The organism is Rhabdothermincola sediminis (assembly GCF_014805525.1).
Taxonomy (GTDB): domain Bacteria; phylum Actinomycetota; class Acidimicrobiia; order Acidimicrobiales; family Acidimicrobilacustridaceae; genus Rhabdothermincola; species Rhabdothermincola sediminis.
The window spans coordinates 57,672-113,886 of record NZ_JACFSZ010000013.1; the positions used below are offsets into that span (position 1 = coordinate 57,672).

At 71.0% G+C, this 56,215-nt stretch carries 54 protein-coding genes and 1 pseudogene (2 of these 55 only partly in view); 20 read left to right on the forward strand and 35 right to left on the reverse strand.

Annotated features, from left to right (window positions below; all coding sequences use genetic code 11):
• From HZF19_RS11610 to HZF19_RS17170, 4 genes are all read right to left on the reverse strand, one after another.
• Positions 1-115 carry the beginning of an alpha/beta hydrolase gene (locus HZF19_RS11610; RefSeq protein ID WP_208028949.1) on the reverse strand. It extends 653 nt beyond the left edge of the window, so 115 of the gene's 768 nt are visible here — the first part of the coding sequence; the start codon lies at positions 113-115; the stop codon falls past the left edge of the window.
• 53 nt (positions 116-168) lie between these two features.
• A complete protein-coding gene (locus HZF19_RS11615; protein ID WP_208028950.1) occupies positions 169-402 on the reverse strand; it encodes a hypothetical protein in 234 nt (77 codons plus the stop codon).
• A gap of 320 nt (positions 403-722) precedes the next feature.
• The gene (locus HZF19_RS11620) at positions 723-1,178 is read right to left on the reverse strand and encodes a hypothetical protein (protein WP_208028951.1); all 456 of its coding nucleotides are present in this window, start codon (positions 1,176-1,178) and stop codon (positions 723-725) included.
• 71 nt (positions 1,179-1,249) lie between these two features.
• A complete protein-coding gene (locus HZF19_RS17170) occupies positions 1,250-2,365 on the reverse strand; it encodes an acyl-CoA dehydrogenase family protein (protein ID WP_208028952.1) in 1,116 nt (371 codons plus the stop codon).
• Between the two features lie 172 nt (positions 2,366-2,537).
• On the opposite strand from HZF19_RS17170, the gene HZF19_RS11630 reads away from it, so the two are divergent.
• Positions 2,538-3,146 (forward strand): MBL fold metallo-hydrolase, encoded by a 609-nt coding sequence (locus HZF19_RS11630; RefSeq protein ID WP_208028953.1) that lies wholly within the window; start codon positions 2,538-2,540, stop codon positions 3,144-3,146.
• Between the two features lie 58 nt (positions 3,147-3,204).
• Here the strand turns inward: HZF19_RS11630 and HZF19_RS11635 are convergent, their stop codons facing one another.
• Positions 3,205-3,669, reverse strand: a complete 465-nt coding sequence (locus HZF19_RS11635; protein ID WP_208028954.1) for an RrF2 family transcriptional regulator — start codon at positions 3,667-3,669, stop codon at positions 3,205-3,207.
• Positions 3,670-3,803: 134 nt separating this feature from the next.
• On the opposite strand from HZF19_RS11635, the gene sufC (HZF19_RS11640) reads away from it, so the two are divergent.
• The 3 genes from sufC (HZF19_RS11640) to sufU are packed head-to-tail and all read left to right on the forward strand — an operon-like array spanning position 3,804 to position 6,305.
• A complete protein-coding gene (gene sufC / locus HZF19_RS11640; protein WP_208028955.1) occupies positions 3,804-4,568 on the forward strand; it encodes a Fe-S cluster assembly ATPase SufC in 765 nt (254 codons plus the stop codon).
• Positions 4,565-5,806 carry an aminotransferase class V-fold PLP-dependent enzyme gene (locus tag HZF19_RS11645; RefSeq protein WP_208028956.1) on the forward strand — a complete coding sequence of 414 codons (1,242 nt, stop codon included), beginning with the start codon at positions 4,565-4,567 and terminating at the stop codon, positions 5,804-5,806. Before sufC (HZF19_RS11640) ends, HZF19_RS11645 begins: the two co-directional genes overlap by 4 nt.
• A 10-nt stretch (positions 5,807-5,816) precedes the next feature.
• On the forward strand, positions 5,817-6,305 hold the full coding sequence (gene sufU, locus HZF19_RS11650) for a Fe-S cluster assembly sulfur transfer protein SufU (RefSeq protein ID WP_208028957.1): 489 nt from the start codon (positions 5,817-5,819) through the stop codon (positions 6,303-6,305).
• 33 nt (positions 6,306-6,338) lie between these two features.
• Here sufU and HZF19_RS11655 read toward each other — a convergent pair whose 3' ends face one another.
• Positions 6,339-6,758 carry a hypothetical protein gene (locus tag HZF19_RS11655; protein WP_208028958.1) on the reverse strand — a complete coding sequence of 140 codons (420 nt, stop codon included), beginning with the start codon at positions 6,756-6,758 and terminating at the stop codon, positions 6,339-6,341.
• 31 nt (positions 6,759-6,789) lie between these two features.
• Here HZF19_RS11655 and HZF19_RS11660 point away from each other — a divergent pair, with 31 nt between their 5' ends.
• Complete coding sequence (locus HZF19_RS11660; protein WP_208028959.1) at positions 6,790-7,263, forward strand: hypothetical protein; 474 nt, start codon at positions 6,790-6,792, stop codon at positions 7,261-7,263.
• Here the strand turns inward: HZF19_RS11660 and HZF19_RS11665 are convergent.
• The 6 genes from HZF19_RS11665 to sufB all read right to left on the reverse strand — a co-directional run bounded on the left by HZF19_RS11665 (position 7,211) and on the right by sufB (position 11,808).
• Positions 7,211-7,492, reverse strand: coding sequence for a 4a-hydroxytetrahydrobiopterin dehydratase (locus tag HZF19_RS11665; RefSeq protein ID WP_208028960.1), 282 nt, complete (start codon positions 7,490-7,492; stop codon positions 7,211-7,213). The genes HZF19_RS11660 and HZF19_RS11665 overlap by 53 nt on opposite strands.
• A gap of 48 nt (positions 7,493-7,540) precedes the next feature.
• Positions 7,541-8,341 (reverse strand): Fe-S cluster assembly ATPase SufC, encoded by an 801-nt coding sequence (sufC, locus tag HZF19_RS11670; RefSeq protein WP_208028961.1) that lies wholly within the window; start codon positions 8,339-8,341, stop codon positions 7,541-7,543.
• Entirely contained in the window at positions 8,338-8,652 is a 315-nt protein-coding gene (locus tag HZF19_RS11675; protein WP_208028962.1) for a Rieske (2Fe-2S) protein, read from the reverse strand. Before HZF19_RS11675 ends, sufC (HZF19_RS11670) begins: the two co-directional genes overlap by 4 nt.
• Positions 8,649-9,848 (reverse strand): SufB/SufD family protein, encoded by a 1,200-nt coding sequence (locus tag HZF19_RS11680; protein ID WP_208028963.1) that lies wholly within the window; start codon positions 9,846-9,848, stop codon positions 8,649-8,651. The genes HZF19_RS11675 and HZF19_RS11680 overlap by 4 nt, the downstream gene beginning before the upstream one ends.
• Before the next feature lie 103 nt (positions 9,849-9,951).
• The gene (locus tag HZF19_RS11685; RefSeq protein WP_208028964.1) at positions 9,952-10,299 is read right to left on the reverse strand and encodes a hypothetical protein; all 348 of its coding nucleotides are present in this window, start codon (positions 10,297-10,299) and stop codon (positions 9,952-9,954) included.
• A gap of 105 nt (positions 10,300-10,404) precedes the next feature.
• The gene (gene sufB, locus HZF19_RS11690) at positions 10,405-11,808 is read right to left on the reverse strand and encodes a Fe-S cluster assembly protein SufB (protein WP_208028965.1); all 1,404 of its coding nucleotides are present in this window, start codon (positions 11,806-11,808) and stop codon (positions 10,405-10,407) included.
• Positions 11,809-11,933: 125 nt separating this feature from the next.
• Between sufB and HZF19_RS11695 the strand changes: the two genes are divergently transcribed.
• Entirely contained in the window at positions 11,934-15,557 is a 3,624-nt protein-coding gene (locus tag HZF19_RS11695) for a PAS domain S-box protein (protein WP_208028966.1), read from the forward strand.
• Here the strand turns inward: HZF19_RS11695 and HZF19_RS11700 are convergent.
• Complete coding sequence (locus HZF19_RS11700) at positions 15,535-17,328, reverse strand: ABC transporter ATP-binding protein (protein ID WP_208028967.1); 1,794 nt, start codon at positions 17,326-17,328, stop codon at positions 15,535-15,537. The genes HZF19_RS11695 and HZF19_RS11700 overlap by 23 nt on opposite strands.
• Positions 17,318-19,144 carry an ABC transporter ATP-binding protein gene (locus HZF19_RS11705; protein WP_208028968.1) on the reverse strand — a complete coding sequence of 609 codons (1,827 nt, stop codon included), beginning with the start codon at positions 19,142-19,144 and terminating at the stop codon, positions 17,318-17,320. The genes HZF19_RS11700 and HZF19_RS11705 overlap by 11 nt, the downstream gene beginning before the upstream one ends.
• 74 nt (positions 19,145-19,218) lie before the next feature.
• Between HZF19_RS11705 and HZF19_RS11710 the strand changes: the two genes are divergently transcribed.
• On the forward strand, positions 19,219-19,686 hold the full coding sequence (locus tag HZF19_RS11710) for a DUF2752 domain-containing protein (protein ID WP_307781211.1): 468 nt from the start codon (positions 19,219-19,221) through the stop codon (positions 19,684-19,686).
• A gap of 17 nt (positions 19,687-19,703) precedes the next feature.
• Here the strand turns inward: HZF19_RS11710 and ppgK are convergent, their stop codons facing one another.
• A complete protein-coding gene (gene ppgK / locus HZF19_RS11715; protein ID WP_307781212.1) occupies positions 19,704-20,468 on the reverse strand; it encodes a polyphosphate--glucose phosphotransferase in 765 nt (254 codons plus the stop codon).
• A 146-nt stretch (positions 20,469-20,614) separates the two neighbouring features.
• Here ppgK and amrS point away from each other — a divergent pair, with 146 nt between their 5' ends.
• From amrS to amrA, 3 genes are read left to right on the forward strand one after another with little or no spacing between them, the layout of a single operon-like run.
• Positions 20,615-21,724, forward strand: a complete 1,110-nt coding sequence (gene amrS, locus HZF19_RS11720; RefSeq protein WP_208028970.1) for an AmmeMemoRadiSam system radical SAM enzyme — start codon at positions 20,615-20,617, stop codon at positions 21,722-21,724.
• Positions 21,721-22,530 (forward strand): AmmeMemoRadiSam system protein B, encoded by an 810-nt coding sequence (gene amrB / locus HZF19_RS11725; protein ID WP_208028971.1) that lies wholly within the window; start codon positions 21,721-21,723, stop codon positions 22,528-22,530. Before amrS ends, amrB begins: the two co-directional genes overlap by 4 nt.
• Positions 22,527-23,099, forward strand: a complete 573-nt coding sequence (gene amrA / locus HZF19_RS11730) for an AmmeMemoRadiSam system protein A (protein ID WP_208028972.1) — start codon at positions 22,527-22,529, stop codon at positions 23,097-23,099. The genes amrB and amrA overlap by 4 nt, the downstream gene beginning before the upstream one ends.
• 11 nt (positions 23,100-23,110) lie before the next feature.
• On the opposite strand, the gene pgi is transcribed toward amrA, so the two are convergent.
• The 5 genes from pgi to HZF19_RS11755 are packed head-to-tail and all read right to left on the reverse strand — an operon-like array spanning position 23,111 to position 27,988.
• On the reverse strand, positions 23,111-24,739 hold the full coding sequence (gene pgi / locus HZF19_RS11735) for a glucose-6-phosphate isomerase (protein WP_208028973.1): 1,629 nt from the start codon (positions 24,737-24,739) through the stop codon (positions 23,111-23,113).
• A gap of 31 nt (positions 24,740-24,770) precedes the next feature.
• Positions 24,771-25,268, reverse strand: coding sequence for a flavin reductase family protein (locus HZF19_RS11740; protein ID WP_208028974.1), 498 nt, complete (start codon positions 25,266-25,268; stop codon positions 24,771-24,773).
• Between the two features lie 10 nt (positions 25,269-25,278).
• Entirely contained in the window at positions 25,279-26,223 is a 945-nt protein-coding gene (locus tag HZF19_RS11745) for an aldose 1-epimerase (RefSeq protein WP_208028975.1), read from the reverse strand.
• A 2-nt stretch (positions 26,224-26,225) separates the two neighbouring features.
• Positions 26,226-27,269 (reverse strand): phosphogluconate dehydrogenase (NAD(+)-dependent, decarboxylating), encoded by a 1,044-nt coding sequence (gene gnd / locus HZF19_RS11750; protein WP_208029009.1) that lies wholly within the window; start codon positions 27,267-27,269, stop codon positions 26,226-26,228.
• Between the two features lie 35 nt (positions 27,270-27,304).
• Entirely contained in the window at positions 27,305-27,988 is a 684-nt protein-coding gene (locus tag HZF19_RS11755; protein ID WP_208028976.1) for a hypothetical protein, read from the reverse strand.
• Here HZF19_RS11755 and HZF19_RS11760 point away from each other — a divergent pair.
• Positions 27,987-29,159, forward strand: coding sequence for an acyl-CoA dehydrogenase family protein (locus HZF19_RS11760; protein ID WP_208028977.1), 1,173 nt, complete (start codon positions 27,987-27,989; stop codon positions 29,157-29,159). The two genes, HZF19_RS11755 and HZF19_RS11760, sit on opposite strands and share 2 nt — an antisense overlap.
• A gap of 56 nt (positions 29,160-29,215) precedes the next feature.
• On the opposite strand, the gene HZF19_RS11765 is transcribed toward HZF19_RS11760, so the two are convergent.
• The 5 genes from HZF19_RS11765 to HZF19_RS11785 form a co-directional block, all read right to left on the reverse strand.
• Positions 29,216-29,833 (reverse strand): class I SAM-dependent methyltransferase, encoded by a 618-nt coding sequence (locus HZF19_RS11765; RefSeq protein WP_208028978.1) that lies wholly within the window; start codon positions 29,831-29,833, stop codon positions 29,216-29,218.
• A gap of 79 nt (positions 29,834-29,912) precedes the next feature.
• Positions 29,913-31,121, reverse strand: a complete 1,209-nt coding sequence (locus HZF19_RS17175) for a thiolase family protein (protein WP_372443459.1) — start codon at positions 31,119-31,121, stop codon at positions 29,913-29,915.
• Between the two features lies 1 nt (position 31,122).
• Complete coding sequence (locus tag HZF19_RS11775; protein WP_208028980.1) at positions 31,123-31,557, reverse strand: Zn-ribbon domain-containing OB-fold protein; 435 nt, start codon at positions 31,555-31,557, stop codon at positions 31,123-31,125.
• Positions 31,558-31,573: 16 nt separating this feature from the next.
• Positions 31,574-31,936: a carboxymuconolactone decarboxylase family protein gene (locus tag HZF19_RS16435; protein ID WP_208028981.1), complete on the reverse strand. Its 363-nt coding sequence runs from the start codon at positions 31,934-31,936 to the stop codon at positions 31,574-31,576.
• A 335-nt stretch (positions 31,937-32,271) separates the two neighbouring features.
• On the reverse strand, positions 32,272-34,437 hold the full coding sequence (locus HZF19_RS11785) for an acyl-CoA dehydrogenase family protein (protein ID WP_208028982.1): 2,166 nt from the start codon (positions 34,435-34,437) through the stop codon (positions 32,272-32,274).
• A gap of 57 nt (positions 34,438-34,494) precedes the next feature.
• On the opposite strand from HZF19_RS11785, the gene HZF19_RS11790 reads away from it, so the two are divergent.
• Together HZF19_RS11790 and HZF19_RS11795 are read left to right on the forward strand one after the other, a co-directional pair.
• Positions 34,495-35,631, forward strand: a complete 1,137-nt coding sequence (locus tag HZF19_RS11790; protein WP_208028983.1) for an amidohydrolase family protein — start codon at positions 34,495-34,497, stop codon at positions 35,629-35,631.
• Entirely contained in the window at positions 35,628-36,557 is a 930-nt protein-coding gene (locus tag HZF19_RS11795) for an alpha/beta fold hydrolase (RefSeq protein ID WP_208028984.1), read from the forward strand. Before HZF19_RS11790 ends, HZF19_RS11795 begins: the two co-directional genes overlap by 4 nt.
• Before the next feature lie 31 nt (positions 36,558-36,588).
• Here the strand turns inward: HZF19_RS11795 and HZF19_RS17180 are convergent, their stop codons facing one another.
• Positions 36,589-37,914 carry a xylulokinase gene (locus tag HZF19_RS17180; protein ID WP_208028985.1) on the reverse strand — a complete coding sequence of 442 codons (1,326 nt, stop codon included), beginning with the start codon at positions 37,912-37,914 and terminating at the stop codon, positions 36,589-36,591.
• Between the two features lie 72 nt (positions 37,915-37,986).
• Between HZF19_RS17180 and HZF19_RS17185 the strand changes: the two genes are divergently transcribed.
• Positions 37,987-39,300 carry a phenylacetate--CoA ligase family protein gene (locus HZF19_RS17185; RefSeq protein ID WP_208028986.1) on the forward strand — a complete coding sequence of 438 codons (1,314 nt, stop codon included), beginning with the start codon at positions 37,987-37,989 and terminating at the stop codon, positions 39,298-39,300.
• Here HZF19_RS17185 and HZF19_RS11810 read toward each other — a convergent pair.
• The 4 genes and pseudogenes from HZF19_RS11810 to HZF19_RS11825 form a co-directional block, all read right to left on the reverse strand.
• Positions 39,270-42,572 (reverse strand): FtsK/SpoIIIE domain-containing protein, encoded by a 3,303-nt coding sequence (locus HZF19_RS11810; protein WP_208028987.1) that lies wholly within the window; start codon positions 42,570-42,572, stop codon positions 39,270-39,272. The genes HZF19_RS17185 and HZF19_RS11810 overlap by 31 nt on opposite strands.
• A 109-nt stretch (positions 42,573-42,681) precedes the next feature.
• Positions 42,682-43,149, reverse strand: a complete 468-nt coding sequence (locus tag HZF19_RS11815) for a magnetosome magnetite crystal formation protein family (RefSeq protein ID WP_372443460.1) — start codon at positions 43,147-43,149, stop codon at positions 42,682-42,684.
• Positions 43,150-43,181: 32 nt separating this feature from the next.
• Positions 43,182-43,570: pseudogene (locus HZF19_RS17460) on the reverse strand (DUF3427 domain-containing protein); the annotation flags it as partial.
• A gap of 9 nt (positions 43,571-43,579) precedes the next feature.
• Positions 43,580-44,755, reverse strand: a complete 1,176-nt coding sequence (locus HZF19_RS11825) for a thiolase family protein (RefSeq protein WP_208028990.1) — start codon at positions 44,753-44,755, stop codon at positions 43,580-43,582.
• A 57-nt stretch (positions 44,756-44,812) separates the two neighbouring features.
• Between HZF19_RS11825 and HZF19_RS11830 the strand changes: the two genes are divergently transcribed.
• The 3 genes from HZF19_RS11830 to HZF19_RS11840 are packed head-to-tail and all read left to right on the forward strand — an operon-like array spanning position 44,813 to position 47,691.
• Entirely contained in the window at positions 44,813-45,691 is an 879-nt protein-coding gene (locus tag HZF19_RS11830; RefSeq protein ID WP_208028991.1) for an SDR family NAD(P)-dependent oxidoreductase, read from the forward strand.
• A 14-nt stretch (positions 45,692-45,705) separates the two neighbouring features.
• Complete coding sequence (locus HZF19_RS11835; protein WP_208028992.1) at positions 45,706-47,250, forward strand: class I adenylate-forming enzyme family protein; 1,545 nt, start codon at positions 45,706-45,708, stop codon at positions 47,248-47,250.
• Positions 47,251-47,691, forward strand: coding sequence for an FAS1-like dehydratase domain-containing protein (locus HZF19_RS11840; RefSeq protein WP_208028993.1), 441 nt, complete (start codon positions 47,251-47,253; stop codon positions 47,689-47,691).
• Between the two features lie 3 nt (positions 47,692-47,694).
• Here HZF19_RS11840 and HZF19_RS11845 read toward each other — a convergent pair whose 3' ends face one another.
• Both HZF19_RS11845 and HZF19_RS11850 read right to left on the reverse strand, forming a co-directional pair.
• On the reverse strand, positions 47,695-47,871 hold the full coding sequence (locus HZF19_RS11845) for a hypothetical protein (protein ID WP_208028994.1): 177 nt from the start codon (positions 47,869-47,871) through the stop codon (positions 47,695-47,697).
• Between the two features lie 23 nt (positions 47,872-47,894).
• Positions 47,895-48,827 carry an alpha/beta fold hydrolase gene (locus HZF19_RS11850; protein WP_208028995.1) on the reverse strand — a complete coding sequence of 311 codons (933 nt, stop codon included), beginning with the start codon at positions 48,825-48,827 and terminating at the stop codon, positions 47,895-47,897.
• Between the two features lie 63 nt (positions 48,828-48,890).
• On the opposite strand from HZF19_RS11850, the gene HZF19_RS11855 reads away from it, so the two are divergent.
• Entirely contained in the window at positions 48,891-50,432 is a 1,542-nt protein-coding gene (locus tag HZF19_RS11855; RefSeq protein WP_208028996.1) for an AMP-binding protein, read from the forward strand.
• 16 nt (positions 50,433-50,448) lie between these two features.
• Here the strand turns inward: HZF19_RS11855 and HZF19_RS11860 are convergent, their stop codons facing one another.
• The 3 genes from HZF19_RS11860 to HZF19_RS11870 form a co-directional block, all read right to left on the reverse strand.
• Positions 50,449-50,847, reverse strand: a complete 399-nt coding sequence (locus HZF19_RS11860; protein WP_208028997.1) for a nuclear transport factor 2 family protein — start codon at positions 50,845-50,847, stop codon at positions 50,449-50,451.
• A 1-nt stretch (position 50,848) separates the two neighbouring features.
• Positions 50,849-53,428 carry a sensor domain-containing protein gene (locus tag HZF19_RS11865; protein WP_208028998.1) on the reverse strand — a complete coding sequence of 860 codons (2,580 nt, stop codon included), beginning with the start codon at positions 53,426-53,428 and terminating at the stop codon, positions 50,849-50,851.
• 76 nt (positions 53,429-53,504) lie between these two features.
• Complete coding sequence (locus tag HZF19_RS11870; RefSeq protein WP_208028999.1) at positions 53,505-54,302, reverse strand: SDR family NAD(P)-dependent oxidoreductase; 798 nt, start codon at positions 54,300-54,302, stop codon at positions 53,505-53,507.
• A gap of 22 nt (positions 54,303-54,324) precedes the next feature.
• Between HZF19_RS11870 and HZF19_RS11875 the strand changes: the two genes are divergently transcribed.
• Both HZF19_RS11875 and HZF19_RS11880 read left to right on the forward strand, forming a co-directional pair.
• A complete protein-coding gene (locus HZF19_RS11875) occupies positions 54,325-55,173 on the forward strand; it encodes an SDR family NAD(P)-dependent oxidoreductase (RefSeq protein WP_208029000.1) in 849 nt (282 codons plus the stop codon).
• A 28-nt stretch (positions 55,174-55,201) separates the two neighbouring features.
• Positions 55,202-56,215: the 5' portion of a lipoate--protein ligase family protein gene (locus HZF19_RS11880; protein WP_208029001.1), read on the forward strand. Its footprint extends 114 nt past the window's final position; 1,014 of the gene's 1,128 nt are visible here — the first part of the coding sequence; it begins with the start codon at positions 55,202-55,204; its stop codon lies beyond the right edge, outside the window.

The window sequence follows — 56,215 nt, forward strand, 5'->3', positions numbered from 1 at the left end:
GGTGGGGGAAACCGTGGCTGATCACCAGGCCCGGCACCGAGGTGCCGGGAGCGATGCGCGGCAGGGCCAAGTGGCCCGCGATGCCGAGCCCTCCGCTCTCGAAGAGCTTCTCCACGGCCTCGGCGGGTCAGCCGCGAGGATGGCGACCGCGGCAGGTCGAGCGGCCCGTCACGCAGCCTCCCCATCACCGTCGACGCCGCGGCCGCTGCCGTCGCCCTTGTACGGGCGGTAGCCGCGGTTGCGAGCCTCCGCCAGCGTGTCGGGCCCGAAGCAGATGTAGGTCTCGGCCGCCATCAGCTCCTCGATGATCGACTCGTCGTCGAGGTTGTCGAGGTCGTAGACGATCTGGGTGCGCTTGTCGCCGACCCAGCGATGCTCCTCGAACTTGGTTGGACGCTGCATGCCGGGAGCATACGACGCCGGGGGCGCGGTGCCCGCAGACCGCCCAGGAACAGCGGAGGGGGAGGCCCAGAGGCCTCCCCCTCTCACGCGGAATGCTGGAAGGAACCGGATCGACGTTTCGGTACCGGGAGGGACGAGGCCCCGGCCGTCGATCTGGCGGTGGACTGGTTGGATTCCACCAAGTGGTCCAGCGAGCCGCTCAGCGGCCAGCCACCTCCAGGGTCCCATGTGAACTGTCACTCATCTGCTGGACCACCTCCTTTCTCTGGTGCCTGCCAGGATAGGAGATGGCGAACTCGCCGCGGTGGAGGGATTCCGGCTCAGGATCCCGGGTCGACCCCGCCCGGGACCTCGGGGCCGATGGCCCCGATGGCCCGCAGGTAGGCGACCTCGGCCTCGAGCACCTCGACCACGTCCACGTCGTCGAGCTCCAGCCCGGAGCCTTCGGCACGGCCGAGCACGTACGCCACCGCCTCGTCGTCCGCGGTGACGATCGGCCCGGCCGGCGCGGCGGCCAGGTCGTGGTCGCTCACCCCCGCGACCCCCTTGGCTTGAAGGTAGTCGAGGTGCCAGCCGATGACCGCCCGGACGTCGTCGTAGCTCAGCCGAGCGGTGAGGTCCTCCTGCAGCCGATCGGCGACGTAGTGCACCGCCTCGTCGAGGTGGAACACCGAGGTCGGCGGCTCACCGGCCAGCCGCCCGGTGACCGTGCCGACGGCGACCAGGGCGATGGCCACCACCACGATCACGGCGATCACGACGAACACGGCGATCACGCGGCCAGCTTACGAGCGAGCCCGCGCGTCCCGACGGTCCTTCACCATCACGCCCGGCGAGGGCCGCCGGCTCAGATTCCGATGCGTTGGGCGAGCAGCTCGCGGTGGTAGGTGGGGTCGCCGAAGAGCAGCTCGGAGCTCTTGGCCCGCTTGAAGTACAGGTGGGCGGGATGCTCCCAGGTGAAGCCGATGCCGCCGTGGATCTGGATGTTCTCTGCGGCGGCGTGGAAGTAGGCGTCCGAGCAGTAGGCCTTCGCCAGGCTGGCCACCGAGGGCAGCTCGTCGTTCATCTCCGAGGCGCACCAGCCGGCGTAGTACGCCGCCGACTTCGCCGACTCCACCTCGAGGAGCATGTCGGCGCACTTGTGCTTGATGGCCTGGAAGGAGCCGATGGGGCGCCCGAACTGCACCCGCACCTTGGCGTACTCCACCGCCATGTCGAGGCAGCGCTGCGCGCCGCCGACCTGCTCCGCGGCGAGGGCCACGGCCGCGAGGTCCAGCACCGTCGAGAGTACGTCCCAGCCCTTGCCTTCCTCGCCGATCAGGCGGCCCTCGACCCCGTCGAGCTCGAGCTTCGCCTGCTTGCGGGTCTGATCCATGGTGGCCAGCGGGGTGCGGGTGAGGCCGGCTGCGTCACCGTCGACGGCGAAGAGGCTCACGCCCTTGCCGGTGCGGGCCGCGACCAGGATGAGGTTCGCGGTGTGCCCGTCGAGCACGAAGCTCTTGGTGCCGCTCAGCTTCCAGGTGCCGCCCTCCTCGGTGGCCGTCGCCTCGATGCCGGACTCGTCCCAGCGGCCGTTGGGCTCGGTGAAGGCCAGGGTGGCGATGGTCTCCCCCGACGCGATGCCCGGCAGGTAGTCGGCCTTGGCGGCGTCGTCACCCGAGTGGATCAGCGTGTTGGCGGCGAGCACCACGGTCGAGAAGTACGGCGCGCACAGCAGGTAGCGGCCCATCTCCTCCAGCACCACGATCAGCTCGACGTAGCCGAAGCCCTGCCCGCCGAACTCCTCGGGCACGATGAGGCTCTGCAGGCCGAGCTGTTCGGCCATCTGCTTCCAGACGGCGTCGTCGAAGCCCCGCTCGGTTTCCATCTGCTCCCGCACCGCGGACTCGGGCGACTTGGCCTCGAGGAACTGGCGGACGATGGTGCGAAGCTCTTCCTGCTCCTCACTGAAGGCGAAGTTCACTGGGTCTGGCCCCCTCGGATCGGGTGTACCGGCCGGGACGGTCCGGTGCTGGCAAGGCCACCATTCTTACTAGACCGCACGGTCAAGAACCACTCCGGCCCGGCGGGGGGCCGCTCCGGCAGGGCCCCGGCGGCAAGGACCGCCGGGCGAGGGCCGGGGTTAGCCTGGCCGGGTGGGCACGCTGCACTACCAGGACGAGCAGGCCGAGATCCACAAGCTGGTGGTTGGCCCGCTTGACAACAACGTGTTCGTGGTGCGCTGCCGTGACACCGGCCAGTCCCTGCTCATCGACGCCGCCAACGAGCACGAGCGGCTGCTGGAACTCTGTCAGCGCCTCGACGTGCGTCGGGTGCTCGAGACCCACGGCCACTGGGACCACATCCAAGCGGTGCCGGCGGTGCGCGACGCGGGCTACGACGTGGGGGTCACCGCCGCGGACGCGAGCATGCTCGACGCCTACGACTTCGTGCTCGAGGACGACTCGGTGATCGAGGTGGGGCGGCTGCGGCTCCGCACCATCGCCACCCCCGGGCACACCCCGGGCTCGATCTGCTTCCTCCTCGAAGGCTCGCCCGTGCTGTTCAGCGGCGACACCCTGTTCCCCGGCGGCCCGGGGGCCACGAAGTTCCCGGGTGGGGACTTCGAGACCATCATCCGCTCCATCGACACCCGCCTGTTCACCCTGCCGGCGGAGACCCTCGTGCTGCCCGGGCACGGCGACGACACCACCATCGGCGCCGAGCGGCCCCACCTGCAGGAGTGGATCGACCGGGGCTGGTAGCGCCGGGCTGGTGAGAGCCGGTCTGATGAACAGGGCGCGGGGCGGGCCCGCGGCCCGCTCAGTGCGGCTCCCACGCCTCCGGGTCGTCGAGCAGGGCACGCACGCTGCCGGGCAGGTTCCCGCGGGCGACATCGGCCAGGCTCACCGCCTCAAGCACCGACCGCAGCGCGGCCCGGGTGGCGATCCACACCTCCCGCAAGGCCCCGACGCCGTCCGGGTACGCGAGGTCGTCCGGTCGCTCGCCGCGCACGTTGGCCAGCGGGCCCTCGACGGCACGGATCACGTCGGCCACGCTGACCTCCTCGGCCGGCCTGCCCAGCCAGTACCCCCCCTCGGCCCCCCGCTGGCTGCGCACGATACCGGCCTGGCGCAGCTCGGCCAGGATGTTCTCCAGGTACTTGAGGGGCAACCCCTGCTCCTCGGCGAGCCGGTCACCCTTGACCGGACCCTCGCCACGCGCCGCAGCCTGCGCCAGCAGCACGCCGGCGCGCACGGCGTAATCGACCTTCGCGGTGACCCGCACGACACCACCTCCTCCCGGGGCATTCTGACCCAGTGGGAAGACCCGCTCCTCACCGCAGGCGACCGCCGCGGTCCCCCTCCCCATGAGCGGGAGCACATTTCCACTATCGGCGTAGTGCTAATAGACTTCAGGGCATGAGCGAGCCGCTGCTGCGCATCGAGGACCTCCACGCGCGACCCGCCGCGACCCACGACGGGGACGACCAGCCGGAGATCCTCAAGGGCGTCGAGCTCACGGTCGGCGCCGGGGAGGTCCACGCCCTGATGGGGCCGAACGGGTCGGGGAAGTCCACCCTGGCCTCGGTGTTGCTCGGCAGCCCGGAGTACGAAGTCACCCGGGGCCGGATCCTGTTCAAGGGCGACGACATCACCGCCTGGAGCCCCGATGTGCGCGGCAAGGCCGGGGTGTTCCTCGCCTTCCAGTACCCCCAGGAGATCCCAGGGGTCTCGGTACTCAACTTCCTGCGCCAGGCCCTGTCGGCCCGCAAGGGGATCGACCTGTCGATGCTGGAGTTGCGACTGGCCATCATGGAGTGGATGGGCCGCCTGGGCATGGACCCGTCCTTCGCCGACCGCTACCTCAACGAGGGCTTCTCCGGCGGGGAGAAGAAGCGCAACGAGATCCTCCAGATGGCCATCCTCGAGCCCGAGGTGGCGATCCTCGACGAGACCGACTCGGGGCTGGACATCGACGCGCTGCGGGTGGTCGCCAACGGGGTCGAGGAGGTGCGCAAGGCTCGGCCGCAGCTCGGGGTGCTGGCCATCACGCACTACCAGCGGCTGCTCACCGAGCTGCGCCCCGACCGGGTGCACATCCTCATCGACGGCCGTATCGTCGACAGCGGCGGCCCCGAGCTGGCCGAACGCCTCGAGGCCGAGGGATACGACGCATGGCGATGACCACCCCGATCGACCCGGCGGTCGTCAAGCGCGACTTCCCGCTGCTCACCAAGGCGGAGATGCACGGCCGGCCCATCGTCTACCTCGACTCGGCGTCCTCCTCGCAGAAGCCCCAGAGCGTGCTCGACGCCATGGACGAGCTCTACGAGCACACCTACGCCAACGTGCACCGCGGCGTCTACGAGCTCGGAGCCGAGACCACCGAACGCTACGAATCGGCCCGGCGCAACGCCGCCCGCTTCGTGAAGGCGCCGTCCGAGCGCGAGATCGTCTTCACCAAGAACGTCACCGAGGCGATCAACCTGGTGGCCTACAGCTGGGGGCGGGCCAACCTCGCCGAAGGCGACGTGGTGGTGCTCACCGAGATCGAGCACCACGCCAACATCGTGCCTTGGCTCATGCTGCGGGAAGAGCGTGGCATCGAGCTGCGCTGGATCCCCATGGCGGAGGACTACACGCTCGACGTGTCCTCGCTCGACGAGCTGCTCGACGGGGCGAAGCTACTCGCCGTCACCGCCATGTCCAACGTGCTCGGCACCCTGACGCCGGTGCGCCAGCTCGCCGACGCGGCCCACGCGGCGGGGGCCCTCTGCCTGGTGGACGCGGCCCAGTACGTGCCCCATCTCCCCACCGACGTCACCGAGCTCGGCGCCGACTTCCTCGGCTTCACCGGGCACAAGATGCTCGGCCCCTCCGGCATCGGGGTGCTGTGGGCCAGGGCGGAGCTGCTCGAGGCCATGCCGGCGTTCCTCGGCGGCGGCGAGATGATCCGTGACGTCCGAAAAGACGGGTGGACCCCCAACGAGATCCCCTGGAAGTTCGAAGCGGGCACCCCGCCCATCGCGGAGGCCATCGGGCTCGCAGCCGCGATCGACTACCTGGAAGGGTTGGGCATGGACGCCGTCCGGGCCCACGAACGCGAGCTCACCGGGTACGCGATCGACACCCTCACGGAGCGGTTCGGCGACCAGTTGACCATCCACGGACCGGCCGCCCTCGACGCTCGCGGTGGCGTGCTGTCGCTGGCGCTGCGTGACGTGCACCCCCACGACATCTCCCAGGTGCTCGACCAGCACGGGGTGTGCGTACGCGCCGGCCATCACTGCGCCAAAGTGCTCATGAAGGTGCTCGGTGTGGGCGCCACCGCCCGGGCGTCGCTGTACGTCTACAACGACGAGACCGACGTCGACACCCTGGCCGACGCCCTGGCCGACACCGCGGACTTCTTCTCCCTCTAGGATCGCCACGATGCCTGGGCTCGAAGACCTCTACCGGGAGATCATCCTCGATCACTACCGCAACCCCCGGAATCGCGGTGAGCTGCCGGTGCCCCCCGCTCACCGGGTGGAGGGCTTCAACCCGCTGTGCGGTGACGAGATCGTCGTGTACCTCGATATCGACGACCAGGGCCGCATCGACGACATCCGCATCTCCGGGCAGGGGTGCTCGATCAGCCAGTCCTCGGCGTCGATGATGTCCTCCGCGGTGAAGGGCAAGACCGTCGACGAGGTGCGAGACCTCACCAAGGCCTTCAAGGCCATGATGTCCATCCACGAGTCGAGCCTCGAGGGTGACGGCGAGAGCGAGGGCGAGCCGGCCGAGGTTCCCGACGTGAAGCTCGGTGATCTCGAGGCGCTGCGAGGAGTGGTGAAGTTTCCCGTTCGCATCAAGTGCGCCACCCTCGCCTGGAACACCCTCGCTCAAGGCATCGACGAGGCGGTCGACCACCCGAGCTGAGCCGCTCGCGCCGGCGGTGTCACGGCCGGCCGGTCACCGATCGGCGAGCGACCGGTGCTGCCGGCGCCACGACTGCCAGGCGATCCAGCTCGTCAGGACCGACGGCGCGATCATGATCGCCAGGCACAGCGCACCCGTGCCCTCGAGCGAGACCCACCCCACCAGGAACAGCGTCGGGTACAAGAGTGTGCCCGCCGTGAAGGCCGCGGCGGGCACCGACCAGGCGGCACCCCGCCAGAACCCCCAGGCGCTGACCACCGAGCCCGACACCGCGGCGCCGAGGTCCGCCACGGCGAAAGCGTCCATGACCCCGGGCCGGTCGGCGGCCAGCTCGAACCAGGAGCGTACGGTCGGCGACCAGGTCCACGCGACCCACAGCGCCACCCCCACCGCGGCCTGCACGATCAGGTAGATGGCGACGACCCTGCCGGTCCTCCCGCCGTCGGCTTCCACCTCCCGGACCGTACCGCCGAGCCTCCTCGAGGTGGAGGGCCTCGTCCCCTTCATCGTCGTGGTGGTGCTGGCGCTGGCCGTGGGCATTGCGGTGCTCGCGGCGATGACCGGCGAGCTGTCCGCGCGTCGCGCGGGGTTCGTCGCCCGGTTCTACGCCCTCGCGCTGCCCTTCGCCGGACTCGCCGCGGCATCGGCGTTCACCGCCGGGGCGACGCTGTACTACCTGCTGTTCTGGGTGGAGGTCGCGATGACGGTGGACGAGGTGTTGCTGCTCGCCGATCCCCACGCGGTGGCGGCCATCGTCTCGCACGGGCCGACCGATCTCACGGGCGTACTCCATCGGCTCTGCACCAAGCAACGAGAAGGATCGGGCGCCTCCGGCTTCGCCGTGCTGCGACCCGGACCAGCGGCTGGCACGGATCGACAGCCTCCGCCAAGTCGTCGATCGGCAGCTAGCGCAGCACCTCGCTCACCCGGGCCGCCAGCTCGAAGCAGCGCTCGGTGAGCCCGCCCTCGGCGTGGCTCACGATGTCGATGGTGACCGAGTTCCAACTGTTCGACCAGTCCGGGTGGTGGTCGAGCTTCTCGGCGATCAACGCCACCCGGGTCATGAAGGCGAACGCCTCCCCGAAGTCCGTGAACGACAGCTCCCGGTGGAGCTTGCCGTCGACGATCTCCCAACCGTCGAGGCCGGCGAGGCGGGATCGGGCTTCGGTGTCGGAGAGCGCTGCCATCACCTGGTCCTCCCCTGACACATGGCCCTCCCCCGGCTCGGCGCCGAGTCAGGCCAGCGGATCGGCGAAGGGGTCACCGTTCCCCGCCGGGCCCCGGCGGCCGGATGGGTCCTCCTGATCGGTCTCACCGTAGGCGGCGTAGCCGGTGCGCTCCAGCTCCGCCGCCAGCTCCGGCCCACCCGTGGCCTGGATGCGCCCGCGGGCCAGGACGTGGACCACGTCCGGGCGCAGCTCGTTCAGCAGCCGCGAGTAGTGGGTGATGGCCAACACCCCCAGGTCGAACTCGGTGGTGGCGGATTCGACCCGTCGGGCACAGGCCCGGAGGGCGTCGACGTCGAGTCCGGAATCGAGCTCGTCGAGGATCGCGAACCGGGGACGCAGCACACCGAGCTGCAGGGTCTCGCTGCGCTTCTTCTCGCCGCCCGACAGGTCGACGTTCACCGCCCGCTCGAGCAGCTGCTCCCCGAAGCCGATGCGGGCCGCCTCCGACCGCACCAGGGCGGGGACCTCCGAGGCGTCCCGCCCGCTGGCCCGGAAGGCTTCCTCGAGCAGGTCCAGTAGGCCCACCCCGGGCACCTCGGTGGGGTACTGCTGGGCCAGGAACAGACCTGCCTGGGCCCGCCGCCAGGCCGGCAAGGCCAACAGGTCGGTGTCGTCGAGGCTGACCGACCCGGCCACCACCTCGTAACCCGGCTTGCCCATCAACACGTGCGAGAGCGTGGACTTGCCCGACCCGTTGGGCCCCATGACCGCGTGGACCTCGCCACTGCGGACCACGAGATCGATGCCCTGCAGGATCTCCCGCCCCGCGACCCGGGCCCGCAGCCCCTCGATGCGCAGCTCGCTCATGGCAGCACCACCAGCACGTCCTCACCGTCGATGCGCAGCTCGTAGACCGGCTCGGGCTTGGTGGCGGGCAGCGAGCTGGGCTCGCCGGTGACCAGCGAGAAGCAGCTTCCGTGCTTCCAGCACTCGATCTCCCGGGTGTCCTCGTGCACCTCTCCCTCCGCGAGCGAGATGTTCTGGTGGGTGCACGTGTCGCCGATCGCGTACCACTCGTCCCCGATGCGCACGACGGCGATGCGCAGGTCGCCGAGCTCGACCCGCCGGGCCTCGCCGGGTGCGACGTCGTGGATGGAGCAGAGCCGCTCGACGGTCATGGCCGCTCGCTCCGCTCCAGGCGCCGGTCGATCTCGCCCGCGACCAGGGGGCGCACCCCGCTGACCGGGAGCTGCGAGAGCACCTCGTCGAAGAAGCCGGACACGATCAGTCGATCGGCCACCGCGGTGGGCACCCCCCGACTCTCGAGGTAGAAGCGCTGCTCTTCGTCGACCGGCCCGACGGTCGAGGCGTGGCTGCAGCGCACGTCGTTGTTCTCGATCTCGAGGTTCGGCACCGACTCGGCCCAGGCGTGCTCGGAGAGCTTGATGTTGCGGTTGGTCTGGAAGGCGTTCGTGCCGCGGGCGTGCTTGCCGACGTGGATGAGCCCGGTGTAGACGGATCGGGACGAGCCCCCGACGGCGCCCTTGAACAGCAGGTTGCTGGTGGTGTCCGGCGCGAGGTGGTCCTGGAAGGTCCGGAAGTCGAGCGTCTGGGCGCCCTCACCGAAATAGGCCGCCAGCAGCTTGCCGCTGGCGGCGCGTCCTTCGAGCCGGCAGTCGGTGCGGGTCCGCGCGTAGTCGCCGCCGAGGCCGATCTGGGCCGCGACCAGCGAGGCCTGCTGCCCCACGGTGGAGCCTTGGGAGGCGATCTGCCACACCCGCTGACCGCGGTGCTGCACGGTGACCTGGCCGAGGTGAGCGCCCTGCTCGACCGCCAGGTCGGTGACGGGGCAGGCCAAGGCGTGCACGTCGGCGGAGCCGTGCCACTCGACCACGGTCGCGCCGGCGCCCGCACCGAGACGGACGGTGAGCCGGGGGAAGACAGCCGCCGCCTCGGTCTCGAGCCAGTCGACCACCACGAACGGCGCGGGAACCTCCCCGGCCGGGACGTGGAGCAGCACCGGGTCGGTGCACCGCTCGGCGTTCAGCGCGGCGAACACATCCACCGGCTCGCCCCCCGCGCCGGCCGTGCCCGCGCTGGCGGACTCCCGGGCCGGGCCGAACCACACCCCACGCCGGGCCAACGGCTCGGCGAGCTCGGTGTGGATCACGGTCCCGTCGACCACCACCACCGCACCGGCCCGCTCGGGGATCGCGGCCAGCAGCTCGCGCACCGCCGCGGGCAACGACCCTCCTGCCGTGCTCCGCTCGATGGGGTGGAACGCCGTGAGGTCGAGCTCGGCGATCCGGCTGTATCGCCAGACCTCCTCCTCGGGTGACGGCAGGGCCACCTCGGCCAGGGTGGGGGCGTGCATCGGAATAACCCTATCGCCATAGGGGAAATTTGAGCCAGCGGGTGGTGAGGGCGCTGAGCCGCGGGGACCGCGACGCCCACGAAGACCACGACGCCGCCGTGGCCTACGGCGAGCGGCGGAACCGGGCCCGGACCCGGCCGAAGAGCCCGGCGTTTCGCCGGCGCTCCGCCTCCAGATCCGCGAGCACCTCGGGCCCCACGGCGTTGACGATGTCCTCCGCTTCGTCGAGCAGCTCGGCGATGCCCTCGCCCTCCGGCTCGGCCGGGGTGGGTGGGGTCACCAGCGTGCCGTGGGCCCAGTTGACGTCGGCCAAGCGCCGGGCGTAGGCAGGGCAGTCGTCCGGGCAGCGCCACGGCGCCTCGGGTGCGAGATCGAGGTTGCACTTGCGCACCGTCTCGCCGGTCGCGTACGTGCGACTCTCGAAGTGCTTGCAGTCCTGGCGCATGGGCATGCCAGCATCCTGCCAGCGGCGTCGGTGGTTTCCACGGCGGAACGAGCACGCTCACCGGGCTCCGCCGCCGCTCGCCGGGACCGCGGCCACGCGGCCATCGGGCAGCTACCCGACGGAGCCTTCCATCTGCAGCTCGATCAGGCGGCTCCACTCCACCGCGTACTCCATTGGGAGGGTGCGGGTGACGGGCTCGATGAAGCCGTTCACCACCATGCCCATGGCCTGTTCCTGGGAGAGGCCGCGGCTCATCAGGTAGAAGAGCTGCTCGTCGGCCACCTTCGACACCGTGGCCTCATGACCGACGATCGCGTCCCGGGCCCCGACCTCCATGTACGGGAAGGTGTCGCTCACGCTGTCCTCGTCGAGGATGAGCGCGTCGCACTGCACGTGGCTCTTGCAGCCGTAAGCGTCGTCCTCGACCCGGACCAGGCCCCGGTAGGAGGTGCGCCCACCGTCCTTGGAGATGGACTTCGAGACGATCTTCGAGGTCGTCTCGGGTGCGGCGTGGACCATCTTCGCCCCGGCGTCCTGGTGCTGGCCGCTGCCCGCGTAGGCCACCGACAGCACCTCGCCTGAGGCCTTCGGCCCGACCATGTACACCGCGGGGTACTTCATGGTGAGCCGGGAGCCGATGTTCCCGTCGATCCACTCCATGTGGCCCTCGGCCTCGACCCTCGCCCGCTTGGTCACCAGGTTGAACACGTTGTTCGACCAGTTCTGGATCGTGGTGTAGGTGACCCGGGCCGACGGCTTGACCACGATCTCCACCACCGCCGAGTGCAGCGAGTCGGTGGTGTAGACGGGAGCGGAGCAGCCCTCGATGTAGTGCACCTGGCTGCCCTCGTCCGCGATGATCAGCGTCCGCTCGAACTGGCCCATGTTCTCGGCGTTGATGCGGAAGTAGGCCTGCAGCGGCATCTGGACGCTGACCCCGGGCGGCACGTAGATGAACGACCCCCCGGACCACACCGCCGAGTTCAGGGCCGCGAACTTGTTGTCGTTCTTGGGGATCACGGTGCCGAAGTACCGCTTGACGATCTCGGGGTACTCCCGCAGCGCGGTGTCCATGTCGCAGAAGATGACGCCCTGGCGCTCGAGGTCCTCGCGATTGCGGTGGTACACGACCTCGCTCTCGTACTGGGCAGTGACCCCGGCCAGGTACTTGCGCTCCGCTTCGGGGATGCCGAGCTTCTCGTAGGTCTCCTTGACCGACTCGGGCAGCTCGTCCCACGCGTCGACCTGCCCTTCGGTGGGCTTGATGTAGTAGTAGATGTCGTCGAAGTAGACCTCCGACAGATCCCCGCCCCAGTTCGGCAGGGGGCGGCGTTCGAAGTGTCGGAGCGAACGGAGCCGGTAGTCGAGCATCCAGTCCGGCTCGCCTTTCATCCACGACATCTCCCGGACGATGTCCTCGCTCAGGCCCTTCTTCGGCTTGAAGACGTAGTCCTCCTCGTCATGCCATCCGAGCTTGTAGCGACTGAGGTCGATGCCGAGATCGGTGGAGGTCATGGGTGGCTCAGCTCCTCGAATTTCTCCTATCCCGATAGTAACAAATCGTCCTCGGAGGCCCACCCCGGCAACCCGGAGTTCTCCGCCGACTAGGATTTGGCCCTCGCACCGGGGCCGGGGGAACCATGAGCGACACTGCCGAACGCCGGCAGGCCGGCGGACAGGACACGACCGGCACCTCCTCCGTTCGCGGGCTGCTCGCCTCTGCTCCGGTGGGCATCGCCGAGTCGGACTCGTCGGGCACGGTGGTGTGGGTCAACGACCGCTGGCGGGAGATCACCGGCGTCGAGCTGCCGACCCCGTTCCCCTACGAGCTGGTGGCACACCTGGTCCACCCCGGCGATCGCCCTCGGCTCGAGGAGCACTACGCCCGGGCCCGCGAGGGCCTCGAGGAGTTCGAGGTCGAGCTCCGGCTGGTGCGCGAGGACGGCACGGTCCGCCACGTGCGACTCCAGGGGGCACCGGTGATCGAGGGCGGTGAACTGGTCTCCTTCGTCGGCACGGTCATCGACATCTCGCAGCTGGTGGAGGCCACGGACGCCCATCGGCGGAGCCAACAGCGGTATCGGGACCTGCTCACCAAGGCGCCGGTGGGTCAAGCCGTCTACACCCCTGAGGGCGTGATGGTAGAGGTCAACGGGGCGTGGCTGTCGTTGCTCGGCTACGAACCACGAGAGGTGATCGGCCGGAACTCGATCGAGTTCGTCCATCCCGATGACCGCGAGGCGACCGTGCAGCTCGGGCTCAGGATGCTCACAGGCGAACTCGACTCGTCGATCTCCGAACGCCGGCTGCTACGCAAGGACGGCTCCGAGGTATGGGTGTCGAGCAGCATCACCCTCGAGCGGGAGCTCGACGGTGATCCCGCGTACTTCCACTCCCTGATCATCGATATCAGCGAGCAGAAAGAAGCGGAAGCGAAGCTGCGCGACCGCGAAGAACGGTATCGGCGCCTGATCGACGAGGCCCCCATCGCGCAGGTGATCGCCCACCTCGACGGGACGCTGGTGGAGGTCAACCGGGCGTTCCTCGATCTTCTCGGCACCACGAGAGATGAGGTGTTCGCCCGTGACCCGGTCGACCTGTTCCACCCCGACGACCTGCCGGGCCTGCGGCACCAGCTCAAGCGCCTGCGGGCCGGTGAGGTGGACCACTTCGAGATGGAGCGGAGGCTCGTGCGAGCCGACGGCTCGCACGTGTGGGTCGCGGGCGGCACCACCCTCATCCGGCAGGGCAACTCGATCTACCTGCACTCGGTGATGCAGGACATCACCGAGCGGAAGGTGGCCGACCAGGCGCTGCGCGAGAGCGAAGAGCGCTACCGGGCGGTGATCGAGGCCTTGCATGACGCCGTCCTGGTCCAGGGTCGCGACCGCCTCGAAGCCGTCAACAGTGCGGCACTCCGACTGTTCGGGCGACCGGCGAGCGAGCTCGGGCGTCCTGAGATCTGGGCCGAGATGGATCCCATCGATGCCGCCGGTCGCCCCATCCCCTGGGACGAGCGCGCCACGGCGATCGCGGTCCGCGAACGTCGACCCGTGCTCGGACACCTCGCCGGGGTGCAGATCCGAGGACGGGGCCGTCGTTGGTGGAACATCAACGCCGTCCCCCGGATCGCCGACGGTGAGGTCATCGGCGCGGTGACCACCTTCACCGATGTCACGGAGCAGAAGCAGGCCGAGGATGCACTCCGGGAGAGCGAGGCACTCTTCCGCACCCTGGCCGCCTCGATCCCGATCGGGATCTTCCAGACCGACCGCCAGCATCGCCTGGTGTACGTGAACCCCCGCTGGTCCGACATCACCGAGATCCCTGCGCCGGAGGCGCTGGGGCGGCGCTCCCCGATCATCGTGCACCCCGACGATCTCGATCGGGTCATCGCCGGCTACGAGACCGCCATGCGCGAGCGGCGCACCTTCCGTGACCAATACCGGATCATCACCCCGGGCGGGGCGGTCAAGTGGGTCCGGGTGCACGCGACGCAGCTCTACGACCCCGACGCTGGCGAGATGACCGCCCGGGTGGGCTCGATCGAGGACATCACGCCGCTCATCGCGGCGACCGAGGAGACGACCCGCCTCGCCAGCATCGTCGAGTCCACGAGCGACCTCATCGGCATCACCGACTACGCCACCGGACGGCTCACCTACCTCAATCGCGCCGCTCGGGAGCTGTTCGGATTCGCCGACCGGGATCTCGGAGGAACCAGCAATCTCGATCTCTACGAACCGGAGGTGTCGGACCTGTGGTTCTCCGCCGTGCTCCCCGTACTCGAGCGCGGCGAGAGCTGGAGCGGTGAGCTCCCCATGCGGGCGGCCGACGGCTCAGCCGTGCTGGTGTGGCAGACCCTCACCGCCCAGCGGGGCTCCGACGGGCAGATCACCCAGATCTCCGCCGTCGGTCGCGACGTCACCGAGCGGCGACGCTTCGAAGCGGAACTTGCCCACCAAGCCACCCACGACGCCCTGACCGACCTCCCCAACCGAGCCCTGCTCCTCGACCACCTCGAGCTGGCGCTGGCCCGAGCCCAGCGCGACGGCCACCTCGTCGCGCTGCTGTTCCTCGACCTCGACCGCTTCAAGTCCGTGAACGACACCCTCGGCCACGATGCAGGCGACGCGCTGCTCATCGAGACCGCCGAGAGGATCCGCGAGGGCCTCCGCCCCGCGGACACCGTGGCCCGCCTCGGCGGCGACGAGTTCGTCGTGCTCTGCGAAGACGTGCACGACGAGCACCACGCCGTGTCGATCGCCCAGCGGATCCTGTCGGTCATCGAGAGCACGCCCTTCGTGATCGGGGGAGTGGAGGTTCCCAGCACGGCGAGCGTCGGCATCGCCCTCTCGCCGGGTGGCGATGCCGCCCACCCCGAAGCGCTGCTGCGCGACGCTGACGCGGCGATGTACCGGGCGAAGGAGCACGGCCGAGCACGCCTGGAGCTGTTCGACGAATCGATGCGCCGCCGGGCCGCACAGCGCATGCAGCTCGCCGACGAGCTCGCCGCCGCGCTCGACGAGGGACAGATCGTCGTGCACTACCAACCCTGCGTGAACCTCGCGTCGGGGGTGGTGAACGCGGTGGAGGCGCTGGCCCGCTGGGAGCACCCGACCCGGGGCCTGCTCCCACCCGGTGAGTTCATCGCGCTCGCCGAGGAGACCGGCCTGATCGTCGGCCTCGGCCTGCGGGTGCTCTCCGCGGCCTGCACGCAGGGCCGGCGCTGGCAGGACGAGCTGGGCGACGCGGCACCCCGGATCCACGTCAACCTCTCCGCCCGGCAGCTGACCACGGCCAACCTGCCACTGCTCGTGCAAGGGGTGCTCGACGCGTCGGGGCTGAAGCCCTCCTCGCTGTGCCTGGAGATCACCGAGAGCGTGCTCATGGACGATGCGCAGGTCTCGATCGACGTCCTCGGCCACCTCAAGCGTCTCGGGGTGGTGATCGCCATCGACGACTTCGGCACGGGATATTCGTCGCTGTCGTACCTGCGGAGGTTCCCCGTCGACGTGTTGAAGGTCGACCGATCTTTCGTCGACGGGCTGGGTCCCGACGCGGAGGACTCGGCCATCGTGGCCGCGATCGTGAACCTGGCCCGCACCCTCGAGCTCGAAGCCGTGGCCGAAGGGGTCGAGACCGCCGAGCAGCTGGAGTTGCTGCGACGGCTGGGCTGCGGCAGTGGCCAGGGCTTCTACTTCTCGAAACCGTCACCCCCCGAGGTGGTCCGCGAGGTCCTCACGAAGCCGTACCAGGTGTGAACGCTCCGGTCCACGTCGAGAACAGCCGGGCGTAGGAGCCCCCTGCCGACACCAGCTCCTCGTGACGGCCGAGCTCCACCAGCCGCCCACCCTCGACCAGCCCGACCCGGTCCGCCCGGGCGGCGGTGGAGAGCCGGTGGGCGATGACCACAACTGTCCGGCCCTCCATCAGGCGGGCCATCGCCTCCTCCACCACCAGCTCCGTGCCCGGGTCGAGGTTCGACGTGGCCTCGTCCAGCACCAGCACGGCCGGGTCCACCAGCGCGACCCGGGCGAGCGAGACCAGCTGCTTCTCCCCCGCGGACAGCCGGGACCCTCGCTCGTGGACCTCGGCGTCGAGCCCGCCGGGCAGCGAGGCGAAGCGGTCGAGCGCGCCGACGGCAGCCAGCGCGGCCTCGACCTCGTCGTCGGTCGCTCCCGCCCGGGCGAGGCGGATGTTCTCCCGGATCGTGCCGTTGAACAGGAAGCCCTCCTGGGGCACGACGACGATCCGCTCCCGCAGCGACCGCAGGGTGGCGTCCCGCAGGTCGACACCGCCGAAGGTGACCCGACCCTCGATCGGGTCGTAGAGGCGGGCCGCCAGCTTGGCCAGGGTGCTCTTGCCGGCGCCGGTCGGCCCGACCAGCGCCAGGCGCTCCCCCGGCGCGACGGCGAGGGACACGTGCTGGAGCACCGGATCGCCGTCCCGGTAGGCGAAGCTCACGTCGTGCAGCTCCAACGGGCCCTGCCGGGGGAGGTCGACCGCGCCCTGCCGTTCGGGCACGTCCAACGGGGTGTCGAGCAGGGCGAAGAGCTTGTCCAGCCCGGCGCCGGCCGACTGCACCGTGTTGAACAGCTGGCTGAGCTGCTGGATGGGCTCGAAGAGGTTGCCGAGGGTCAGCACGAAGAAGGCGATGGTTCCGATGGTGATGACGTCGCCGATCACCAGCATCCCCCCGACCCCCACCACCAGTGCCGTGGTGCCGAGGCCGGCGAGCTCGATCACCGGCAGGTACCAGGACTGCACGAACACGGAGTCCATGTGGGCGGCATACAGCACCCGGTTGTGGTGCGCGAAGCGCTGCTCCTCGAGCTCCTGGCGGCCAAACGCCTGGACGACCCGCACACCCGAGATGCCCTCCTGGAGCCTCGACAGCGTGGCGCCGATGCGGTCACGCACCTCGAGGTACGCCCGGTTCGAGTCCCGCTGGAACTTGATGCTCGCCGCGACCACCCCGGGCACGGCCACCAGGCACACGAGCAGGAGCTGCCACGAGACCACCGCCAGCACGATGATCGACAGCACCAGCAGGAGCGCGTTCATGACGAACATGAGCAGCCCCGTCTGGACGAGCTCGGAGAGGGCGTCGACGTCGGAGGTCATGCGGCTCACGATCACCCCGGCCCGCTCCCGGTCGTAGAACGGCATGGAGAGCCGCTGGAGGTGATCGAACACCCGCACCCGCAGGTCGCGCAGGAAGCTCTCGCCGACCCGGCCGATCAGCAGGACCTGGGCCCGGTACACGAAGTAGGACGCGCCGGCCACCACGACGAAGCCCACCACCGCCCGGTTCAACGCAGCCCCGTCGCCGGCGCTGACGCCGGCGTCGATCCCGTAGCGGACGAAGAACGGGCCGGCGAGGATCGATGCCGTCCATGCCACGACCAATGCGGCCGCGGCCGCGACCTGGCGCCGGTAGGGGCCCAGCAGCCGAGCCGCCCGAACCAGCACCCGGTGTGCCCCTCCGCTGTCGAGCCGGTCCTGCTCGGTCACCGCGACCTCACGCGACATCCGCACCGAGCCCCTCCGGCGAGTCGACCGCGGCCAGGATCGCCCGGTACTCCTCGCTGCCGGCCAGCAGCTCGTGGTGGGTCCCCTCCGCGACCACGCGCCCCGCTCCCAGCACCACGACCCGATCCGCGAGGGCGACGGTCGCCGGGCGGTGCGCGATCACCAGGGTGGTGCGGCCCCTCATCGCCCCGGCCAGCGCATCACGGATCTCGTGCTCCTTGTCGGGATCCACGGCGGATGTGGCGTCGTCGAGGATGAGCACCCGGGGATCGGCCACCAGCGCCCGGGCGATCGCCAGCCGTTGCCGCTGACCGCCCGACAACGAGTACCCCCGCTCGCCGATCTCGGTGTCGTAACCGTCGGGGAGCGATTCGATGAACTCGTGGGCTCCTGCCAGCCGGGCCGCTCGCACCACTTCTTCCAGACCGGCGTGGGGGTCGGCGAAGGCGATGTTCGCGGCGATGGAGTCGCTGAACAAGAACGTGTCCTCGAACACGATGCCGACCGCCCGCCGCAGCTCACCGAGGGGCACGTCGCGGACATCGACGCCGTCGAGGAGGACGCGGCCTTCGTCGACGTCGTAGAAGCGCGGGATGAGCCGGGCGATGGTGGACTTGCCACTGCCGGTCGCGCCGACGATGGCCAGCGATTCACCCGGCCGGATGTGCAAGTGGACGTGGTCCAGCACGGGCGCCTCCGCCTCCGGGTGGTAGCGGAACACGACGTCCTCGAAGCGCACGTCACCGAGCCCCTCGTGGCCGTCGCCACCTGACCCGCGGCGCACCCCGGGGAGGTGGACGGGCCTCGGCGCGTCGACGATGACCGGGTCGGTGGCGAGCACGTCGTGCACCCGCTGCGCCGCGGCGGCTGCGCGCTGCCCCTGGGCGATGATCATCCCCAGCATCCGCAGCGGCCAGATCAGCAACACGATGTAGGCGTTGAACGCCACGATGGCGCCGAGGGAGAGCTGGCCGCGGATCACTTGGTGGCCGCCGTAGAAGAGCACCAGGATCAACCCCACGTTCGGCAGCAGCTCCATGGCCGGCAGGAAGCGTGCCCGGATGCGGGTCGCCCGCATCGACTGGTCGTAGACGTCGTCGGCCTCCTGCCGCAGCCGGTCGGCCTGCACCTCCTCCGCGCCCAGGCCCTTCACAACCCGCACCCCGCTCACGCTCTCCTCGACCACCGACGCGAGCTGGGCGGACTCCCGCTGGATGCCCATGACCGCGGGATGCAGCCGCTTCGAGAACCGCCGGCCGAGCACGTTGAGCAACGGCAGCGACCCGAGCGCCAGCACCGTGAGCACGGGATCCATCGCCACCAGCACCACCGTGACCGCCACCACCGTGACCGCGTTGGAGATGGTCAGCGGGATCAGCACCACGAGCTGCTGGATCTGCTGGAGATCGGTGTTGGCCCGGCTCATCAGGTCACCGGTCTGCACCCGGTCGTGGAAGCCGAAGTGCAACCGTTGGAGGTGCGCGAACAACTGCTGGCGCAGGTCGGCTTCGACGGCCCGGGAGACGCGGAAGGCCCAGTAGCGCCGCAGCCCCGTGAACAGCGCGGCCGCCAGCGCGGCGACCGCGATGGCCGCGGTCCACCGGCCCAGCGCGGCGGCGTCGCGGGTCAGCATGCCGTTGTCGATGCCGCCCTGGACCAGCGCCGGGACCGCGACCTTGGCCCCGGTCCAGCACAGACCGACGGTGACCCCCACGGCGAGCCCTCGCCGCTGCTTCCCGAGTGTCTCGCGGATCAACCGCCAGCCGTCGCGGGCGGTGGATGGTTCGAACGGCGCGACGATCTCGACCCCCTTCACGCTCGTCGACGGGCGCCAGGCTACCGAGGCCCCCCGGAGCCACCCCAACGGGATCGGTCGGGTAGCCTGCGCTCGTGGCCGGCACCGATCTGCGAGACCGACCTGCCCCTCCCGCCCCGCTGGGCCCGGCTCGGCGCTGGCGGGACGCGGCCCAGCCGCTCCTGCTGGGAGGGGCCATCGCCGTCGGTTGCGCGTACGTCGCCATCCAGAACCCGAACGAGTCCTCCGCGTACCCCCAGTGCCCGTTCAAGGCCATGACCGGTCTCGACTGCCCCGGCTGCGGCATGACCCGGGCCGTGTACGCGCTCCTCCACGGTGACCTGCTGCGGGCTGCGAGCCACAACCTGTTGCTCGTGGTGGCGCTGCCGCTGCTGGCCTACCTGGTGGGCCGCTGGACGCTGTCGAGCATCGGGGTCACCCTCCGCCCCGCGCCGACCTGGCGCCCCTGGATGACCTGGAGCATGCTGATCTTCGTGCTCGCGTTCGCGGTGGTACGCAACGTCCCCGGCACGCCACTGTCCTGGCTGGACTCCGCCGCCTGATCCGCCCGGAGGGGGCGCTACTTCGACCGCTTCGGCTTGTGCTTGGCGTGGTGCTGCGCCGCGGCCAGCGCCGCCCCCACGATCCCGGCCTGGTTCAGCAGCCGGGCCGCCACCATCTCGGTGCGGCACTCGATGTAGGGGAAGAACCTGTCGGCCCGCTTGGAGATGCCACCGCCGATGATGAACAGGTCCGGCCAGAGCAGGTCCTCGAGCAGCCGCAGGTACTCGCCCACGCGCCCACCCCAGGTCGGGTAGTCGAGGTTCTCCCGCTCGCGCACCAGCTCGGAGGCGTACTTCTCGGCGTCACCGCCGTGCAGCGGGAGGTGTCCGAGCTCCGTGTTGGGCACCAGGACCCCGTCGTGGAGCACCGCCGTACCGATCCCCGTCCCCAAGGTGACGGTGATGACCAGCCCGCCTCGCGCCGCGGCCGCACCGAAGGCGGTCTCGGCCAGACCTGCCGCGTCGGCGTCGTTGAGGACGGTCACCGGGCAACCGGTCGCCCTGCCGAAGGTCGCGGCGGCATCCTGGCCGATCCACTCCGGCACCAGGTTGGCGGCGGTGTGGATCGCGCCGTCCTTCGTGACCCCGGGGAAGGTGCATCCGACCGGTCCATCCCAGTCGAAGTGGCGCACGATGGTGGCCAGCACGGAGGAGACGTTCGCCGGGTCCGGGTGCTCGGGGGTGAGCAACCGGACCCGATCCGTCTTGAGCACCCCTCGCTTCGTGTCGACGACGGCCCCTTTGATCCCGGTGCCCCCGATGTCGATACCGAGAACCTTCACGCACTCTCCTTGGATCGGCTCCTTCGGTCGGGCCCGCTCGCCAGTCTCGCGCGCCACCCGGATCCGTTGGCAGGAGACCGACCGGACAGCGCCGGGAAGCCTTGCATCCGGGTGCATCCAGCCGGCGACTCCCTACCCTGAACGTGATGGCGGCCGACATCTCGCTGACCGACCCGTACACGATCCCCACCCGCTGGTGGCACCGCCTCGACGACGGTCGCATCCAGTGTGACGTGTGCCCCCGAGCCTGCAAGCTGCGTGAGGGCCAGCGGGGGGTGTGCTTCGTGCGCGGCCGGGTCGCCGACCAGGTCGTGCTCACCACCTGGGGCCGCTCCAGCGGCTACTGCCTCGACCCGATCGAGAAGAAGCCGCTCAACCACTTCCTGCCCGGCACCTCCGTGCTCTCCTTCGGCACCGCGGGCTGCAACCTGGCCTGCCGGTTCTGCCAGAACTGGGACATCTCGAAGTCGAAGGAGGTGGCTCGCCTCTCCGACCGCGCCGATCCCGAGGCCATCGCGCAGGCGGCGCTCGAGCTGGGCGCCCGCAGCGTGGCGTTCACCTACAACGACCCGGTGATCTTCCTCGAGTACGCGGTCGACGTGGCCGAGGCGTGCCACGCGGTGGGCGTCCAGGCGGTGGCGGTGTCGGCGGGCTACGTCTGCGACGGTCCCCGGCGGGAGCTCTTCGGGCACATGGACGCCGCCAACATCGACCTGAAGGCGTTCACCCAGGAGTTCTACCGGCACGTGGCGATGGGTGATCTGCAGCCGGTGCTCGACACGCTCGAATACCTGCACCACGAGACCGACGTCTGGTTGGAGATCACCACCCTGCTCATCCCCGGTCACAACGACACCGACGCGGAACTCGATCGGATGACCCGCTGGATCGCGGAGCGGCTGGGACCCGACGTGCCGTTGCACTTCAGTGCGTTCCACCCCGATTTCAAGATGCTCGACGTCCCACCCACCCCGCCCGAGACCCTGCGCCGGGCCCGGTCCATCGCGCTCGGCAACGGCTTGCGCTACGTGTACACGGGCAACGTGCACGATCCTGAGGGCGGCACCACCCGGTGCCCGTCCTGCGGGGCGCTCTGTGTGGAGCGCGACTGGTACGTGATCAACGAGTACCACCTGACCGGTGACGGCCGCTGCCAGGCCTGCGGCGCCACCGTCGCCGGGCGGTTCGACGGCCCACCCGGGGAGTGGGGCGCCAAGCGGGTGCCGGTGCGGCTGGCCGATCGGAGTGGCCGATGAACGCCACCGGCGTGCGCCCACCGGCGGTCGCGGGCTCGTTCTATCCGGCCGACGCCCGATCCCTCGCCGCCCTGGTCGACGAGCAGCTCGCGGCGGTGCAGCACCGCACCCCGGCCACCGGATCACCCGCCGGGATCATCGTGCCTCATGCCGGCTACGTCTACTCCGGGCCGGTCGCGGCCAGCGCCTACGCCCTGCTCCGGGGCCGACGCCGCGCGGTCAGCCGGGTGGTGATCGCCGGCCCGTCGCACCGGGTACCGCTCCGGGGCGTGGCCGTGCCCCGGTCGTCGACCTTCCTCACCCCCCTCGGCCCGGTCCCCGTCGACGAGCAACTCCGGGCGATCGCTCGCGAGCATCCGGAGGTGAGCGTCGACGACCGGCCGCACGCCGCGGAGCACTCGCTCGAGGTGCAGCTCCCCTTCCTCCAGACGGTCCTCGGCCCCGAGGGCTGGTCCGCGCTGCCACTCGTCGTGGGTCACGCCGAGCCCGCGGCCATCGCCGCCGTCCTCGACGCCCTCTGGGACGACGAGACGCTCCTGGTGCTCAGCACCGACCTGAGCCACTACGAGCCCTACGAGCGCGCGCAGGTGCACGACGCACGCACCGCGGCGGCGGTGGTGCGCAAGGATCTCCACGCCATCGGCCCGTACGACGCGTGCGGCGCGTATCCCCTGGCGGGCCTGCTCGGCCTCGCCGGCCGGCGTGGCCTGGACGTGGCGTTGCTGGACCTGCGCAACAGCGGCGACACCGCGGGCCCCCGCGACCGGGTGGTCGGCTACGGCGCCTTCGCAGTCGGGTGGTCATGACCGCACCACCCGAGCTGTCCGAGCAGGAGCGGCGGGCGCTGCTGGACACGGCCCGAGCGTCCATCCACGCGGGCCTCCAGCACCGCCGGCTCGTGGCGCCAGCCGGCTACGGCGGCTCCCCGCCGCTGCGCGCCCTGGGGGCCTCGTTCGTCACCCTCCGGCGCGAGGAGCGCCTGCTCGGCTGCATCGGCACCATCGAACCGGTGCGCCCGCTGCTGGCGGACGTGGCCCACAACGCCTACGGGGCGGCGTTCGGCGACCCCCGCCTGCCTCCGGTGACCCGCGACGACTACCACCAGATGACGGTCAAGGTGAGCGTCCTCGGTGGCCTCGAGGCGATGGACGCCGCCGACCCCCAGGCGCTCGCCGAGCAGCTGCGACCCGGCGTCGACGGGCTGCTCGTCACCGCCGGCCACCGGCGGGGCACCTTCCTGCCCTCGGTGTGGGAGCAGATCCCGCACCAGGGCCGGTTTCTCGACCTGCTCTGGGACAAGGCGGGACTGCGACCCGGTGAGTGGCCACCTGACCTGCGGATCTTCCGCTACCGGACGGTGGAGTTCGGCGAGTAGCGCTTCCCGGGCTACCGGCCGGCACGCAACCGCCGGTACCGGCGGATGAGAGCGTTGGTCGAGCTGTCGTGGCCCAGGTCGGGCTCGGTGGCCGCGTCGAGCTCGGGGATGATGTCCTGCGCCAGCTTCTTGCCCAGCTCGACCCCCCACTGATCGAAGCTGTTGATGTTCCAGATGGCGCCCTGGGTGAAGGTCTTGTGCTCGTACAGGGCGATGAGCTGACCCAGGGTGAACGGCGACAGCTCCGAGATGAGGATCGAGTTGGAGGGGCGGTTGCCAGGGAAGGTGCGGTGGGGCACCTCCTCGGGCGGGACGCCCTCGGCGGCCACCTCCTCGGCGGTCTTGCCGAATGCCAGCGCTTCCGGCTGGGCGAAGAAGTTGGCCATGAACACGTCCTGGTGGTTCCCGAGCTCGTGGCGGGAGCGGGCGAACCCGATGAAGTCGCAGGGGATGAGCTTCGTGCCCTGGTGGATGAGCTGGTAAAAGGCGTGCTGGCCGTTGGTACCGGGTTGTCCCCAGACGATCTCGCCCGTCTGCATCCCCACCGGTCGCCCCTCGCGGTCGACGGACTTGCCGTTGCTCTCCATGGCCAGCTGCTGCAGATACGGGGTAAGGCGGCCGAGGTAGTGGCTGTAGGGCAGCACGGCGAGGGTCTCCGCTCCGAGGAAGTCGCCGTACCAGATCCCGAGCAGCCCGAGCAGGATCGGCATGTTCTGCTCGATCGGGGCGTGGCGGAAGTGGTCGTCCATCAGACGGAAGCCGCGCAGCATCTCCTCGAAGCGGTCCGGCCCGATGGCGATCATCAGCGACAGACCGATCGCCGAGTCGTAGCTGTACCGGCCACCGACCCAGTCCCAGAACTCGAACATGTTGGCCGGGTCGATGCCGAACGCGGCCACAGCTTCCGTGTTGGTCGACACGGCCACGAAGTGGCGGCCCACGCCGCGCTCGTCCCCGCCCAGCGCCTCGAGCACCCAGCGCCGCGCGGTGTGGGCGTTGGTCATGGTCTCGAGGGTGGTGAAGGTCTTGGAGGAGATGATGAACAGCGTCTCCTCAGGGTCGAGGTCGTAGGTGAGCTCCCAGAACTCGTTGCCATCGACGTTGCTCACGAACCGGCACTCGATGGACCGGTCACTGAAGTCGACCAGCGCGTCGTAGGCCATGTGCGGCCCGAGGTCGCTGCCACCGATGCCGATGTTCACCACCGTGCGGATGCGCTTGCCGGTGTGCCCTGTCCACTCGCCGCTGCGGACCCGCTCGGCGAAGGCCCGCATCTCGGCGAGCACCCGGTGCACCTCAGGCACCACGTTCACCTCGTCAACCTCGATCACCGAACCGGCCGGTGCCCGCAGGGCCACGTGGAGCACGGCCCGATGCTCGGTGACGTTGATCTTCTCCCCGGCGAACATGGCGTCACGGAGCTTCTCGACCCCAGCCGCTCGGGCCAGGTCAGCCAGCAGGCGCAGCGTCTCCGCGGTCACCCGGTTCTTCGAGTAGTCGAGGTAGAGGTCACCGACCTCGAGGCACATCGTCTCCCCCCGGCGGGGGTCGGATGCGAACAGATCACGCAGGTGCAGGCTGGCGACGTGCTCGACGTGCGCCTGCAGGGCGCGCCAAGCAGGAGACTCGGTGATGGGCATGGCCGGATTGTGCCAGAGCCACGTCCCGGTCTCAGTGGCGCTTGACGCCGCCGTACTTCATCCGGGTGTCGCTCATCGCCGCGGCTCGCACGCCGTCGCGGTTGATCGCCGCATCGACCACCTCACCGATGAACAACGTGTGGGTGCCGAGGTCGATCGCCTGGCGGACCGAGCAGTCCATCCAGGCGATGGCTTCCTCGAACACCGGCGCGCCGGTGGTGGCGGTGCGCACCGGCCGCCCGTTGAGCGTGGCCCCGTCGTCCTCGGCGGGCTTGGAGAACTTGACGAACACCTTGGTGTCCTCGGCATCCCAGAGGTTCACGGTGAACGCGCCACCTTCGCTGATCAACTGGTGGGTCACCGCGGTGTTGTCCACCCCGATGCCGATCAGCACCGGCTCCATCGAGAGCTGGGTGATCCAGCTCGTGGTCATGGCGTTGCGCCGATCGCCGGCCCGGGAGCCCACGAGGGCCAGCGCGTTGGGGATCTTCCAGGTCACCCGGTTGAGCAGTTCCTCGTCGACAGCCATGCCCCCGAGGCTACGGGCGCACCTCCCCGCCCACCACCACGTCGAAGGTCGCCGAGAAGCAGCCGCCGACCGGCACGGTCGGGTGGTCGCCGGTGATGAGCGCGTTGGTGGGCGCGGTCATCGGTTCGAGGGCCACGTAGGGCTTGCCGCGCGGGGCGTAGACCTGCGCGAACGGGTAGCCCCGGTCGAGGCGCAGCTCCACGCGCTGCCCTCGACCCGAGAGGGCTAGCACCCGTTCCCTCCCCAGCCGGTAACCGTCGTCGAAGGTGCGGTCGACCAGGGCGATGTCCTCAGCCGGCTCCCGCCTGGCGCGCCCGGTGGGCAGCAGGCGCTCGTCGAGCTCCAGGTGCCGGCGGGCCGGCAGGTGCACCACCAGCTCACGGCGGGGCACCCCCGGTAGGCGGATGTAGGGGTGCCAGCCGAACGACACCGGCACCGCCCGCCGTCCGGTGGGCACCACCGAGGTGGTGACCCGCAGCCGCTCCCGGGTGACGAGCGCGTCGATGCGCAGGTCGTGGGGGAACGGGAAGGAGCGGAGCAGGTCCTGGTGGTCACCGAACGGGAAACGAGCGGCGAGCGCCGCAGCCCCGGCCGAGGCCGACAGCTCGACCAGCTCCCACGGGCGGGCCGACACGGTGCCGTGGATGGGCAGGCCGTTCGGATCGAGCGCCACCCCGGGCGTGCCCGCCCCGAACCGCACCACCCGGCGACCGATCCGGTACTCGAAGCCGGACAGGCGATTGGCCCAGGGGGCCAGCAGCGGCAGACCGGTGGTGTGCCCCTCGGCGTACGTAGCCAGGCCGCCGTGGAGGCTGAGGTGCTCCCGGCCCCGATGTCGCAGCGAGGCCCCGAGCATGCCGAGGCCCGGCAGGAAGGTGGCCTCGAGATCCCCGGCGGCCAGGGTGACCGCGGGCCAGCCACGGAACGTCCGCACCCGGGCCCGTGGCGCGGCCACCGCTAGGGGTTCTTCCCGGCGTTCGCCCCAGCGGGTTTCTCGTCGTGCCCGCCGAACTGCTTGCGCATCGCCGAGAGGACCCGGTCGGCGAAGTCGGCGGCGCCCCGGGACTCGAAGCGCTCGAACAGGGCCGCGGACAGCACGTGGGCCGGCACGCCTTCGTCGATGGCCGCGAGCACCGTCCAGCGCCCCTCGCCCGAGTCCGACACCCGGCCCTCGAACCCACCGAGGTCGGGATCCTCGTGCAGCGCGATGGCGGTCAGGTCGAGCAACCACGACGCCACCACGCTGCCCCGCCGCCACAGCTCGGCCACCTCGGCGACGTCGATCTCGAACCGGTAGTACTGCGGATCGCGCAGCGGGAAGGTCTCGGCGTCGGCCTCCTGGGGGTGCAGGCCGACCCCCGCGTGCCGGATGATGTTGAGCCCTTCCGCGTACGCGGCCATGAGGCCGTACTCGATGCCGTTGTGCACCATCTTCACGAAGTGCCCCGCGCCCGACGGGCCGCAGTGCAGGTAGCCCATCTCTGCCGGTGACGGGTCACCGCGGCGACCGGGGGTTCGCGCCGCCGCCTCCACTCCGGGAGCGATCGAGCGGAAGATCGGGTCGAGGTGCTCGACCACCTCCTGCTCACCCCCGATCATCAGGCAGTAGCCCCGATCGAGCCCCCACACCCCGCCGCTGGTGCCCACGTCGACGTAGTGGATGCCGGCCTGCGCGCAGGCAGCGGCCCGCTCGATGTCGTCGCGGTAGTAGGTGTTGCCGCCGTCGATGATGATGTCCCCCGCGCTCATCACCCCGGCGAGCTGCGACACCGTCTCCCCCGCGAAGGCGGCGGGCACCATGATCCACACCGCCCGGGGGCTGGTCAGCCCGGCGACGAGGTCGTCGAGCGAGCCGGCAGCGGTGATGGCCTCGTTCTCGGCCGCGAGCTGCGCCGCGACGCCCGGGGCCACGTCGTAGACCACGCAGCGGTGCCCGTCACGGACCAGCCGGCGGACCAGGTTGGCCCCCATCCGCCCCAATCCCACCATCCCGAGCTGCATCGTCGGACCCCTCGCGTCGTTCGTCGTGCCGGTGGTCATCCTGTCCGATCGGGTGGTCGCGTGCCGAGTCTCGTGTAGACCTCCTCGGGGACGGCCCGCGGGTCGCGGTAGACGTGGTGGACGCACGGCTCGCCCTTGCCCGCCGGCGGGTGCTCGACACTCACCGGTGGTTGGCCCCACTCGATGGGCTGCATCTCGTTGTTCACCGAGCAGTGCGCGCAGTACACGGGGAGCTCGTCGCGCCCGAACGTGCGCCCCGATCGCTCCCGGAGCACGAGGTAGCCGCCGGGTTGGTCGTAGCGTCCCTCGTCGAGGAGCCGGCCACCGCTCCCGCACCGGAACGACAAGGTGATCTTCTCGTCGTCCTCGCTGACCCCCACCTCGCCGAAGTTCGCCACCATGGCCCGGGCGATGGCCCGGGCCCGTACCTCGGCGGGAAGCTCCGCCCACTCGACGGGCCCCGAGCGCCGGGGGCGGAGGTACTCCTCACCGGTGCGCCGCAGGGCGCGCTCGACCGCCTCCTCACCGAGTTCCTCCCCGATGAACGACAGCAGCGAGGTGATCCAGTTGATCGAGTAGTCCTGCAGGCTCCGCCAGCTCGCCACCGCGGCGTCGATCAGCCGGATCGCCTCGTCGCGCTCACCGGCCGTGACGGCCTGCTTGGCGCGCTCCCAGGCGGGGGTCGACAGCCGTTCGACGTCGTCGGGGGAGAGGGACATGGGCCCGACCGTACCTGACATCAGCGTCAGTGAGCTGTGGCAGGATCGGACCGTGGACTTCGAGCTGTCCGGAGAGCAGGAGCAGCTTCGGGCCAGCATCCGGCGGTTCCTCGCCGACCGGGCCCCGGTTCGCCCCTACGTGCGCTCGCTGCTCGGCGACCAGCGGGGGACCACCGACGAGGTGTGGCAGGGGCTGGCCCAGCTCGGGGTGACGGGGCTGCTCGTGCCCACCGAGCACGGCGGGGCCGGCGAGGACCTGGTCACCATGGGGGTCGCGCTGGAGGAGTTGGGCCGGGCCGTGCACCCCGGGCCGGTGCTCGCCAGCGCAGTGGGCGCGGTGCGAGCCGTGACCGCGGCGGGTTCCCCGGCCGATCGCGACCGCTGGCTGCCGGGGCTGGCATCCGGCGAGGTGGTGGGCGCGCTGGCCGCCGACGAGCCGGGGCCGCGGTTCCGGTGGCGCCACCCCGTCACCACCGCGACCCGCGACGGGACGCAGTGGCGCGTCACCGGGACCAAGACCTGGGTGCTCGGCGGGACGACCGCCGACGTGGTGTTCGTGGTCGCCGCGACCACCGGGGGTCTCGGCCTGTTCGCCGTCGAGCGGAGCGACCTGCGCGCCGAGCCCACCCCATCGGTCGACCTCACCCGCTCCTTCGCCACCATCACCCTCGACGCCACGCCGGCCAGCAGGGTCGGTGGCGACGACGACCGAGACGACACGGCGGCGATCGGAGCGGTCGTCGACGCCGTCGGGCTGGCGCTGGCCGCCGACGGGCTGGGCGCCGCGGAACGGGCCCTCGAGCTGGCGGTCGAGTACGCGACCCACCGGCACCAGTTCGGGGTGCCCATCGGGTCCTTCCAGGCGGTGCAGCACCTGTGCGCCGACATGCTGCGGCAGGTCGAGGTGGGCCGGGCGGGCGTGTACTACGCGCTCTGGGCCTGCGACCACGCCGAGCCCGCCGAGCGGCACCGGGCCGCCACCATGGCCGGAGCGTTCAGCAGCGACGCCTTCGCCTGGGTGGCCGCCGGCGCCATCCAGGTCTTCGGCGGCATCGGGTTCACCTGGGAGCACGACGCGCACCTGTACTACAAGCGGCTCCTCACCCTACAGACCCTGTGGGGCACGGCGGAGGAGCACCTCGACGAGCTGGCGTCGATCGTGATCGGCTGAGGAATGGCGACGCTCGCCTGGGGGGGCCAGGCCAGCGGGTGGCTCGCCGGCCGCCGTCAGGCCGCCTTCGCCGCCCGGCCCGCGTACATGAAGCTGAGCACCTTCGGACCCCGGATGGTGAACGTGTCCACCTGCTCGAGCTCCAGGGGTGAGGCCCGCACGATGGCCGCGATGTCCCGGTCGAGGTGGCAACCACCGGCGATCGCCTGCTCGAGCCGGTCCCAACGATGCTGGCGGCGCGCCACCGTCGGGTCGTCCGAAAGCCCGTGCTCCAGAAAGAAGAAGCGGCCTCCCGGCTTGAGCACCCGGTGCACCTCCGCCAACGCTCGGTCCACGTCGGGGATCGTGCACAGCGTCCAGGTGCTCACCGCACTGTCGACGGACTCGTCCTCGAGGGGGATCCGCGCGCCGTCGAGGCCCACGAACTCGACGGGGATGCGGGAGGCGGCCAGCCGACCGCGGGCCAGCCTGCGCCCCACCTCCGACGGCTCGACGGCCAGCACCCGCTCGACCGGCGGCGGGTAGTAGGGGAGGTTGGTGCCCGAGCCGAAGCCCAGCTCCACCACCGTGCCGGTGACCTCGGCAAGGGCCCGAGCGCGGAGCTTGCCGATCTGGCGGGTGCCGAGCACCAAGTTGGTGACTCGGGGCACGATCTGGTCGTCGTAGAAACCCACACTGGCCTCCCTCGTCGGTCTGGTTCGATCTCGTCCGATCTCGTCCGATCTCGTGCGGTCGCGCCCGCTCGGCGGTCCCCTACCGATCTCGGGTGAGCAGCAGGCAGCCTCCCAACGGGCCACCGCCCGCGCCCACCACCGCCACCTCCGGCCCGCCCGCCACCTGCCGCTCCCCGCCCCGGTCCCACAGCTGGACGCACGCCTCGTGGAGGAACCCGTAGCCGTGGAGTCGGCCGGCCGAGAGCTGGCCGCCATGGGTGTTGAGCGGGATCTCCCCGTCGAGCGCGATGCGCTCGCCACCCTCGATGAACGGCCCCCCCTCGCCGTGGCCGCAGAACCCCAGCGCCTCCAACCAGCACAAGGTGATGAAGCTGAAGCCGTCGTACAGCTCCGCAACGTCGACGTCCGCCGGGGTGAGATCGGTGCGTGACCACAACATCGCCGCCGCGTCGCGCAGGGCCATGGTGGTGAGGTCGTCCCACTGGTCCCAGGACGGGCGGCCGTGGATGGCCGCGCCCACCGCTTCGATCCTCGCCGGAGGATGTGCGAGGTCGGCCGCGGCGTCGGCCCGGGAGACGATCACCGCCGTGCTGCCGTCGGCGGGCACGTCGCAGTCGTACAGGCACAGAGGGGTGGAGATCATCCGCACCCCCAGGTAGTCGTCGAGGGTCATGGGATCGCGGTAGATGGCCTTCGGATTGCGGGCCGCGTTGCGCCGGCCGTTGAGCGCGATCTGGGCGAGCTGCTCGCGGGTGGTGCCGAACTCGTGGAAGTGCCGCTGAGCCATCATCGCGATCCAGTTCGCTGCCGAGGGCGCCCCGAACGGCAGCGTCCACTGCATGAAGCCGCTGGCCCGGTAGCCCGCCCCGGTGCCCCCGGCACCCATGGTCACCGACGAGCGGCCCTTGCTGCCCTGGGCGCTGGCCTCCCACACGGTGCGGAAGCACAGCACGTGGTCGGCGAGCCCGGTGGCCACCGCGGCGATGGCGTTGATGACCGAGCCGAGCTGCCCGGGGGACTCGAGCCCACCGGCGAACCAGTCGAGCTCGAGGCGCAGCGCGTCCTGCACCTCCACCACCCCGACGCCCGAGAAACCGGGCGGGACGTCCTGGTTCCCGGGGTAGGTGGCGATGCCGTCGATGTCGGCGGGCTCGAGGCCCGCGTCCGCGATGGCCTCGAGGGCGGCGTCGATCGTCAGGTCGAGCGGGTCGCGGTAGAGGCGCCGACCCACCTGGCTCTGGCCGATGCCGCTGATGACCGCCCGCCGCTCCAGCCGATCCGGGCCCATCTCAGCGACCCTCACCACCGGCGCTGCCCGCGGGCTCGAAGAACGGGAGCCACACGTCGTCGTACTCCTCGAAGGTCACCCGCACCTGCATGCCGATGCGCACCTCGTAGGGATCGCAGTTGACGATGTTGGTGGTGAGCCGAAGCCCCTCCTGCTCGGGCAGCTCGACGATGGCCACCACGTACGGGGGATCGAGGGTGGGGATCCAGGGCTGCTCGTTGACCGTGTAGGTGTGCACCACCGCCCGGCCGGAGGTGGCCTCCGGGGCAACGTCCTTCGAGAGGCACTCGGGGCACACTGGTGCTGGCGGGTGGATCCAGTAGCCGCAGCGCTGGCAGCGCAGGAAGCGCAGCTCCCCTTCCCGACCGCCGCGCCAGAAGTGCTCGTTCTGCTCGGTGATCCGGGGGAGCACCCGGAAGGGCTTACTGTCGGCCATAGGTGGTCCGCTCCGATCAGCCGTCCGCGTCGTCGAGCTCGGACTCCACGGCGCGAAGCCCCTCCTCGAACCCGGCTCGGGCTTCCGGCAACGCCTCGACCGCGGGCAGGATCCCGAATCCCGGCTCGGTGAGCACGATCGCGGCGGCGATCTCGTCCCAGCTGGCCCCGACCTCGGCTGCCAGCCTGGCGTGGCGATGCACGCCTCCGGGATTGCGGAGGATGACACTGCAGACCATGCGCACCAGTTCGTGGGTCTTGCGGTCGAGCGCCTTGAGCGATTCGATCTCGGCCAGCCAGGCGCTCTGGGCCTCGTGGAGGGCCGGGAACACCTCGTGCAGTGGCTGCTCGTAGGAGAAGGAGAACGCCTGGTCAGTCACACTGCCACCCTATTCGGCCCGCCCTGCTCGGCGAGGGGCTCTCAGGCGAGCCGCTCCCGTTCCCAATCGGCATGTCAAACGCGTGCCAGAGCACGCGCTTCGCCTGCCAGTCCGACGAGGGTCGACCGGATACCCACCCCACCTTCCCAACCGGCATGTCAAACGCGTGCCAGAGCACGCGCTTCGCCTGCCAGTCCGACGAGGGTCGACCGGATACCCACCCCACCTTCCCAACCGGCATGTCAAACGCGTGCCAGAGCACGCTTTTGACATGCCAGAACGGGGAGAGGAGGAGGACGACGACGACGACGAGGACACTTGTGCCATCGACACGTTCAGGGGTCCCGGGGAAGGCCGAGGAGGCGCTCGGCGATGATGTTGCGCTGCACGTCACTGGTACCCCCGGCGATGGAGAGCGCCCGGTTGCCGAGGAACCCGGCGATCCACACCGCGGCCTCGCCCTCGTCGATCGCGCCTTCGGGGCCGAGTAGCGCCAGGCCCACCTCCTGGACCCGTTGCTCGTGCTCCACCCCGAGCAACTTGCGCAGACTGGACTCCGGCCCGGGCTCGGCACCGTGCAAGGCGCGCAGCGTCGAGCGCAGGCCGAGCACCGCGATCGCCTCCCCTTCGGCGACCAGGGCACCGACCTCCCCGAGGTGCTCCGCCGCACCCTTCATGGCCAGCACCGCCTCCATGCCGGGCCCGAACGACGACCCACTCCCCATCGACACCCGTTCGTTCGCCAGCGTGGTGCGCGCCGCCTGCCAACCATTGTCGACCCCTCCCACGACGCAGTCGTCGGGGACGAAGACCTCGTCCAGAAACACCTCGTTGAACAGGGCCTGGCCCGTCAGCTCGCGCAGCGGGCGGATGTCGAGACCCGGGGACGACATGTCGACCATGAAGCAGGTGATGCCCTCGTGCTTGTCGACCCGCGGGTTGGTGCGGGCCAGGCAGATGCCCCAGTGGGCGAGATGGGCCATGGTCGTCCAGACCTTCTGCCCGGTGAGCAGCCAGCCACCCTCGACCCGCTCAGCCCGGGTGGTGAGCGACGCCAGGTCGCTGCCCGCGCCCGGCTCGCTGAACATCTGACACCACAGGATCTCCCCGTACAGGGTCGGTCGGATCCAGCGCTCCTGCTGCTCGAGGGTCCCGTGGGCGATGAGGGTGGGCAGCACCCAGGTGCCGACCTGCAGGTGCGGCCGATGCACCCGCGCCGCGGCGAACTCCTCGTCGATCACCAACTGCTCGACCGGTCCGGCGTCCCGACCCCAGGGCCGGGGCCAGTAGGGGACGAGGTAGCCGGCATCAGCGATACGACGGTTCCACTCCGGCTTCTCGTGGGTGCGCAGCTCGTCGAGGAAGGACCGCACCTCGGCCCGGATGGCGTCCGCCTCGGGTGGGAGCTCGGCTCGCAGCGTGCGCCGGATGCCGGCGAGGGCCAGCTCACCGCAACGGGCAGCCGATCCGGGCAGGAGCTGGCGCATCGCGGTCGCCCGCTTCAGATAGAGGTGCGCGTCGTGCTCCCACGTGTAGCCGATGCCGCCGAGGACCTGGATACAGTCCTTCGCCACCGCGAAGAACGCGTCGGGCGCCAGCGCGGCAGCGACCGCCGCGGCCATGGCGGCTTCCTCACGGGCAGCCGGGTCACCGGCGCGGGCCACATCGCAGGCCACACCACGGGCCGCATCGCAGGCCACGGCGGCGTCCCAGGCCGCGGCGCGGGCCAGCTCGGTGCGCAACAGCATGTCGGCACAGCGATGCTTCACCGCTTGGAACTGCCCGATCGGCCGACCGAACTGGATCCGCACCTTGGCGTAGCTCGCCGCGGTGTCCACGCACCATGCCGCGCCACCCACTGCCTCCGCGGCCACCAGCGTCGCGGCCAGCTCGCGGATGGCGATGCGCCCGGGCCCGCTCGCCAATCGGTGCTCGGGGACCTGGAAGAGCTCCGGGTCGGCCTCGACCGTCGCCACCCGCCGAGTGGCATCCAGGCTCGGTCGCGGGGTCACCGTGACCGCGTCCCGCGCCACCACCGCCCACCCGTCGCCGTTCGGGGACGGGAGCACGAGCACGTCGGCCAGCGAGGCGCCCAGCACGGGCGCGTCCGGCGAGAGCCCCACCGCCCCGACGAGTGACCCCTCGGCCAGACCAGGGAGCCACCGCTCCTGCTGGGCCTGGTCACCGGCGAGCACCAGCGCGGCGGAGGCGAGCACCGTGGGCAGCACCGGGCCGGGCGCGCACACCCGCCCCAGCTCCTCGAGCACCACGGCCAGCTCGACCAACCCGTAGCCCTCCCCTCCGAACTCCTCGGGGACGTGCAGGCGCAGCCACCCGCTCGCCGCCAGGTCGTCCCAGAAGGGGGGCATGGTCTCGGCTGGCGCGTCGAGGGTGGCCCTCGACACCGAGGGGTCGCAGTGGGCGTGTACCCAGCGGTGCACCGCATCGTGCAGCGCGAGGTGCTCGTCGGTGATCCCGATGCTCCCGAGACGGATCGCCATGGTCCAGCTAACCTCCGAACCTGACAATCGTGTCACATCGCTGACGGGAGGCGGCACGTGACGGTGATCGACGCGGACGCGCACGTCAACGAGGACCCGCTGGCTTGGACCGAGCTGGAGGCAGCCCACCCGGGGTGGCTGTCGGCCGGGCGCTCCGGTGGGCGCTGGGTGGCCCAGATCGACGGCAAGCTCTTCCCCGTCCAGGACGGCCCGGGCTGCGGCGTGCCGATCGACTCCGCGACCTCCCCGGCCTGCGCCGCGGGGGCGGCGGACCTCGACCGGCGGCTGGCGGACATGGACCAGGAAGGCATCGACGTGCAGGTCCTCTTCGGAGGGCTGATGATCGGGCTGTCGACCTACCGGGACCCCGGCTTCGCCCACGACGTCGCCCGGGCCTACAACGACTGGCTGATCGACAAGGTGTGCGGACGGGCGCCCGAGCGGCTCAAGGCGGTGGCCGTGGTCCCGCTCCAGGACGTGCCTCGTGCGATCGACGAGCTGCGACGGGCCCGGGGCAAGGGGGCGGTGGCGGTGACCATCCCGCCGGTGCTCGGCGAGGCGAACCTCGATGATCCCGCGCTACTGCCGTTCTTCGAAGCGGCGGCTGGCGAGGACGTGGCCGTCACGATCCACTCCGCGCCGGGCATGAACGTGCCGCTCCCCGCGGCGGGCCGGTTCGCCAACTACGCGCAGGTCCACTGCCTGTCGTTCCCAGTCGATCAGATGGTGGCCCTCACCGCGCTGGCCATGGGCGGGGTGCTCGACCGGCTTCCGCGGCTGCGGGTGGGGTTCATGGAGTCGGGCATCGGCTGGGTGCCCTACTTCCTCCACCGGATGCACGAGCACAAGGAGAAGCGCCCCGAGCTGCTGGCGGCGATGACCGGCGATCCTCGGGACCACCTGGAGCGGGGCCAGCTGTTCTTCTCCTTCGAGGCCGAGGAGCCGCTGCTCGAGGTGTGCGTGGAGCAGCTGGGCGCCGACGCCTGGGTCTATGCGTCGGACTACCCGCACTGGGATTCGGACTTCCCCGGCACCGTCGAGGCATGCCGGGCGATGGCGGCCCCGCTCGGGCCGGAGGTCACCGCCAAGGTGCTCGGTGGCAACGCGGCGCAGCTGTACGGGTTGGCCGATGAAGCGGCTGCGGCGGTGGCAGCCGACGCATCGCACGGGGGGCACGGAGGCCCGGCCACGTGAGCGCCGGGAGCTACGACGAGTTCGGGCTGCTGCACGAGAACGCCGCCGAGGCCGGTCTCCCCTTCGATCCAGCTCGACCGCCCACGGTCGCCCGGTCGGCCGTTCGCGCTCCCACTGGGCACACCATCAGCGCGCTGGTGTGGGGGGAAGGGCCAGCGGAGCTCGTGCTACTGCACGGCGGGGGGCAGAACGCGCACACCTGGGACACGGTGGCGCTGGCACTCGACCGGCCCCTGGTGGCCATCGACCTGCCGGGACACGGGCACTCCGACTGGCGACCCGACAAGCGCTACCGGCCACAGGAGATGGCCGAGGACGTGGCGTTCGCCGTCGCGCAGCTCGCGCCGGGGGCGACGACGATGGCGGGGATGTCGCTCGGCGGTCTCACCGCCCTCGCCGCGCTGGCCGAGCGTGGCGAGCTGGCCGAGCGCCTGGCGCTGATCGACATCACTCCCGGGGTGAACGCGCAGAAGGCCGAACCCATCCTGTCGTTCCTCGACGGGCCCGAGGTGTTCGCGTCCTTCGACGAGATCCTCGAGCGCACGATGGCGTTCAACCCGACCCGTTCCCGCTCCTCGCTGCGCCGGGGGGTGCTGCACAACGCCCGCGAGCGCGAGGACGGGACCTGGGTGTGGCGCTACGACCTGCCCACCGGCGAGCGCCTCGACGACCTCGAGCATCGCTTCGCCGACCTCTGGGACGCCGTGTCCGCGCTCGGCTGTCCGCTGCTGTTGGTGCAGGGAGGGCTGTCGAGCGTGGTCGACGACGACGACGTGGCTGAGCTGCAGCGCCGCAAGCCCGGCACCGAGGTGATCGTGGTCGAGGATGCCGGCCACAGCGTGCAAGGTGACCGGCCGTTGGAGTTGGCCCGCATCCTGGCCGCCTTCCACCACGGGTACCACGAAGGACCGGCCGGGTCGATCTGACGACAGGTAGGGCGCGCTGGTCCCGGCGCGGTCACCCGCCGCCGCGGCCCGCCTCCGTCAGGTCGACGAAGCGCCGGTAGCGACGATCGGCCGCCTCGGTCCAGGCCGGGTGGGGCTCGACCCGCCGGGCCACCCTCGCCCACCGGCCGGCGCCGGTCGCGGACTCCTCTACCCCGGCCGTCACTCGCGCCAGGAAGGCGGCCCCGAGCGCGCCGCCCTCGGGCACGGCCACGATGTCGACCGGCAGGCCGGTGCAATCGGCCAGGGCCTGCACCCACGCTTCGACCCGGGTGCCACCACCGGTGGCCACGATGCGCCGGGCTCGCGCCCCGGCGAGCTCCAGGTGGTGGCGGACCACGAACCCCGATGCCTCGTGCGCGGCCCGCCGCAGCTCGGCCGGGCCGTGGGTGAGGTTCAGGTCGTGCAGGGAGGCCCGTCGCGACGGGTCGTGCAGCGGGGTGCGCTCACCCCGCACGTAGGGCAGCCAGATCGGGACCCGCTCCGGGTGCCGCGCCGGTTCGCGGCGACGGCCCAGCAGCCGGCCGGCCCAGTCGAGGAAGAGCCCACCGGCGTTCGAGGGCCCACCGACGAGGGTCTTGCCGGGCGCGGTGTGGGGCACGGTCCACAGGCCGGGCACCTCGCGCCAGTCGGGCACCACCGCCCAGGTGATGAGGGTAGTGCCGAGGATGACCAGCACGTCCCCGTCGTGGTCCGCGCCGGCCACGAGCTGTTCGGCCAACGCGTCGACGGTCCCGGGGCCCATCATCGCGCCACCGAGTGAGCCAATGGCCTCGTCACCCGCCACCACCCGGGGGAGCTGCTCGACCGACACACCCGCCTCGGCCGCCACGGCCGGGTCCCACGCGGTGTAGTCGTAGAGGGGGTGGGTGGTGATGGCCACCACCGCGTCGATGGCCCCGACGCCACACAGGGCGTGGTTCGCCACCGCCTGCGCCGGCCAGTAGCCGTGCGCCTGAGGCGCCCGCCGGGCACACCAGCGGAGGAACCGCAGCAGCTCCCCGCTCTCGGCGGGGTTCTTGCCGGTGACCGGCCCGCCCCGCACGTCGCCGTAGAGCAGCCCCGGGGTGAGGGCCCGGCCCCGGCGGTCGACGGCGCACAGCGAGGGGACGAAGGCGGCGACGTTCACTGCCGCCACGTCGAGGCCGGCGCTCACCTTGCGGTAGGCGGCTCGGACGTTGCGGCGCCAGGCCCGGTCGGCGTCGTGCTCGAAGCGGTCCGGCTCGGGGGAGCGCACCTCGTGGACCACCCGGGCGCGGGCCAGCACGGTGCCGTCGTCGTCGACCGCCACGGCCTTGACCGAGGTGGTGCCGATATCGAGTCCCACCGTGACGGTCACCGCCCCTCCTCCGGCCTCCCGCGATGCGGTTTCCTGACGATGATGTCAGGTTGGAGGGTACGCTACCCGCCCGTGCCGACCTACCACCCGGGCATGCTCGGCCCGCTGCCCCGTGACCCCGACCAGAAGTTCTGGGACCCCGAGATGCAGACCATGCCCCGGGAGCAGCTCGAGGCCCTGCAGCTCGAACGGCTTCGCACCCTCGTGGACCGGGCGCTCACCATCCCCGTCCCCCTGTTCGCCCGCAAGCTGCGGGAGGCGGGGATCGAGTCCGGCGCGGACCTCACCAGCGTCGCCGACGTCAACCTGATCCCCACCACCGTCAAGCAGGACCTGCGCGACGCCGAGGCCGCGCACCCCCCGTTCGGCGACTACCGCTTCACCGATCCCCGAGAGTGCGTGCGGCTGGGCCAGAGCACCGGCACCACCGGCACCCCGACGATCGCCCTGTTCACCCGCAAGGACATCTGGATCGAGTACGAGTCCGCGGCCCGGGTCTGGTGGCGCAACGGCTGGCGACCCGGCCAGATCGTCACCCACGCTCACCCCGCGTACCTCTACGGGGGTGGGGTGATGCTCTCGGGCAGCCTCGAGTACTTCGGAGCGCTGAACCTGTGGGTCGCCCCGCCCGACACCGACGAGCTGGCGGAGCAGGGCATCCGCATGTGGCAGCGGGTCCGCCCGGACGTGTCGATGGTGGCGTTCAGTCTGGGCCGGTTCCAGGAGGTGGCGGCGAAGATGGGCCTCGACCTGGCCGCCGATGTGGGCCTGCCGTCGTTCCAGTTCCGGGGCATGGGTGACCGGGGCATGCCGATGATGACCGCGGGCCTCGAGTGCTACGCCTACTCGTCGGGGCCGTGTGGTGAGGCACCGGGCGGTCACATCCACGAGGACTGGGCCATCGTCCAGGCCATCGACCCCAAGACCGGGCGGGACGTGCCCGACGGGGAGTGGGGCAACCTGGTGGTCACCACCCTCGACCGGGACAACGGGCTGTTGCGCTACGACCTGGAGGAAGCGGCGGCGATCATGCGCGATCCCTGCCCGTGTGGCGAGACCACCGTCCGGGGGTTCTGGGGCGGCCGGTTCAAGGACTTCCTCGACTGCCAGGGCCACTACTTCCAGGTCAGCGAGGTGGAGCGGGCGCTGCGGTCGGTGCGCGAGGTGACCGTCCCGTCGCTCGAGTACGTGGTGGTCAAGCCCACCGACTCCGACGCCTCGCTGCAGGTGCGGGTCGAGCTCGACCAGGGCGAGCCTGCCGAGGTGGCCACCCGGTGCGAGGCCGCGATCCGGGAGCGCCTCGGGGTCGAGGCCCGGGTGGAGGTGCTACCACGCGAGTCCCTTGCCCGCTCCGGCTACAAGGCGGTACGGCTGGTCGAGCGCTGACCGGCGGGCGCGGCACCGGCCGCCAGGGCGCGGATCCACGCCGGTGAGGGCACCTGGAAGGGACGGAGGCGCACCACCCGGCCCGCGCCCTCGTCGTACAGCAGGGCCTGCGTCGGTGCCAGCGTGACCGCGGCCGGGCTGTCGACCAGGCTGACCGCGTCCTCCGCGGGCATGGGGCCCACGGCCCGCAGCGTGAACCGGCGCTGGACACCAGGCGCGAGACGATCGGCGACCGCGGCGGCAGAGCTGGCTCGGATGATGGTGTGCACCCCCCAGGGCGGGCCGGCCGACACCAGGGCCTCGAGCAGCGCCGTCACCTCCCCACCGCCCGGATCGAGATCGCGAGCCAGGTCCACCCCGTTGAGCACCACCAGCACCGGTGGCTCTCCGGTCGAGCGGGCCTGCTTGCGCCGCACGACCTCGCGGGCCGCTCGCTCGATGGCGGCGTCGAGCTCGCGCGAGCGGGAAGCCTGCACCCGGGCCAGGCCCCCGAGCGCGGCGAGCAGCTCCCCGAAGCCCGATTCCAGGGGGAGGCAGTCGATCGCCCGGACCTCGAGCTGATGCCCGTGGACCGCGGCGGCGGACAGCAGCGCCGCAGCCAGTATCCCGTGGCCGGCCTGCTCGTCGGCGGTCACCACCAGCAGGTTGGAGCCGGGCTCCCGCCGGAGCGTCACCTCGACCGGCCCGCCCAGGGTGACGGGCGCGCCCACCCACACGGACAGCTCGGCATCGCTAGCACGGCCAGTGCTGCCAGTGCTGCCAGGACTCGCGGCGCGCTCGGCGCCCGCGCTGCGGAGCTGGTCGAGCGCGCTGGCCTCCAATACCGCCGGCGCGGTGCTGGAGACCACCTCGGGCCGCCGGGCCAATCCCCGCTCGGCGGCCAGCTCGTCGAGGTCGCGCAGCTGCAGCAGCCGCTCCCGCGGACTGACCCGGCTCATCCGCAACCGGGTGGGCTCGGTCGAGCCGGGCCGGAGCAGCAGCGCTTCCCCCGTGCCGATGGAGCGGATCGCCGCGGCCAGGTCCTCACCGGCGCTCGGGGTCGCGAGGGCGGCGGCGTCCGCGAGCACCAGAGAGGTGCCGAGCGCATCGGGCACCCAAGCGATGGGCTCGAGCGAGTCGACCACTCGCTCCAGGGCCACCACGTGCAACCCGAGCGCCGGCCCCTCCACCACCAACCGGTTCAGGATCCGCCGGGCATCACGAGCGATGCGGGCCGAGCCGGCGAACAGCCGGCTGGCCCCGGCCACGACCAGCAACAAGCGGGAGAGCGGCCCGCCGGTGGCGGCCCGGAACGCCTCGACATCTCCTCGCTCCAACCCGGCGGCCCGAAGCAACGTGTCTCGCAGGTCGAGCTCGGCTTCGACCAGCTCGAAGGCGGCCAGCCCCAGGTCAGGGTCCGCCTCGGTGGCCACCAGCCGGGCATGCGGCAGCCTCGCCTCCCCGTAGGCCTCCAGGTCGATCGAGTGGGACAGGTCGGCGAGGACCAGCTCCACCTCGGCGGGCTCGTAGAGCACGGTGAGCGCGGTGAGGATGGTGTCCAGCGCGTGGTCCAGCTCCTTGCCCGCACCACCGACGACGAGCGCCCCGGGCGCGCCGGCCGAGTCGAGCCACAGGGTGGCCGGCCGGCGGCCGGCCATCTGCCCCAGGGGGATCGACACCCCCACCCGGGCGTCCGCCGACCACCAGCTCGACGGGTCCGCCGGGTCGACGGCCTGGCGCACCTGTGGGAGGTCGTCGCGGGCCGCCCGCTGGCGCGCGTGGTCGACCATGGCGAACACCTCGGCGTGACCGAGCGGGGTGTGCGCCCGGCGCCGGGCGTGCTCGCCCACCAGGGTGACCACCCGCTCGCCGACCCCGGCTGCGGGCCCGTCACCGCCGGGCGGTGGGCAGGGCTCGAAGCGGAACCGCCACGCGCCGGTGCGGTGGGTGTCGACCGTGAAGCCGTCGGCGTCGTGGCGGCAGGTGCGCAGCCCCGGCAGGGCGGCATGGCGGGTCCGGGCCCGTACCGCAGGGTCCCGCAGGACGATTGTGTGGACCCCGCATCGCGGCCCGTTCTCGGCGAGTGGCCCGAGCAGCTCCAGGGCCCGCTCGGTCAGGCCGGTGGGGTAGTCGGCGATCACCAGTAGGCGGTAGGGCTCGATCACCTCACCGAGGTCGAGATGAGCATCGGTGATGCTCGGGTAGCGACCCTGCAAGTGCGTGGCGATGACGTGCTCGACGTGGCGGGTGAGCTCCTCCAGGCACTCCTCGATCTCCTCGGGCGTGACCCGCACGCCACCACAGACCAGCGCCGGATCGAACTCCGCCAGGGCCAGGAAGGGGGCAAAGGTGTCCCCGAGGCCCTTGGGGTCGGCGAGCGCCAGGCGGACCCCACCCGGCGGCACCGCGGCGAGCACCCGGGTGAGGATGCCCTGCACCCCGGCCACGGCGTCGGCCCGCCGGGTACCGGTCTCCACCAGCAGGCCCAGCCCGTCGCGCAGCGACCCGAGCCAAGGGATGGTGGCGTCGGGCAGCTCCTCGTGGACCAGCGCACCGAGCCGGATCCACGGCTGGGGCGCCTCGGCGGGGGCCAGCGAGGCCCACCGGGGGTCGTCCCACGGGGCGCCCGGCACCGGCAGGGCTTGGGCCAGGCGGTCGAGGTCCCGCTGGAGGATCATGGTGCCGATCTCAAAGCTGGCCCGGGCCTCGGTGCCTTCCGCCACCAGCTCGTCCTCGGTCTCGGAGATCAGCCGTTGCCGTGTGCGCTCGGCCTCCTGCTCCATGAGCTCCAGCCGGGCGGCCGCGGCGTTGAGCAGCACCCCGATCTCGGGCAACCGGATGGTCCCGGTGATCCCCCGGGCCAGGCGCAGCTCCTCCTCGAGGCGGGCGATCAGGCGGTCGAAGCCGTCCGGGCGGTCCCGGTCCTCGGTGCCGAGCGTCGCCGGGCGAGACAGCGCGGTCTCGAGCACGTCGGCCTTGCCCTTCCGGGCCGCGAGGTCCCGGGCGTCGCGATACAGCTCGGCCAGGCGCTGCGTGCCCTGCTCGACCGCGGCCTGCTGGGCCCGCCAACGGGCCTCGATCCGCTGCTGCTCCTCGGCCTGGTCCCGCTCGAGGCCGGCCACGTCCGCGTGGAGGGTGTCGAGCAGGTGGGAGGTCCGCTCGAGCAGCTCGTCCACCACCGCAAGCGGGTCGGCGTCGAGCGCACTGGACTCGTCCCCCACCCGCTTGGGGAGTGGGGGGAGCTTCGCGTCGGCGGTGTCCGGTTCGGGCAGGTTGGTGAGCGTGTGGGTCATTCGGACCCGGTCCGATACTGCACGGAGCCGATATCGGCAGATCCGATGGCCGAGCTGAGTGATTGGCGGACCGGTTCAGTCGATCGCGCCGGTCAGCCGATCGCGTCGGTCAGCCGATCGCGCCCGGAACCATCCGGATGTTGATGGGGTACCGGTACCACTCACCCCGGTTGGCGGCGATCGTCGCTTGGATCATGAACACCAAGGAGGCGATCCAGACCACGAAGAACAACACGAAGCCGATGAGCACGAACATCAGGACGAAGCACACCACGTAGGCGATGAACAGCGTGATCTGGAAGTTGAGCGACTCGGCCGAGTGGTGTCGGATGAAGGGGTCTCGCTCGCCGTTGACCAGGTAGATCACGAGCGGGGCCAGGAACCCGGCGAAGATCGCCAGCAGGTGCGACAGCATGGCGAGGGTCTTGGGGTCGCCGCCGGAGCCGGTGGCAGGGGTGGGGGCGGGGCTGGGCCCGGGCTGGGCGGCTTGGCCCCACTGCTGACCGTCCCACCAACGGAGCTGGCCCGTCGGGTCGGGGTACCACCCCGGTGGCGGGTGCTCGGGCGCCGTCTCCATGGACGCGAGGATAGGTGGATCGGCGGGCCGGAGCCGGGCCGGGCCGAGGAACCAGAACGCCCGGTCATCGGTGCGGTGTCGGGCGAACAGCATGATCGAGGTGCCCATGGCCTCGTGGAGCTGGTAGCGACGCCCGGTGGGGCTGTCCGCAGCGGTGACCGACTGGCTCTCCCAGTGGATCAACTCCCTACTGGATGGCGTAGTCGCGATAGCGCGTGGTCGGTGAGAACCCGCCGGTGGTCTTGTCGAGGGTGAAGGCCAGCAGATCCGCGCCAGCGGCCTCGGCCCAGTACGCCCCGGCCTGCCAGGGTGCGACCTTCGCGGCGGTGCCGATGCCGAACGCGGCGAGGACCTCCAGTCTCGTGTAGCGGGCGTGGACCCGCAGTGGCACGTCCGGATGCTCGCCGAGCGCCGGGTGGACTCGCCCGCGCTAGCGCACCTCGATCACCGCGGCCGCGCCCATGCCACCGCCGGCGCACAACGACGCCACCCCGTAGCCGCCGCCCCGCCGGCGCAGCTCGTGCAGCAGGGTCACGAGGATGCGCGCCCCCGAGCAGGCGACGGGATGCCCCAGCCCGACGGCACCGCCGTTCACGTTCACGATCGACGGGTCGAGGTCGAGCACCTTGATGGTGCCCACGGTCATCGACGCGAACGCCTCGTTGATCTCCACCAGGGCGAGGTCGTCCATCGACAACCCGGCCCGAGCCACGGCCCGGGGGATGGCGATCGTGGGCGCCAGCCCGGTGTCCTCCGGTGGCACCCCCACCGCGCACCAGGCCCGCACCACTCCGAGCACCTCCAGCCCGTTGGCCCGGGCGTAGTCACCGTCGGCGAGCACCAGCGCGGCGGAGCCGTCGTTGAGCGACGAGGAGTTCCCGGCCGTGATCGTGCCGTCCGGCACCCCCGAGAGCACCCGCAGCGACGCCAGCTTCTCGAGGGTGGTGTCCCGGCGGGGGTGCTCGTCGGTGTCGAAGATCCGGGTCTCGCCTCCCCAGCCCCGCACCTCCATAGGCACGATCTCCTCGGCGAAGCGGCCGCCGTCGATGGCGGCGATCGCCTTCCGGTGGGAGCCGTAGGACCACTCGTCCTGCTCCTCGCGGGAGACCCCCACCTTGCGGGCGGTGTTCTCCCCCACGGTGATCATCATGTTCATGTTCGGCGCCTCAGGGCGGTCGGGGTGACTCGGCGAGAGCCACTGCTCGGGGACGCCGTAGGGCACCGGCGACTTGCGGTAGGTGACCGGGGCCTGGGTCATCGACTCCACCCCGCCGGCGATCACCACCCGGTCCATGCCGGCCCGGATGCTCGCCGCGGCGGTGGTCACCGCGCTCATGCCGGTGGCGCACTGACGGTTCACCGCCAGCCCGGGGGTGTCGGGCGGCAGCCCCAGGTCGTTGGCCAGGTACCGTGCGATGCAGCCGCCGCCCTGCAGCACCTCGCCGAGGATCAGGTCGTCGACCTCCTCGGCGGGCACGCCCGATCGGGCCAGCGCCTCGGACACGGACGCCTTGCCGATGTCGTAGATCGAGGTGTTCGCCAGCGCCCCCTCGTAGGCGTCGGCGATCGGTGTGCGGGCGGCGGAGACGATGACGGCTTCACCCATGGCCGGCATTCTCATCCCTGACATCTGTGTCAGCAACTGGCACTAGACTCCCGCCCCGTGGGAACCCTGGAGGGCAAGAGCGCGATCGTCACCGGTTCCGGCCGGGGGATCGGGCGGGCCGAGGCCCTGGCACTGGCGGCCGAGGGCGCGGCGGTGATCGTCAACGACGTCGACGCGGACCAGGCCGAGGCGGTGGCGGCCGAGATCGCGGCGGCGGGCGGGCGGGCGTCGGTGAGCACCGAGGACGTCGCCACCTGGGCCGGAGCCGAGGCCGTGGTCGAGCAGGCCCTCGACGAGCACGGCCGCCTCGACGTCCTGGTCAACAACGCCGGCATCCTGCGCGACGCCATGAGCTTCTCGATGACCGAAGCCGACTGGGACGACGTCATCCGGGTCCACCTCAAGGGCCACGCCGCCACCTCTCACTTCGCCGGCGCGCACTGGCGGGCCCGGGCCAAAGCCGGCGAGCAGCCGTCGGGGCGGATCATCAACACCACCAGCGAGTCTGGCCTCTATGGCCTGGCCGGCCAGGTCAACTACGCCACCGCCAAGGCCGGCATCGCGGCCATGACCATCGTACTCGGCCGGGAGCTCCGTAAGTACGGGGTGACCGTCAACGCCATCGCCCCCCGGGCCCGCACCCGCATGACCGAGACGGTGCTGGCGGGCCTCGAGCCCGAGGAAGGCCGCTTCGACGAGTGGGACCCGGCCAACATCGCCCCGGTGGTCGCCTGGCTGGCCGGCGACGACGCCGCCGACGTGAGCGGGCAGGTGTTCGTGGTGTTCGCCAACCGCCTCCACCTCATGGACGGCTGGGACCTGGCCAACACCATCGAGACCGAGGGCCGCTGGACGATCGATGAGTTCCGGGCCCGCAAGGCCGAGCTGTTCGCCGACCGCAGCTCTGGCCTGCCCCGCATGGGCTTCGGATCCTGAGCCAGGTCGTACCGATGACCGAGCTGCTGGTCGACCAGTTGCGGATCATGGCCCGCAGGTACCCCGAGGCGATCGCTTACCACGACCTCGACGGCGACCGATCGATCACCTTCGAGCGCTGGCACACCGACTCGAGCCGCCTGGCCCGGGGACTGATCGCCGCTGGGCTCACCAAGGGCGACCGGGTGGCCATCTACCTGCCCAGCGAGCACATCATCGCCTGGATCATCACCTACGCAGCGGTGCACAAAGCCGGCGCGGTGGCCGTGCCGGCCAACACCCGGCTGACCCCCCGGGAGATCGGCACCATCCTCGGCCACGCCGAGGTCGCCGCCGTGATCACCTGCGAGGCACTCGCCCCGACGCTCGATCAAGCTCGCCCCCAGCTGCCCACCCTGCGCACGACGATCACCGTCGACGGCGGACCCGAGAGCAGTCCCGGCGCCTGCTCGTGGGACGAGGCACTCGACCACGACGGCGACGACATCCAGGTTCCGGTCAGCGAGGGCGACCTGGCCGACATCATGTACACCTCGGGCACCACGGGACTGCCGAAAGGGGTCGCGGTCCGCCACCGCAACGCCGCCCTGCTCCCCAACGGTGAGGTGCCCTGGAGCGGCCATGCCTGGCTGCAGGGCTCGCCGCCGTTCACCTTCGCCGGCATCTCGTTCATCTACAACCCGATGAAGCTCGGGATGTCGTGCCTGTTCCAAGCTCGTTTCGACACCGACCGCTGGCTCGACCACGTGGAACATCACCGCCCCACGGCGACCTTCCTGGTGCCGGCCATGGCCCGTCTGCTCACCACCCATCCCCGCTGGCCTTCCGCCGACCTGTCGAGCCTGACCCTGGTCAGCGTGGGCAGCGCCCCGCTCCCCCCGGAGACGCTGCTGGCGCTGTGCGACCGCCTGCCCGGGGCCACGGTCACCAACAGCTATGGCATGACCGAAGCCGGCCCCGCCTACTGCGCCATGTCCCGCGAGGAGGTGCTCAAGCGCATCGGATCGGTGGGCCAGCCCATGCCACCGATGGAGGTGCGCATCGTGGCGCCCGGCACCGACGACGACCTACCGGCCGGCGAGCACGGTGAGGTGCTGATCCGGATGCCCGGGCGGCACCGCGAGTACTACAAGGACCCCGACGCCACGGCCCATACCTGGGCCGGTGGTTGGCTGCACTCCGGCGACATCGGCTACCTCGACGACGACGGGTTCCTCTACATCGTGGGCCGGATGAAGGAGGTGATCATCCGGGGCGGCCACAACGTGCACGCCACCGACGTCGAGGCCGTGCTCTACGAGCACCCCGGCGTGCTTGAAGCAGCGGTGGTAGGCATCCCCCACGAGGTGCTGGGCGAGGACATCGCTGCGTTCGTCGTGCCCCGCCCCGCCGCCCGGCTCGACCCCGAGGAGGTGAGCGGGTTCTGCGCGAGCCGGCTCGCCGACTACAAGGTCCCCCGCCGGGTGCACGTCATCGACTCGCTCCCCCGCAACGCCACCGGCAAGGTGCTCAAAGCCAAGCTGCTCGACCTGCTCACGACGACCCAGGAGGACCGCTGAATGGCACTCGACGAGCTGAAGGGCCGAGATCTCGGCACGCAGCGGGTGGTGATCGAGCGGGCCCCGGTGCCCGTGTTCGCCCGGGCGGTGACCGACGATCACCCCGCCTACCGGGGCGACAGGGCGCCGGTGCCACCGACGTTCCCGTTCGTGATGGCCTATTGGGGCACCGTGGATGGCGAGGTGGCAGGCCTGCCGATCGGCGAGCTGCGCAAACGAGGGATGATCCTGCACGGCGAGCAGGAGTTCGAGTATCACCGCTGGCCGAAGGTCGGTGACGTCCTCGAAGGGCGCCGCACGATCGCCGACGTCTACGAGCGCGAGACCTCGAGCGCTCGGATGGAGTTCTACGTCATGCAGACCGACTGGCGTGACGCCGAGTCGGGTGAACCGGTCGTGAGCGACCGGTTCACCCTCATCGTGCGAGCCAAGAGGAGCTGACCGTCAGCCGGTCAACCGGGGCGTCGCCACCGCGATGGGAGCCGAGGTGGTCGTGGTGGTCGTGGGCGGCTCGCACACCAGGACCTCCGAGCTGATCACGAACCAGCCGGTCGCGCCGTCGGCGCCGCCACAGAAATACAGCGTGGACACCAGGCCCGCCTGCAGGTGCCATCGATGCACACCCCGATGTGATGGGCGACCTCTCAGCTCCTTGGATGAGGAGGCGCCGCCTCCCAGCGGAGCTCGTCGAGGAACGACGACACCAGGTTGACGGTCGAATGGGGGTTGTCGCCGGCCGCGAGGTGCCCGGCCTTCTCGACCGTCTCCAGCCGGGCGTTCGGGATGAGCGCCGCCACCTCCTCGGCCCCTTGCTGGCTCAGCACATCGCTCGCCGCGCCCCGCAGTACCAGCACCGGGCAGGTGAGGCGGGCCGCGGACTCCTCCACCCCGGCGAGGAAGGTGTCGAGGTTGTCCGCGGGATGGCTCTCGCGGGGCAGCCCCCGGAAGCGCCGGCCGAACCCGTGCTTCCACTCCCAGCGGCCGTCGCTGCGCTGGCGAAGGTTCCGAGTCAGGCTCTCGGGCCGGACGTCCTTGCGCTGCGGGAGGTACTTGGCGATCTCGGCCGCCGCCTCCTCCAGCGAGGCGAACGACTCGTGCGCGGCCATGAAGTCGATGATCTTGCGCACGCCCTCGGGCTCGAGGCGATGGCCCACGTCGATCAGCGCGATCCCCGCGGCCCGGTCGGGGTGGGCGTCGGCGAAGGCGATGGCGCTCAGCCCACCGAGCGACGCGCCCACCAGCGCCACCCGGGACAGCCCGAACTGGTCGAGCAGAGCGGGCAGGGTCGCGGCGATGCCCGACGGGCCGAACCCGTCGACCATCGGGTCCGAGTCCCCGTGGTTGGGGAGGTCGGGGGCGAGCAGGTGGTAGCGGCGCCCGATGGCCGCCCCGAGCTCTTCGTACATGTACGCGGTCTGGCCTCCGCCGTGGAGGCAGAGCACGCCGGGAAGGCCGCCGTGACCCCATTCCAGGTAGTGCACCTGGCGACCTTCGACGATGGTGAACCCGCTGCGACCGGACCTCGGCACGTCGTGGCGCGGCACGTCGTAGTCGTCGGGCACCTGGGCTGCGCTCATGGGCTCATTCAAGCCGCGCCAGATCACTGACGTCCACGTCAGAAATCGTGGCAAGCTGCCCCCATGGACCTGCTGCACTCGCTCACCATCGGTGACGTCCTGCGCGAGCACCGCCGCAGCTACCCACAGCGGATAGCGGTCGTCGACGGCGACGTGCGACTCACCTGGCCACAGCTCGACGATCGGGTCAACCGTCTGGCGAGCACGCTGGCCGCGAGCGGGTTCGCGACGGGCGACCGGATCCTGTGGTTGGGACAGAACTCCTTCCGGGTGCTGGAAGCGCTGTGCGCGGCGGCCAAGCTCGGCGGCGTGCTCTGCCCGGCGAACTGGCGGCAGGCCGCGGCGGAGCTGGCCTTCGTGATCGACGACGTCGATGCGCGCCTGGTCATCTGGCAGGAGCACGAGATCGGCGACGCGGTGCGAGAGGCCCGCCGGCTGGCGGGCGACGGCGACGCTCGATGGGTGCGCCACGACACCGACCCCGGGGACCCCGACAGCTATGAAGCGCTCCTCCAGGAGGGCTCGAAGGAAGACCCGGCGCTCGAGGTCGATCCCGCCTCCGCGGTACTGATGCTCTACACCGCGGCGTTCACCGGCACGCCCAACGGGGCCCTGCTGAGCCATACCGCGGTGTTGGTCCAGGACCTGGTGATGGGCATGATGCAGGAGATCTCGAACGACTACGTGTACCTGAACAGCGGGCCGCTGTTCCACGTCGCCACGTTCATGACCACCATGGCCACCTTCCACTTCGGGGGCACCAACGTGTTCACCCCCCGGGTGGACGCCGAGGAGCTCTGCCGGCTCATCCACGAGGAGCGCTGCACGGGCGCGTTCCTGATGGGGCCGACCATCAAAGAGATCCTCCGGCTCAACGCGGACGGGCGGTACGACCTCAAGAGCCTGCGCACCTTCGCCGGCAAGCCCGAGTGGAACGAGATGATCACCGTCGACACCAGCCCCTGGGCCCGGCGACCGGCCGGCTTCGGCCAGACCGAGGTGATGGGCATGCTGACCCTCAACGCCTGGGGTGGCGACGCGGAGGGCAACTCGGGGCGACCCACCCCGATGACCCAGGTGCGCATCGTGGACCCCGACGGCCATGAGGTGCCCCCCGGTGAAACGGGTGAGATCGTGGCCCGGGGGCCGACGGTGATGAACGGCTACCACAACCGGCCGGAGCTCAACGCCCGGCGCCTGGCAGAGGGCTGGCATCACACCAACGACCTCGGGCGGCGGGAGGCCGATGGGTCGATCACCTTCATCGGCCCGAAGGGCCGGCTCATCAAGTCCGCAGCCGAGAACATCTATCCCGCTGAGGTCGAGTCCTGCATCCAGCAGCACCCGGCCGTGCGCGAGGTGGCGGTGATCGGGGTGCCCGATCCCACCTGGGACCAGAGCGTGAAGGCCGTCGTGGTGCTGCACGAGGGGCAGACCGCCACCGCCGAGGAGATCATCGAGCACTGCCGGGCGCGTATCGCCAGCTACAAGAAGCCCCGCACCGTGGAGTTCGTCGATGCCCTACCCCGACAGGGCTGGGCGATCGACTACGACGCCCTCGACGAGCGCTTCGGTGGTGGCGGCTATCCGGGTGAGGGCCGCTGAGGATCGAACCGGCCCCTCAGCCGGTGGGCTCGTCGCCCAGGAAGACGATCTCCCGGCGAGCGAACCGCCAGCGCCCGCCGTCGAGCACCAGCCGGTCGTGGTAACGGCCGGCCGAGGTGATGGCGAGACCGGTCCCGGCGCGAGCCACGAAGACGTAGTCGGTCACCGCCCGGGCGGTGGCGCCCCCCTCATCGAGGTCGATGAGGGGGTTGGCACACAGGTGCTTGCCCCGCCGCTCGGGTGGTTGACCCTTCTCGATGAACGCCTTGATCGCCGCCCGGCCCCGATGGGTGGTGCCCATGACGTGGAACTCGGCGTCCTCGACGTAGAGGTCCGCCCACTCGTCGAAGCGGCCGTCGTCGCAGAGCTGACAGTAGAGAGCGAGCGTGCGGCGGATGCCTTCTTCGGGGGTCACGTCACGAGTCAACCACGCCCGCGGCGAGCACGCCGGCCCCGTCGAGCAAGCAATCGATCTCCGCTGGGGGACACGGCCGGGCGAAGTGGAAGCCCTGGCCGAGCCGACAGCCGAGCGAGAGCAGTCGTTCGGCGTGCACCGCGCACTCGACCCCTTCGGCCACCACGTCGAGGTCGAGCGCGCCGGCCATGCCGACGATCATGGCCACGATCGACTCCTCCCGGTCGCCGCTACCCAACCGGGACACGAAGCTGCGGTCGACCTTGAGCGTGTCGATCGGGAACCGCCACAAATAGCTGAGCGACGAGTAACCGGTGCCGAAATCGTCGAGGCAGAGCTTCACCCCGATCCGCTTCAAGGCCTCGAGCGAGGTGGCCGCGGCCTCGACGTCTCGCAGGAGGATGGTCTCGGTCAGCTCGATGTGCAGCCCGGCCGGGTCCGCGCCGGCGTGTTGCAAGCAGTCCTCGACCTTCTGGACCAGATCCGGTAGGGGGAGCTGCCGGCCCGAGAGGTTGACCGACACGAACAAGCCGGGCCTGCGCTGTTGCCACGTGGCCAGCCGCTCGCAGGCCTGGGTCAGCAGCCGCTCACCGAGCGGCACGATCAACCCGGTGTCCTCCGCGAGAGGGATGAACTCTTTCGGGGCGAGCAGACCGAGCATGGGGTGGTTCCATCGAGCAAGGGCCTCCAGCCCGACCACCCGACCGGTGGCCAGCTCCACGATGGGCTGGTAGTGCAGCTCGAACTCGTCCCGGTCGATGCCGTAGCGCAACGCGATCTCAAGCTTGCGATGCGACTCCACCCACGCCCGCATCTGCGCGTCGAACACGTCGTAGTCCTGGTCGGGCCGGTCCTTGGCCTGGTAGTAGGCGACATCCGCGTTGCTGACCAGCGTCTCGGCCGTTCCCGCACCGTTGGGTGAGAACGCGATCCCCACGTCTGCGGAGATGAACGCTTCGTCGTCCTCGCCCAGTTGGAACGGGGTCTTCATCGCCTCCACCAGCTTCGAGGCCAGCCACACGGCGTCGCCGACGTCGTCGAGCTCGTCGCTGAACACCACGAACTGATCGCCGCCGAACCGGGCCACCGTGCCTCGCAACCCCACCACGTCGACCAGCCGCTGGGCAGCGACCTTGACCAGCTCGTCGCCCGCGGCGTGACCGAGCGTGTCGGTGACCAGCTTGATCCGGTGCAGACCCACGAAGAGCACCGCCACCGGGCGCCCGTGCAGCCGGGCCCGGTCGAGGGTCGCGGCCAGTTGGGCCATCAGCAGCACCCGGTTGGGGAGGCCGGTGAGCTGGTCGTGGGTGGCCAGGTGCTCGAGCTCCAGCTCGAACGCCTTACGCTCGGAGATGTCGTGGACCATGCCGATGAACAGCCGGCCCGATGCGGTCTCGACGTCGGTCACCGTCAGCTCGACGGGCACCACCTGCCCGTCGGGGCGCCGGACGTGCACCTCGACCGGCCCCATCAGACCCGTGCGCTCGCCGCTCAGGTACTCGCCGAACGCGTGCTCGAAGAGCACCTTCTGGTCGTCGGCGATCAGCACCGACACGTGGCTGCCGATGACCTCGGTGGAGTCGTACCCGCAGATCCGCTCGGCCGCCGCGTTGAACTCGACGATGCGCATCTGTTCGTCGCAGGTGACGATGCCCTCGGCGGCAGCCTCGAGGATCGCCCGGGTGCGGTTGTCGCTCTCTCGCAGCCGGTTGGCCGCATCGACGGTGTCGGTCACATCCGCGACCGTGCCCACCGCCACCACCTCGAACTCACCCCAGTCCCGCATCACCGCGAACCGGGCCCGCACCCACAGGAACGAACCATCGGCCCGCAACAGGCGGAACTCGAACGGGGGAGGCATGATGCCGGTGAGCGATGGAGCGGCGATGTCGAGGGCCTGGGCTCGCTCCAGATCATCCGGGTGGACGAACTCGAGCCAGCGACGACCTTCGGCCTCGGCACGCGGGATCTGCAACATCTCCGCGAGCTGCGGGTTCACGTAGTCGAGCGCGCTGTCGTTGCCGACGATGAAGATGCCGATCGGTGCGTGCTCGGCGAGGAGCCGGAACCTGGCCTCGCTCTGGCGGGCCTCCCGCTCGCGTTCCACCAGCAGACGCTGCGCGTGCACCTGATCGGTGACGTCGAGCGAGATGGCCAGCGCCCCCGCCCCGTTCGGGAGCGGTACGGCATACAGCCGCGACGCCCAGACGCCCCCACGACCCTCGCCTTCGATCTCGTAGACGGCTCCCTCACCGTCGAGGACCTGCCGGAACAGCGACTCCCCGAGCGGGCCGAAGATCGATACCGGCTCACCGACCAGCGCACCGTCACTGAGCCCCAGCCGCCGCAGCCCCTTCCCGAAGGAACGAGTGAAGCGGCCTTCGGCATCGACCGCGAACACGGCGATCCCGATCGTGCTCGCGATCCCTCGCAGCCGCTGGTCGACCTCGCCGCCCGGCTCGGCGAGCGTTTCCAGGGCCATTGAGGTGACCGCGTCCGCGAACTGCAGGCCGGCGTGGTCGTCGAGGCGGCTGACCTGTCGCACGCTCGTGAGGGCCTGATCGCCTGCGTCCCCTGTCACGCACCCTCCAGGTGTCGGGCCCCCAACCGACGAGAGAGCGTACAAGAGGACCGGGCGGTCCGCCTCGGAGCACCCCTCACGTGACGAAGGTCCCCTCGACGCTCCGCCGCCAACCACCGGCCGCGCGGTTGCCGCCGTCGACGTGCAGCGTGGATCCGGTGACGAACGACGAGGCGTCGCTGGCCAGGAAGAGGGCCGCTGCGGCCACATCGTCGACGTGACCCGCGTACGGCAGCGGCGTGCGAACGGGAAGCTCGCCCACCCCGGGTGTCGGGATCACGTCGGGCGCGATGGCGTTCACGCGCACGTGCCGGTCGCCGAGCTCCAAAGCCAGGCTCATCGTGAGGTTGGCCACCGCGGCCTTCATCGCCGCGTACACCGCGAAGCCCGGGGCGGCGCGATGGGCCTCGATCGAGGTGATGTTGATGATCGACCCGCCCCCACCACGGGTGTCCGGGACAGCAGGCGGCAGGTGCGGCACCACCGCCCGGATCATGGTGGTCACGCTGGTGAAGTTCTCGTGCACGAGAGCGTCCTGACCCTTGTCGCTCACGTCGAGGAACGCGGCGGCGAACCCACCGCCCGCGTTGTTGACGAGCACGTCGATCCGGCCTGCGGCTGCGGCCACCTCGTTCACCCACGCACGCACCGGGCCCGGCTCGCGCACGTCGAGCACCCCGGCCCACGCGCGCCGGCCCTCGGCTTCACATCGGGCCGCGACGTCCGTCAGCAGCTCGCCGTTGCGGTCACAGATCGCGAGGTCGGCACCCGCGACGGCGAAGCAGTGCGCGATCGCGGCCCCGATGCCCTGCGCCGCGCCGGTGATCACCGCCACCTTGCCGGCGAGGCTGAACGCACCGGGGCCGAGCACCATGGGGCGACTCTAGAGTGCGCACATGGGATACGACGTGGACGGCAAGCGGGTGCTGGTGACCGGCGCGTCGGCCGGCATCGGCTCGGCCGTGGCTCGAGGGATGGCCGAGCGCGGGGCGATCGTGGGCATCTGCGCCCGGCGGGCGGACCGGCTGGCCGAGGTGCTCGACGACTGCCAGCGCTACTCGCCGCAGTCGCGCAGCTGGGTGGTCGACCTCGCCGATCTCGACAGGGTGTCGTCGTTCGCGCTCGAAGCCGACGACGCCCTCGGCGGCATCGACGTGCTGGTGAACAACGCGGGGATCCCGAAGCGGCGTAAGGTCCAGGCCCTCACCGTGGAGGAGATCGACGCGGTGATGGGCCTCAACTACCTCTCGCCGGTGCGGCTGATCCTGGCCCTGCTCCCCCGGATGCTGGCCCGGGCCGCCGAGGGGCGCGAGCCGGCCCACATCGTGAACATCTCCTCGGTCGCGGCCCGCCTGAGCCCCCCAGGTGAGGCCGCCTACGCGGCCTCGAAGGCCGCGCTGACCGCGTTCTCCGAGTGCCTGGCCGCCGAACTGTGGGATCAGCCGGTCGACGTGCACCTGATCAACCCGGGCGTGATCGACACCGAGCTGTTCGAGCTGCCCGGCAACGACCCGCTGCTCGCCACGGACATCGAGCCGTTGCCCCCGGCGCTGGTGGCGGACCTGCTCGTCGAGCAGCTCGATCGGGGCGCGTTCGAGCTGTACGTGCCGGAGTGGTTCCGCGACCTGTTCGCGGTGAAGGCCGGCGACATCGAGGGCTTCATCGCCGGGGCCGCCGAGTACCAGCGGCAGCGGGAGGCCGAGGCCGGCGCCGAGGCCGGCATCGGAGCCACACCAGAAACCTGACGCTGGTGTCATGCTAGGTTCGCCGGCGATGGCAGCCACGGCGGTGCCGCAGACCTGGCGCTACCTCGACCTCGGCCGACAGGGCCCGTACGAGAACGCCTCGGTGATGCCGGTGCTCGCCCGCTCCGTGGCCGAGGGCTCGGGCCCGATCGCGCAGACCAGCGTGTGGGGAAGCACCCATCTCAACGTGGGCTGGTTCGACGACGTGGATGCCACGCTCGATCTCGAGCGCTGCCGCGAGCTCGGCGTGTCGGTCGTGCGCCGCCAGCTCTACGGCGGCGGCACAGCGTTCTACGACGCGGGATGCGCGGCGATGTGGGGGTTCCTGCTCCCGAAGGACCCGAACGATCGGGCCGACCTCGACGCGCTGCTGGAGCGCTTCCAACCCGTCCTGCTCGATGCGCTCGAACGCATCGGCCTCGGGGAGGTGGGCTTCGAGGGCTCCAGCGACCTGCGCTGGCACGGTCGCAAGCTGGGCGCGCTCACCGCCCAGGACGTCATGGTGTGCACGTCGGTGGGCGGGTTCCTGAACCTGGCCAAGCCCGACATCGACCTGTACCTGCAGGTGGTGCGCATCCCCGACGAGAAGTTCAAGGACAAAGCGGTCAAGGACATGCGCGAGTACGTGTGCACCGCGGAGGAAGTGGCCGGCCATCCCGTCACCTACGAGGACTTCCGCGACGCGCTGCTCGGCGCGCTCGCGGATGCCGGCATCCGCCTCGAACCGGGGGGCCTCACCGAAGGCGAGCAGTACGGGCTGTCGAAGATCTCCGCCCGGGTGGGCAGCGACGACGCCATCCGCCGGGTGTCCTCGAGCCGGTTCCGGGAGTCCGCTCCCGCGGGGGCGCGGGTGGGCTTCGGCAACCACAAGGGACGCAAGCTCTGCCGAGCAGGCGTGGCGCTCGACGAGCGGGGTGTCATCGTGGCGGCGATGATGGCTGGCGACATGCACGTCTCCCCCGGCGACGTGATGGACCGGGTGGCTGCCGCGCTGGTGGGCGCCGAGTCGAACGACACCACCGGGCTGCGGGAACGGATCGCG

Bases quoted from the DNA above. Each gene is read 5' to 3' on its own strand.
- HZF19_RS11615 (WP_208028950.1), bottom strand. From the start codon at position 402: ATGCAGCGTCCAACCAAGTTCGAGGAGCATCGCTGGGTCGGCGACAAG.
- sufC (WP_208028955.1), top strand. From the start codon at position 3,804: ATGAGCGAGCCGCTGCTGCGCATCGAGGACCTCCACGCGCGACCCGCC.
- HZF19_RS11645 (WP_208028956.1), top strand. From the start codon at position 4,565: ATGACCACCCCGATCGACCCGGCGGTCGTCAAGCGCGACTTCCCGCTG.
- sufU (WP_208028957.1), top strand. From the start codon at position 5,817: ATGCCTGGGCTCGAAGACCTCTACCGGGAGATCATCCTCGATCACTAC.
- HZF19_RS11665 (WP_208028960.1), bottom strand. From the start codon at position 7,492: ATGGCAGCGCTCTCCGACACCGAAGCCCGATCCCGCCTCGCCGGCCTC.
- sufC (WP_208028961.1), bottom strand. From the start codon at position 8,341: ATGAGCGAGCTGCGCATCGAGGGGCTGCGGGCCCGGGTCGCGGGGCGG.
- HZF19_RS11675 (WP_208028962.1), bottom strand. From the start codon at position 8,652: ATGACCGTCGAGCGGCTCTGCTCCATCCACGACGTCGCACCCGGCGAG.
- HZF19_RS11680 (WP_208028963.1), bottom strand. From the start codon at position 9,848: ATGCACGCCCCCACCCTGGCCGAGGTGGCCCTGCCGTCACCCGAGGAG.
- HZF19_RS11685 (WP_208028964.1), bottom strand. From the start codon at position 10,299: ATGCCCATGCGCCAGGACTGCAAGCACTTCGAGAGTCGCACGTACGCG.
- sufB (WP_208028965.1), bottom strand. From the start codon at position 11,808: ATGACCTCCACCGATCTCGGCATCGACCTCAGTCGCTACAAGCTCGGA.
- HZF19_RS11695 (WP_208028966.1), top strand. From the start codon at position 11,934: ATGAGCGACACTGCCGAACGCCGGCAGGCCGGCGGACAGGACACGACC.
- HZF19_RS11700 (WP_208028967.1), bottom strand. From the start codon at position 17,328: ATGTCGCGTGAGGTCGCGGTGACCGAGCAGGACCGGCTCGACAGCGGA.
- amrS (WP_208028970.1), top strand. From the start codon at position 20,615: ATGGCGGCCGACATCTCGCTGACCGACCCGTACACGATCCCCACCCGC.
- amrB (WP_208028971.1), top strand. From the start codon at position 21,721: ATGAACGCCACCGGCGTGCGCCCACCGGCGGTCGCGGGCTCGTTCTAT.
- amrA (WP_208028972.1), top strand. From the start codon at position 22,527: ATGACCGCACCACCCGAGCTGTCCGAGCAGGAGCGGCGGGCGCTGCTG.
- pgi (WP_208028973.1), bottom strand. From the start codon at position 24,739: ATGCCCATCACCGAGTCTCCTGCTTGGCGCGCCCTGCAGGCGCACGTC.
- HZF19_RS11740 (WP_208028974.1), bottom strand. From the start codon at position 25,268: ATGGCTGTCGACGAGGAACTGCTCAACCGGGTGACCTGGAAGATCCCC.
- gnd (WP_208029009.1), bottom strand. From the start codon at position 27,269: ATGCAGCTCGGGATGGTGGGATTGGGGCGGATGGGGGCCAACCTGGTC.
- HZF19_RS11760 (WP_208028977.1), top strand. From the start codon at position 27,987: ATGGGCCCGACCGTACCTGACATCAGCGTCAGTGAGCTGTGGCAGGAT.
- HZF19_RS11755 (WP_208028976.1), bottom strand. From the start codon at position 27,988: ATGTCCCTCTCCCCCGACGACGTCGAACGGCTGTCGACCCCCGCCTGG.
- HZF19_RS17175 (WP_372443459.1), bottom strand. From the start codon at position 31,121: ATGGGCCCGGATCGGCTGGAGCGGCGGGCGGTCATCAGCGGCATCGGC.
- HZF19_RS11775 (WP_208028980.1), bottom strand. From the start codon at position 31,557: ATGGCCGACAGTAAGCCCTTCCGGGTGCTCCCCCGGATCACCGAGCAG.
- HZF19_RS11785 (WP_208028982.1), bottom strand. From the start codon at position 34,437: ATGGCGATCCGTCTCGGGAGCATCGGGATCACCGACGAGCACCTCGCG.
- HZF19_RS11810 (WP_208028987.1), bottom strand. From the start codon at position 42,572: ATGACCCACACGCTCACCAACCTGCCCGAACCGGACACCGCCGACGCG.
- HZF19_RS11815 (WP_372443460.1), bottom strand. From the start codon at position 43,149: ATGGAGACGGCGCCCGAGCACCCGCCACCGGGGTGGTACCCCGACCCG.
- HZF19_RS11825 (WP_208028990.1), bottom strand. From the start codon at position 44,755: ATGGGTGAAGCCGTCATCGTCTCCGCCGCCCGCACACCGATCGCCGAC.
- HZF19_RS11835 (WP_208028992.1), top strand. From the start codon at position 45,706: ATGACCGAGCTGCTGGTCGACCAGTTGCGGATCATGGCCCGCAGGTAC.
- HZF19_RS11840 (WP_208028993.1), top strand. From the start codon at position 47,251: ATGGCACTCGACGAGCTGAAGGGCCGAGATCTCGGCACGCAGCGGGTG.
- HZF19_RS11850 (WP_208028995.1), bottom strand. From the start codon at position 48,827: ATGAGCGCAGCCCAGGTGCCCGACGACTACGACGTGCCGCGCCACGAC.
- HZF19_RS11855 (WP_208028996.1), top strand. From the start codon at position 48,891: ATGGACCTGCTGCACTCGCTCACCATCGGTGACGTCCTGCGCGAGCAC.
- HZF19_RS11870 (WP_208028999.1), bottom strand. From the start codon at position 54,302: ATGGTGCTCGGCCCCGGTGCGTTCAGCCTCGCCGGCAAGGTGGCGGTG.
- HZF19_RS11875 (WP_208029000.1), top strand. From the start codon at position 54,325: ATGGGATACGACGTGGACGGCAAGCGGGTGCTGGTGACCGGCGCGTCG.